Here is a 57671-nt window from a genome sequence, read left to right as displayed (position 1 = left end):
TCCTTGGCCACCTCGGCCAGGGTGTTGGTGGCCTCCTCCCAGACCTCGTCGGAGCCGACGAACTTGTTGGGATCCTTGGTGGACAGCTCCAGGTAGAAGTCGTTGAGGCCGAAGTCCTTCAAGACCTTGAGCACGAACTGGAGCAGGTTGGTCAGCTCCCCCTTCATCTGGTCCCGGGTGCAGTAGATGTGGGAGTCGTCCTGGGTCAGGCCGCGTACGCGGGTCAGGCCGTGGACCTCGCCGGACTTCTCGTAGCGATAGACGGTGCCGAACTCGAACAGCCGCAGGGGCAGCTCCTTGTAGGAGCGCTGGCGGGACTTGAAGATCAGGTTGTGCATGGGGCAGTTCATGGGCTTCAGGTAGTAGTCGAAGCCCTGGCGGGTGACCTTGCCGTTGGCGTCCTTCTCCTCGTCCAGGTGCATGGGCGGGTACATGCCGTCCTTGTACCACTGCAGGTGGCCCGAGATCTCGTAGAGGTGGCCCTTGGTGATGTGCGGGGTCTGCACGAAGGAGTAGCCGTTGCGCCGGTGCATTTCCCGGGAGTAGTCCTCCATGGCGTTGATGACGGCCGCGCCCTTGGGGTGGAAGACGGGCAGGCCGGGCCCGATCTCGTCCGGGAAGGAGAAGAGGTCCATCTCGGCGCCCAGCTTGCGGTGGTCGCGGCGGGCGGCCTCCTCCAGACGGGCGGTGTAGGCCTTCATGTCGTCCTTGTTGGCCCAGGCGGTGCCGTAGATGCGCTGGAGCATGGGGTTCTTCTCGTCCCCGCGCCAATAGGCAGCGGCCGTGCGCATGAGCTTGAAGGAGCGGATGTAGCGGGTGTTGGGCAGGTGGGGGCCCCGGCAGAGGTCCTTCCAGACCGTGTTGCCCTCGCGGTCCAGATTGTCGTACATGGTCAGCTCGCCGCCGGTGGCCACCTCGGTGGCCTCCTCGCTGTTGATCTCGGCCTCCTTGGCCCCGATCAGCTCCAGCTTGTAGGGCTGGTCGGCCTCCTCCTTGCGGGCCTCTTCTTCGGTGACCACGCGCCGGCGGAAGCTCTGGGAGGACTTGATGATCCGCTTCATCCGCTGTTCGATCTGCTTGAGGTCGTCGGGGGTGAAAGGCTTGTCCACGTCGAAGTCGTAATAGAAACCGTCCTTGATGACCGGGCCGATGCCCAGCTTGGCGTCCGGGCGGATCTCCTGGACGGCCTGGGCCATGACGTGGGTGGCCGAGTGTCGCATAATGGCCAGCCCTTGGTCGCTCTCCAGGGTGATGGGCTCGACCTTGTCGCCCTCGTGCAGGGGTGTGTAGAGGTCGCGTGGCTGCCCGTTGAGGTCGACGGCGATGATGTCCTTGTCGTCAGCAAAAAGCTGGACGCCAGTCTGATCCGCCGCCACCTCCTTCCGTTCGCCCTTGACGATGATGGAGATGCTCGACTGTGTCATGAATGCCGTCCTTGCTATCGGAGCCCGCGTTACAGGGTGCAGGCTGGACATGGTTATCGAGCCACAGCCTAGGTCGTCACTCAGACAAGGAGGGGCCTTTGTTGCCCATGGAGCGCAGGTAATCCTCGGCTTCCCGGACCAGCTCTTCGGCGGCCGGCTCGTCCACCTGGGCCTGGTCGACATCCATCTCCAGACGGTGGACGTAGTTGGCCAGGTCGTCGTTGCAGCGCAGGAGCATGCCGGCCTGGGCCTTCCACTCGGCGGCCTTGCGGGGCAGCTCCCCCTCGTCAAGGTGGACGCCGAGCATGGCCGAGAGCCTTTGCAGCAGCTGCAGGGTGCCCTGGGCGCACTCGTCGCTGCCCAGGTACTGGGGAACGGAGACCCAGATGGACTCGGTGCTGTAGCCGTCCTGGGTGGCTAGGGCGTCCAGAACGGTGGGGATGCCTATGGGGCCGGAGTGGCCGTCGGTGTCGGTCTTAGGCTGGTCGCCGGCCAGGTCGTCGATGGGCAGGGGCCTGGTGTGGGGGCAGTCGGCGAACATGGCGCCCAGGGTGATGATGGCCTCGGCCTCATCGTCCTCGGCCCAGTGGATGCTGCGCCGGCAGAAGTCGCTCCAGTGGTAGTTGGGCTCCGGGCCCATCTCCAGCAGGAGGGTGTGGGTGTCATCAATCCGCACCCGGTAGATCTTGGCGGAGGGCCAGATGATCCGCCGCCGACCCTGCACATGGCAGAGCATGGGCCGTGACATCTGGTAGTCGTAGAACCCGTCGCCCGGAATGCTGCCGATCTCGTGGGACTCGTAGACGTTCAACAGGTGGCGGATGACGTTGGTCGAGGCTGAGCACGCATCGTTCCAGCCATCGAAGGCGGCCACCATGGTGCAGTGCTGCCTGGCTTCTTCACTCATACCTCTCACCCTACCGGTAGGAAGCCTTGTATTTCGCGGCTTTGCCATCAGCGGAGGGTGGCTCTATGACGCGGCGACACGCGCTTTTTGCCAAGTGCGGAGGTCTACGCTACAGTAGTGCAACGTGCTTCGGCAGTCACCACCACGGTGAAAGTTGAAAGTGCGGGCATAGCTTAGTTGGTAAAGCGCGACCTTGCCAAGGTCGAGACCGCGGGTCCGAGTCCCGTTGCCCGCTCGAGGTTTCGAGCAGTTTAACCAATACGGTGGGTTAGCCAAGCGGTTAGGCAGCGGCCTGCAAAGCCGTATAGACGAGTTCGACTCTCGTACCCACCTCTCTCTCGAAACGAGAATGACCCGGGCGGTTGGCGCAGAGGTAGCGCACTTCCCTGACACGGAAGGGGTCACTGGTTCGAATCCAGTATCGCCCACAAGGATCACTTCGGTGGTCTTTCCCAATCCGGGCGATTGGCGCAGCGGCTAGCGCACTTCGTTCACACCGAAGGGGTCGCAGGTTCGATTCCTGCATCGCCCACCTGGATTTTCCACTTCTCCCCTATCTTCCATCCGGTAACGGTTCTCAGTCAACGATTGGCAGCCAACCAACCTTCTGAATTGTCAGTGATCGAATCCCCGAGGATCCCTGGCTAATGATCCCTGGCTAATGATTCCTTCTGCGGAAATTCAGGTAATAAATTATTGTTAGCAGACCAGCTGAGATTTAGTTTTCGGGCTCGCTTTAGGTAGCCGACTCCGCTGAATTGTGCACAAACCGCCCCTTGCAATGCCGGTTGTTGCGGCATATAGCGAACGGAGTGTTGAGCATGTCCGGGACCTTGTGATAATTTGCTCTTAGCAACAGGTCGGGGGACCTGCCAGAAACGGGAGTACCTGATGCATCCTTGAAGAGGTGATAATATGAAGAAAGGCCTAGGCCAATGAGGGCACGTAACTAGCCTGGCTGATTCTGCAATGCATCACAGCTTGAGGAAACTGTGGGCTCCCTGTTTTATCTATGTAATACTTGCGTGGTCTGTTTGCGTGGCCACGTTCCGGTTGTCGCCAATGGCGGCGGCCGCGCTGTAAAGCTCCTCCGGCGGCACAGAAATATACCCCCCTCTCCTGCCGCCGGGGGTTTTACTTTTCAGGCCCTATTTGAGGGCCTGTAGGTACCGGTAGAGGGTGGGAATCGATATCTTGAGCTCGGGGGCTACGATGCCTACCGCGCCCTTGATGAGGAAGATGCCCCGGTCCTTGATGTTGCGGATGATGTCCAGCCTGTCCTGCTTGGTCAGCTTGTCCATGGGGATGTTGAACTGGCGGATCTCATCCCTGGTGATCCTGCGGATGTTCTCGGCGGGCTCCTCGCTCACGTGGCGGCGGGAGGTCTCCGTGGAGATCTGCACATCGTTGGAGTCGATCGAGGACAGGGTCTGCAGCACATGCGCCGCCTGCTGCAGCTCGGTGATGTTGATGCTGATGCAGAGCAGGCCAATGACGGTCTGCTCCTGGTTGCGGATCAGGTAGGAGGAGACGCGGAACTCATGCTTGTTCAGGCGGCGCCCACGGTAGTCGGAGACGAAGTCGGCCCCGTCCTGGTCGGCCCGTATGGCCAGTTGGAGCGTCTGATCCGTAATCCCGTCGCCCAGGGAGCGTCCGGAGAGCTGGCCGTTGCGGATGAAGACGATGGAATTCTCCGGGCGGGTGATGTCATGCACCACAATCTCGGCCATGGGACCGAAGGAATCGGCTATGAATTCTGCCAGGGGAAATACCTCTTCAAGGTTGTCTACTGTGAAATGCATGGCTGATCCTCAACATCCTAACAGGGCGGCTTGTAGCCACCGGTTGGTGCTGCGGGAAGCGAAAGGCATTGGATGGCGTGATATGGTCCATCACCTCCATACCAGCCAATCGGCCTCCTCTACTCCCGTATATTAGACCTTCTTTTGCGCACTTCTGTCCGTTGCATACGGCCTATCGAGGCCGCAGGAGAGCCGAAGTACCGAAGGAGTTTTCATGGTAGCGCACGAAAGCGGCTGAATCTTGCTTTTCGCAAACCCGGCCAGTCGTAACGGACGCAGCGTTGTAGCGAAGACGCTTCCCACCTATCCTGCAGGACAGGATGAGAGCGGACACCTGGTAATCAAGGGGAACCGAATGATTCAGAAGCTGAGGATAAGTACCTGTAACGCGCCTAGGACAAAGTGCATGAACAATGTGAGTCTGGTCACGTATTTTGGGATCGGTTGTATCTAAAGGCCACTTTGTCAAAGAAATTAAACAAGTTGATACGACACATGTCTGAATGGATAAACAGCGGCCGGGCTGGCTGGGGGCGGTTAAGCCTCCTGGCCTGCCCGGCCGTGTTTCCCCTCTCTCCCAGGCGGGTACGGGGGCGTGCATGCCTGCCCTCGGCTTCCGCCTACAGAAGTGTGGTGGGGGCGCGGGAGGGAAGTGTCGGGCTCTCTTGGGGTTTGAGCCTTGATTGGCACGTTTCCTCCCTGCTCCCCCTGTGTGGGCCGGGGGCTGGGGGATTGATACGCCGCCCGGCCGCTCTTACTCGTGCGAAGCGTGAACCAGTTGGCGTGTCTCCTGCCGGTGGCGGCGCGAGGCGAGGACGCCGCCCATGCCGGTCATGCCGGTGGCCAGGGCGAGCAGGATGCCCTCCCCTCCGGCCTTGGGGAGCACGCCTGCTGGCAGGTACGTGTACTTGAGGGAGGTGTCCGGCGTTTGGGGTGCGCCGCCCAGCGTGTAGTCCACACTGACCGTGACCGGGCCCGGCTGGTGTGCGGGAGTTGTCACGGTGACGCTGCCGCCGTCGCCGCGCGTCAGTCCTGATACGGCGGTCTGGTCGAACCTGACGCCGGTGATCACCAGAGCCAGGTTGAACGACACCGGCACAGGAGCCGACTTGCTGTCTGTGCTGCCGTCGCCGAGCCGGCCACTGCTGTTGTTGCCCCATGCCCAGGCGTTGCCGTCGCTGCCCACGGCCAGCGAAAGATGGGATCCGGCGCTGACCTGTGCGGCTTTGAGCCCTTTGCTCGTGTCGGTGGGGCTGGCGGGGTCGCGCACGCGCACAGGAACATACGAAGAGCTGTAGCTGTTGTTGCCGAGCTGGCCATTGCCGTTGTTTCCCCATGCCCAGGCGTTGCCGTCGCTGCCCAGGGCGAGGGAATGAGTGGCTCCGGCGCTGACCTGCAGGTAGGTGAAGTCCGCTGGCAGGTCCGGGTAGGTCTTCCGGTCGGGCGTCTTCACCCTGACCGGCGTGTACCGGCTGCTGCTTGTCCCGTCGCCGAGCCGGCCAGAGTCGTTCCATCCCCAGGCGTAGGCGTTGCCGTCGCTGCCCACGGCCAGGGAATGAGCGCTTCCGGCGCTGACCTGCAGGTAGGTGAAGTCCGCTGGCAGGTCCGGGTATGTCTTCCGGTCGGGCGTCTTCACCCTGACCGGCGCATGCTGGTTGGTGCCCGTCCCGTCGCCGAGCCGGCCAGAGTAGTTGTTTCCCCAGGCGTAAACGTTGCCGTCGCTGCCCAGGGCCAGGGAATGAGAGCCTCCGGCGCTGACCTGCAGGTAGGTGAAATCCGCTGGCAGGTCCGGGTACGTCTTCCGGTCGGGCGTTCTCACCATGACCGGCGCATGCTTGTCGTCTCCCGTCCCGTCGCCGAGCTGGCCATAGTAGTTGTATCCCCAGGCGTAGGCGTTGCCGTCGCTGCCCACCGCCAAGGAAAAACCATAGCTGGAGTTTGTTGATCCGCTGACTTGGCTGAATCTGATGCCGCGGCTGGCGCTGTCGGGCGGGGTGATGGTGGCGGGTTCCCTGCCCAGCTGGCTGCCCTTATTAGGGCTGATGCTCCACTTGGTGTTCCGGCCTGCCGGCGTCCAGCGGGCGGCCAGGGTCAGGTCCTTGTCGACGGGCCTGCTGAAATCGTAGGCGACCTCGCCAATGAACCATCCGTCGAACAGGAAGCCCTCACGCACAGGGTCGGGGGAGGGCCGCTTCACCCTCCCGTACGGGGAGGAGACAGTCTGGTCCGCTGGTTTCGGGCTTCCGCCGCCCGTGTCGAAGCGGACCGTGAACGCGGATCGTTGTCCGGCACCTCTGGTCAGCGGCTGGTCGACCGTGTACGCAAGGCTCCTGGCGAAAGGCTGCCCGTCCTGCCTGCCAGTGATAAGGATAGCGGCTTGCCCGGGCTTATGGGCGGGCATGTCCGCCTGCCAGGAGCCATTGCTCCTGCTGAGCGGCAACGCCTGGCCGTCCAGGCTGGCTGATTCCAGGATGGGCGCTGTGGCGGTGCTGACTCTTGCTGGCTTGTCTGGGTTGTTTTGAGGGTTCATGCTCCATGTGAGCATGCCGCCCTGCCTGCTGATGGCGGCGATCCCGCCGCCGGTGCTTGCAGCCTGCACGTACTGCTGGCTCCCGTCGTCCGCACGCTTGGGGGCTTCGCCGGGCTTCCAGGCCCAGACAAGACCCTTGGTGTCAACCAACGCTGCTTGTGTAGCGTCACTGCTTATTGCTGCGACGGCAGAATGGTCGGGCATAATCAGCAATTCTGGCTGGGTTTGTCTGTTGTCCAGATAACTGGTCTGGCCGGTTGAGTCCAGAAGCACAAAGCCATGATTCGTGGCTGATATCTGAACAATTCGGTAATTAATCTTGACGAGTTGGATCTGATCGGTATCAATGGCACCCGGCTTCCAAGCCCAGATTTTGCCCTTGCTGTCCATGGCGAGCAGGCGATCAGCATTGCCAGCCACCTTGATTGCTGAGGCCTGGTTGGGCAGGCTTATGGCCTTTCCTGTCAGCTTCCCCATGCTGGTCCATGTGCGTATACGGCCATCCTGATTCACTGCTATGAGCTGGCCAGAAGCCATGGCAATGCTGGTGTACGTCGTGGAATCTGCGTCAAGCAAGGCAGGCGTATCCCCGCCTTTGCTCCAGGTGTAGATGCGGTGGTCCCTGCTCAAGGCCGCGAAGCCGTTATGGCCAACTATTCCAGTCATGAATCGCACGTCACCGCGTTCGCCCTGAGGTGACGGCACCTGAACAGACATTTCAGCCTTTGATGTCCAGATGTACAGGCGGCCATCGCCGGTCACGCCGATCAGCTTGTCGTCATGGGCTTCCAAGGTGCTGAACGAGGGTGAGTCCGCACTCGGGGGTGTGATGGTGATGCTGGTGCCGCCGGAAGCCGGACCATGGTCGGGGCTGAGCGCCCAATCAGTCACCTGGGTCCACTTGGCCTTCAAGGTGATGTCCCTGGTGATCGGGGTGCGGAAATCCATCATCGCGTCATGCTCGGACCAGCCGTTGAAACGGTAGCCGTCGCGCTTCGGATTATCAGCAGGCGGCGAAACCAAAGCGCCATCCGGCACAGTTACACGTTCCGCTTTGCTTCCATCGGCAGGGTCGAACACCACAGTATGAGAATCAGCAGTAGACTGGATCCCAGCAGGTGAATAAGAGCTGGATGGCGAGATTCCAAGGGATTGGGAAGATCCTGTCGGGGTTTGAACAGGGGAGGAAGAAGCAGACGACGCCTTCAGCGGCGACGGGGAAGGCAGATTAGATGGTTGTAGATCGCTCAGGGAACCGTTATCTGCCTGAGCGGTATAGCGACCCCCCCCCCCTGTTGACATCTGAGCCGGAGGCGAAGACGGTGCCGGTGGCCATGCCGGTCAGCAGCAGGGGTATCAGCACCAATGCTGACATGAGCGGCCGCAGGCCAAACCTATGCGTACGAGAACCGGCAGACGTCGACGACGAAACCACAACAAACCTCCCCAAAGGATTCAAAACGCTTGGCTGACCCAGTCCCCCGCAACCATGGGCAGCGCATGAGCAAATCGTATCACGCAGCCATATGAGCGTCGAATCACCCGGTAGTTCACTCTGGCTCAGCTGGCCGCCACGCCGCCCACTGCGGGCAGGGCGCCGACCATGAGCATGATGGCCACGAAGATGGCCAGGCCGATCCGGTAGATGACGAATCCCCGGTAGGAGAAGCGCGAGACAATCTTCAAAAAGGCGATGATGACGATGTATCCCAGCAGGAAGCTGACCACGGTGGCGCAGATGGTGGCCCCCCAGCCGGGGAAGGCGGCGTCCGCGTTGATGTTCTTCAAGGATTTTACCGTCTCGAGGATGCCGGCGCCGAAGACGGCGGGGATGGCCATGAGGAAGCTGACCCGGGTGGCGGACTCGCGGGTGTAGCCCAGGGCGCGGCCGAAGGTCATGGTGCCACCCGAGCGGGATACGCCGGGGATCAGGGCCAGCATCTGCCCGATGCCGAAGAGCAGGGCGTCGCGGGCGCTCATCTGGCGGATCTCCTTGTTCTGGCGGCCGTGGCGGTCGAAGTAGTCCAGCAGCAGGCCGAAGACGATCAGCACCACCACGGTGATCCAGAGGTTGCGCAGCTTGGTCTCGATGATCTTCTGGAAGAGCAGGCCCGCCACCACGATGGGCAGGGTGCCCAGAATGATGTACCAGCCCAGGGCCGCGTCATGGTCCTTGGAGCCCATCCGCTCACGCCAGGAGGAGCCGTCCTTGCCGGCCAGGCAGCGGAACCAGTGGGTCAGTATGCGGGCAATGTCATGCCGGAAGTAGAGCAGGACCGCCAGCTCGGTACCGAATTGGATGATGGCTGTGAAGGCCGCGCCCGGGTCCTGGCCCAGCAGGCCGCCCACGATGCGGATATGGGCGCTGGATGAGACGGGGAAATACTCCGTCAGGGCCTGCACCAGGCCGAACAGAATGGCTTCGAAGAAATTCATGGACCCCTCTTGCTATGTCGGACAACAATGGCAAGCATAGCCACCGCGCAGGGCAGGCAGAGCCAAGGGCCGGGCATGTCTCGCAGAATGCCCACAATGGGTCTTGTCGGAATCGACGACTCGACGAACAGGGGTGTGGATCATCATGGCCAAGACCTACAGAAAATCCAGGGGCGGGGCCCCGGCAGGATTCTTCGAGTGCGAGGGGCGCGGGCTTCAATGGCTGGGCCAGGCCCAGGCGCAGGGCGGTCCCCGGGTGGTGGACGTCTACGACTGGGGCCCGGACTACCTGGACATCGAGGAGGTGACCTCCGCCTCCCCCACGCCCGGAGCGGCCTACCGCTTTGGCGCCCAGCTGGCCCACATGCATGATGCCGGGGCCGACCACTTCGGTTCCGCGCCCGAGGGCTACACGGGCACCTGCTACTTCGGACCCCTGCAGGATCCGCTGCCCATGGACGTGGGTGCCTGGGACGACCCGGCCACCTACTGGGCCAAGGGGCGGCTGGAGCCCATGGTGGGCATGGCCATGGATCGGCGCGCCCTGAACCGCGATGACATGAAGATGACCGAAGAGGTGATCCAGGCCCTGCCGGAGCTGCTGGGCGCTGCCGCCAATGACAAGCCCGCCCGGGTCCACGGGGACCTCTGGAGCGGGAACGTCATGTGGACCAGGAACGACGGGAACACCCAGGCCGTCCTGATCGACCCTGCGGCCCACGGCGGCCACCGCGAGGAGGACCTGGCCATGCTGCAGCTGTTCGGCATCCCCTACCTGGGGCAGATTCTGGACGGCTACCAGAGCGTGCATCCCCTGGCGGCCGGCTACCAGAACCGGACCACGCTCTGGCAGCTCTACGCCATTGCCGGGCACTGCGCCTTCTTCGGTGGCGGCTATGTGAGCGAGTACCGGTCCATGTGCCGGTCGCTGCTGGGCTGACTCAGCCGACTCAGCTGAAGATGTCCTTGAGCTTGCCGAAGATCCCCTTGCGGCCCCCGACTCCGGCAGGCTTGGCACTCTGCGGGACCTGCTTGGCTTCGGAGTCGTGGCTGTTGGCGAAGTCCTCAATCAGGCGGCGCTGATCGTCATCCAGCTTGGTGGGAATCTGGACCAGTACGTGGACGATGATGTCGCCGCGCTCCTCCCGGTTGCCCAGCCTGGTGACGCCCAGGCCCTTGATGGTGATCTCCTGGTCAGGCTGGCAGCCGGCGGGGATGTCCACCTTGCGCTGGCCGTCGAAGGTCTCCAGGTCGACCTGGTGGCCCAGCACGGCCCAGGTCATGGGCACGGCAATCCAGCAGTGCAGGTCCTGGCCGCTGCGGGTGTAGTGCTTGTCGGGCTTGATGGTGATGTCCACATACAGGTCGCCTGCGGCACCGCCGCCCTCACCCACCTCGCCCTGGGAGGCCAGCCGCAGCCGGGAGCCGTCAGCCACCCCTGCGGGAACGTTGACTCCCACCTCGCGGCGGGTGGGCACACGGCCGTGGCCGTTGCAGACCGGGCAGGGGTGCTCGATGATGGTGCCGTGGCCCTCGCACCGCTCGCAGGGGGCCTGGCTCATCATCTGACCCAGCAGGGTCCGTACCACCTTCTGGGCATAGCCCTTGCCGTTGCAGACCGGGCAGGTCACCGGGGAGGTCCCCTTCTGGGCCCCCGAGCCGCCGCATTCCTGGCAGAGGCCGTAGGTGCTGATGGGGGCGCGTACCACGCCCCCGAAGATGGCGGTCTTCATGTCCACGGAGACCTGGGCCAGGGCGTCCCGGCCGGGCTGGGTGCGCGGAATGGGCCCCTGGGTGGTGCCTCCGAAGCCGCCGCCGAAGAACTGGTTGAAGACATCGCCCATGTCGAAGGGGCTGCCCCCCTGGGAGGCCTGGGGATCGTTGGGGTCCACGCCCGCGTCGTACATGCGCCGCTTCTCGGGGTCGGAGAGCACCTCGTAGGCGCTGTTGACCTCTTTGAACTTGTCCTCGTATTCAGGCCCGGCGATGTCCGGGTGGTACTTGCGGCTCATCTTGCGATAGGCGCGCTTGATGTCCTGATCGCTCGCGCCGCGCTCGACTCCCAAAACCTCGTAGTAATCTGCCACCGATCATCCTTTTCGTTTGATGCCCTCTCGACCCATAGTTGCATGGGCCCACGATACCTATGACTTATGCTGCTGCCCTGACGGTCACGGCTCCCCGTCGCCGGCCAGGAAACCGGTCAGATAGGAGGCCACGGCACGAACCGCGCTCATGGTCGCCGGATAGTCCATATGGGTCGGGCCGATGGAACCCACGAAGGCCACGGGCTCGTCCGCTTCGGAGCCGTCGGTCTGCCTGGACCGGGCATGCCCGTATCCGCTGGTCACCACCGAGGCGTGGGCCAGCTCCGGGGTCCGGGTCTCGGTGCCGATGGCCACGCTGACTCCGTTGCTTTCACGTGAGAGCTCGCTCTGGGCCCGCATGAGCCGCATGAGCACCACCTGTTCCTCCAGGGCGTCCAGCAGCGAGCCCAGATCCCCCAGGGAGACCGCCTGGCTGTGGGTCAGCTGGGAGGTGCCGGCCATGTAGAGGCCGCTGGTCTGCTCCCGCGTGGCCATCTCGTCGAAGACCGTGGCCACCAGGCGCAGCATGGACTTGTCTCGGCCCTCGGTGAGGGAGTCGGCCAGCATGCGGCAGCGGTCGGCGGCGCGGTCCAGGGGCAGGTCCTGGCATTGTCTGTTGATCTTGTCGGACAGGTCCGCCAGGGCGTTCGGGTCTTCCTGCAGGGGCCCGTGCAGGGTGCGCTGGACCACCCGGCCGGTGTCGGTGATGACCACCATAAGTACGGTCCCCCGGCTCAGTCCTATAAGCTCGGCCCGGCGCAGGTTCGAGCTGGCCAGGGAGGGCGAGGCCACTACGGCGATCTGCCCGGTGATTTGGGCCAGAAGCCGGGCGGCGTGCTGCAGGGTGTCCTCAAGGTTGACCGACCCGGACAGGAAGGCGTTGATCCCCCGGCGTTGTGCGGCGGACAAGGGCACGATGGTGGCCAGCCTGTCGACGAAGTAACGGTAGCCCTTCTGGGTGGGGATGCGGCCGGCCGAGGTGTGGGGCTGGACCAGGTAGCCCTCGCTCTCCAAAGCCGCCATGTCGTTGCGCACGGTGGCGGAGCTGACTCCAAGCTGATGATTTCTGGTGAGCGAACCTGACCCTACCGGCTCGCGAGAACGAATATAGTCCTCGACGACCGCGCGTAGCACCAGCATGCGTCTGGTATTAGGCAATGTCGCTCCTTCCGTCATGGTTTCATTATTAGCACTCGGGCCATGAGAGTGCCAAAACGTCGTGCGAAGAGCCGAATTGTGTCGTCTCAAACCGATACGATGGAAACGCATTGTGAAGGTAATCGAACATTTTCGACACAAGTCGAACATGAAGACCTCTAGATTGGAAGGAAAGCAGCACCATATGGCAGATTTCACATGGTCCGAACTCGATGAGCGGGCTGTCAAGATGGCCAAGGTCCTCTCGGCCGACGCGGTCGAGAAGGCCGGAAGCGGCCACCCCGGCTCCCCTATTTCGCTGGCGCCCATCGCCTACGCGCTCTACCAGCACTTCATCCGTCACGACCCCAACGACCCTGACTGGGTTGGGCGCGATCGGTTCATTCTCTCCGGCGGCCACGCCTCGCTGACCCAGTACGTGCAGCTTTACTTCTCCGGGTACGGACTGACCCTGGACGATCTGAAGCGCTTCCGCACCGCAGGCACCAGGACCCCCGGCCACCCAGAGTACGGCCTGACCCCCGGCATCGAGATGACCACCGGCCCACTGGGCCAGGGTCTGGCCTCGGCCGTGGGCTTCGCCTATGGTCAGCGTTATGAGCGCGGTCTGCTGGATCCGGACGCACCCGAGGGGCAGTCCCCCTTCGACCATAAGGTCTGGGTCATCTGCGGCGAGGGCGACGTCGAGGAGGGCGTCTCCTCCGAGGCCAGCTCCCTGGCCGGCGACCAGCGCCTGGGCAACCTGACCGTCATCTTCGATGCCAACCACATCCAGATCGAGGGCGACACCCGCATCGCCCTGGGCGAGGACATCCTCAAGCGCTACCAGGCCTACGGCTGGTACACCGACGAGTTCAGCTTCATCCAGCCCGACGGCTCCTACAAGGAGGACGTCGAGGGCCTGGCTGCCGTCCTGGAGAAGGCCGAGCAGGTCACCGACCGGCCCAAGTTCATCAAGGTGGACACCCTGATGGCCTGGCCCACCCCCGGCAAGACCAACGATCCTTCAGCCCACGGCTCAGCCCTGGGCGCCGAGGCCGTCGCCGGCCTGAAGAAGACCCTGGGCTACGACCCTGAGCAGAGCTTCCAGATCGACGAGGAGGCCCTGGCCCACGCCCGCGAGGTCGCCCAGCGCGGTCTGGCCGCCCACAAGGACTGGGACGAGAAGTACCAGGCCTGGCGCAAGGCCAACCCCGACAAGGCTGCCCTCTACGACCGCATCCATGCCGGCAAGCTGCCCGAGGGCTTCGACAAGGCCCTGGACGACCTGGAGGCTGGCTTCGAGCCCGGCTCCAAGGTGGCCACCCGCAAGGCCTCCGGCGCAGTCATCAACGCCCTGGCTCCCATCATGCCCGAGCTCTGGGGAGGATCCGCCGATCTGGGTGGCTCCAACAACACCAACATCAACGGTGCCGTCTCCTTCGCCCCCGAGGCCGACAAGACCGTCCAGTGGCCCAAGGCCAGCAAGTACGGCCGCCAGCTGCACTTCGGCGTGCGCGAGTTCGGCATGGGCGCCATCACCAACGGCATCTTGCTGGGTTCGGACACCAGGCCCTACAACGGGACCTTCTTCCAGTTCAGCGACTATGAGCGCCCCTCGGTGCGCCTGGCCGCCCTGATGGACATCCCCAACCTGTATGTGTGGACCCACGATTCCGTGGCCCTGGGCGAGGATGGCCCCACCCACCAGCCCATCGAGCACCTGACCGCCGTGCGCGCCATCCCCCAGATGGAGGTTGTGCGCCCCGCCGATCAGTACGAGACCGCTGAGGCCTACCGCGCCTTCTTCGAGAAGGACAACACCCACCCCACGGCCATGATCCTGACCAGGCAGGGCGTGCCCACCCTGGAGGAGACCAAGGCCAAGGCCCGCGAGGGCGTGCGCAAGGGCGCCTACGTGCTGGTCGACACCGAGGGCCAGCCCGACGTGCTGATCATGGCCTCCGGCTCCGAGGTGCAGCACGCTGTGGCCGCCTCCAAGAACCTGGCCGAGCAGGGCGTCAAGGCCCGCGTCATCTCCGTGCCCTCGTTGGAGTGGTTCGAGGAGCAGGACGACGAGTACAAGGAAGCCGTTCTGCCCGCCTCCGTCAAGGCCCGCGTCTCCGTTGAGGCCGGACTGGCCACACCCTGGTACAGGTACCTGGGCAGCTATGGCAAGCCTGTCTCCATCGAGCAGTTCGGCCTGCAGGGCAGCGGCGACGAGAACATGCGCGACCTGGGCATCACCGCCGATCATGTGGTCGAAGCAGCACAGGCCTCCCTGGAGGAAGTCCGTCGGGCCCGCTGAACCCGGCATCGTGATCAATCGGGGGCCGTCCGCGACGCCGGCCCCCTCCCCTGCAGGCACGCCCGAAACGCGGGCCTGCGGGAATACAGCAACAGACTTCCCGGTAGTGCATAGTGAATGTGATTCCATCGGGAACCCAAATAAGGAGTGACAAGATGGCAGAAAATGCAAACACCCAGCGCACCAGCGATTCAGGTGTCTCGATCTGGTTGGACGATCTGAGCCGCACCCGCATCGAGTCGGGCAATCTGCAGCAGCTGATCGCCGAGCGCAATGTGGTGGGCGTGACCACCAACCCCTCGATTTTCCAAAAGGCCCTGAGCCAGGTGGGTCCCTATGACGAACAGCTCAAGCAGCTGGGCCGCATCCCCGTCGAGGAGGCCGTCCGCGAGCTGACCACCACCGACGTGCGCAACGCCACCGACATCTTCCGCGAGGTTGCCGAGAAGACCGACTATGTGGATGGACGCGTCTCCATCGAGGTCGATCCTCGTCTGGCCCACAACACCGAAGAGACCGAGAAGCAGGCCGAAGAGCTTTGGAACAAGGTCGACCGTCCCAACGCCATGATCAAGATTCCCGCCACCCTGGAGGGTCTGCCTGCCATCACCGCCACCCTGGCCAAGGGCATCTCGGTCAACGTGACCCTGATCTTCTCCTTGGAGCGCTACAAGCAGGTCATCGACGCCTTCATCGAGGGCATGGTCCAGGCCGACAAGAACGGCCATGACCTGAAGCGCATGGGCTCGGTCGCCTCCTTCTTCGTTTCCCGCGTGGACACTGCGGTCGACAAGCTGCTGGAGGCCAACGGCTCTGACGAGGCCAAGTCCCTGGAGGGCAAGGCCGCTGTGGCCAACGCCCGCCTGGCCTACGAACTCTTCGAGAAGGCCTTTGACAGCGATCCCCGCTGGGCCGACCTGGAAGCCAAGGGCGCCAAGCGTCAGCGTCCGCTCTGGGCCTCCACCGGCACCAAGAACGCCGCCTACTCCGACTGCAAGTACGTGGACGAGCTGGTGGCCCCTGACGTGGTCAACACCATGCCTGAGAAGACCCTGAACGCCCTGGCCGACCACGGCAACGGCGCTCCCTCGGTCAAGGGCACCTACGAGGAGAGCCACCAGGTGATGCAGAAGCTGGCTGACCTGGGCATCAGCATCAAGGACGTGACCGACAAGCTGGAGGCCGATGGCGTCGCCGCCTTCATCGACTCCTGGGATTCGGTCCTCGCCGACGTGCAGAAGGGCATCGACCGCGTCAACGGCTGAGCGCCTGACTGTCAGTCGCTGCTATTAAAGATTGTGCCCCGTCCGGTTTGAACCGGACGGGGCACAATTCGTATCAGTTACTCGGCCTTGGTCTCCTCGACCACCTGCTGCAGGGTGGCGATCAGGGCCGGGCTGTCGTTGGGCATGTTCAGCCTGGTCAGGGTGCCGCCGGCGGACTCGATGGCCTTGGCCAGCTCCATGTCCACGTCGTAGCAGATCTCCAGGTTGTCGGCGATGAATCCGATGGAGGCGGAGACAATGGTCTTCATGCCGCTCTCGGTGATCAGATCTTTGGCCACGGTGACGAAATCAGGCCCGATCCAGGGCTCCTCGGTGCGGCCTGCCGACTGCCAGGCCAGCACGTACTGGTCCTCATTGAGGCCGGCGGCCTGAGCCACGGCATTGGACAGGCCGATGACCTCATCCTTGTAAGGGTCCCCTCCCTGGATGATGCGCAGGGGCAGGGAGTGGGCGCTGAAGATCACCTTGGTGTCCGGCCGGTCGGTCAGATCCTTCTTGGCCACCAGCTGGTCGCTCCAGAAGTGGATCAGCTCCTGGTGGTTCCACCAGGACCGGACCGGCAGGTATTCCATGCCCGGATGGGCCTCGATGGCCTTGCGGGCACGGTTGTGGTAGTCCTCGCTGGAATAGGAGGAGTACTGCGGGGCCAGCGGCAGACCGATGACCCTGGTGATGCCATCGGCGGCAATCTGGTCGACCGCATCCTTGATGAAGGGGGCGATGTATTTCAGCCCCTTGTACACCTTGTAGGCGCCGGGATGGGCCTTGTCCAGCGCAGCCTGGAGGCCGTCGCGCTGGGCCGTGGTGATCCTGGCCAGGGGCGAGGGCAGACCGATGGCCTTGTAGCGGCCGACCAGCTGGTCCATGAGCGGCTTGGGGGGCTCCTGCCCATGGCGGATGTTGGTGTAGTACCCCCTGATGTCGGACTCCTGGTAGGGGGTGCCGTAAGCCATGAGGAGGACTGCTGTAGGTTCAGTCATCAGCAACTTCTTTCTGTGAAAATGGAATGCAGTATGTCAGGCCGATATTGACCAGGGCTATGACGATGACCACCAGGAACATGTTCCTGTAGGAGGCCAGACCGGCCTGTCCGCCCACCTTGCCCAGCTCAATGGCCGAGGCGAAGAGCAGTGGGGCGATGGTGGTGCCGATCTTCTTGCAGGCCGACAGCCCGCCGATGGCCTGCATGCGGTTCTCGGGCCCGGCCAGCCTTCCGGCGATGACTTGGAGCGGCGAGGACATCATGGAGCCCATGCCGACCCCCATCAGGAAGGACAGGACCATGAAGAGCTGCAGGTTGTGCAGGGTCAGGGTGATCACCAGGGCCATCAGGCCTATCAGTGACGACGAAAAGACCAGCGTGGTCCGGTAGCCGAACTTGTCGACCAGAAGACCGCCCAGCCAGGACCCGACCACGGAGCCGAGCCCGACGCCGACCATGACCATGCCGGCCGAGCGGACCGGGAGCCCGAAGACGGAGTGGACATAGGTCGGAATGTAGACGAAGAGGGAGAAGAACATGCCCCCCAGCGTTCCCAGCAGCAGGGTGAGCCCGTAGGAGGGCAGCTTCAGCAGGCGGATGGGAAGGAAAGGCATGGTTTCCTTTGAACCGCCCAGATTGCGCTCATGCACCAGGAAGACCGCGCCGGCCATCACTGTGACCAGGAGGCACCCGATGATCAGGGCCAGATAGGCGGTTCCGTACTGGAGGAAGGTGATCGCCACCATCAGCAGGGCCAGGGCGATGCTGAAGGAGCCCAGGCCCAGGTAGTCGGTCTTCCAGGCGCGGTCGGTCTGGGAGTCGCCCATCATGAACCAGGCCAGAATAAACAGGATGGCCAGGAAGGGCAGCATCATGAAGTAGTAGGCCCGCCATCCATGGGTGATGCCCAGGAGCATGCCCGAAAGGACCGGGCTGACCATGGCGGAAAGGCCGGCGATGATGCCCACCGTGGAGACCTTCCTGCCCTGGTTGTTCCTGCGGGCGCGCTGCAGAAGGACGTTCATGGACAGGACCATGATGCCGCTGTCTCCCAGGGACTGGATGAACCGGCCCAGCAGCATAACCGCATAGTTGGGCGAGACCGCCGTCATCAGACATCCAAGGAACCAGAAGGCCAGCTCCCAGAGGAAGACCTTCCTGGTCCCGTGGGCGTCGGAGAGGTTGGAGGTGATGGGGGTGCCCACCACCAGGCCCAGGGTGTAGAGTCCGACCACCCAGGAGGAGCCCATGGTGGTCAGGCCGAAGGTCCGTGTGATGGACGGCAGCATGGTCGGCACCGCTCCCCCATCCAGCTGGGTGATGAAGACGATGACCATGAAGAACCATATGGGCGTGGAAAGGATCGATCTTCTCTCTCTTGTCGACATGATGTTACTGTCCCATCTGGTCCGTGAGCAGTCTGTCGATGCGCTCGGGATCGGTATGGGTGCCTACCAGGAAATAGGGGAATTCGCCGTAGATGGAACTGGCTTCGATGTAGCGCATCTCGGTGACGATCTTCTTGAATTGGACAGGGTCGTCGGCGAAGAGCGTGACGCCCCACTCGTAATCGTCCAGACCGATGGAACCCGTCAGGATGATGGAGACCTTGCCGGCGTAGGAACGGCCGATCTTGCCATGGTCGTGCATGTAGGCCTTGCGCTGGTCGTAGGGCAGCGTGTACCAGTTGGCTCCGGGCACGCGGGTCTTCGACATGGGGTAGAAGCAGATGTAGGGCTTGTCGGGCGTCTTGGGATGCAGGCTGGCATTGACGTAGGACCAGCCGCGGTCCGTGGTCGGCTTGCCCGAGTAGAGGCCCACCTCGGTGACCGACACATAGGAGATGGACGGCTCCAGGTAATCGGACAGGCGCAGCTTCTCCAGGGAGGTCTCGACCTCCTGCAGCTGATCCAGGGTCTCCCTGAGGACCATCAGGCCTAGGTCGGCCTTCTGCCCGTTGACCTGGCACCAGTAATGGCTTCCCTTGCCCTGGGACTGGACCTCGTCCAGCTGTGCGGCCAGGGCCTTGAACTCATCCAGGCATTCCCGGCGTTCGTCCTGGGGCACTCGGCGCCACTTGGCCCAATCGATTTTCCAGAAGAGGTGAAGGCAAAACCAGCCCTCCAGACTCGGTGCAGCTTGCTCAGCCATGAGCACTTCCTTTCGCTTGCTTAGCTTGCACGACATTGTGTGATGCGCCGCTCATCCGGCACACCGTTTCCACCTTATCCGTTGAGCGACTGAATCGTTGGATTATCGGTGCATAGTGAATGACATATTGTGGTAATAGTCAAGGACTAAGGGCCTTGAACCATAGTCGTCCGGATATGGAAAAACCCCGGTCGATGCCGGGGTCGGGTATTTCAGGTATTGTCTGTCGGAATCAGGCCAGCTTGTACTTGGAAATGAGATCCAAGGCGATGATGATGGCCACCCAGATCAGGGCCACGATAATGGTCAGACGATTCAGGTTCTTCTCGGCTGCGCCCGAGGTGCCGGCGTTGGAGCCGATTCCACCGCCGAACATATCGGACAGGCCGCCGCCCTTGCCCTTGTGCAACAGAATCAGCATGGTCAGCAATATGCTGGCGAGGATGACGACGATTTGAAGCACAATCTTGACAATGGCCACGGCACATACCTCCACGTAAGGAACTGGAAACAAGTATACATACACCCGTCGAAAAACGCATCAGCCCTTGGCGGCCAGTCGCACAATCCGCGCAAACTCCTCTACATCCAGGGAGGCGCCGCCCACCAGAAAGCCGTCCACGTCCGGCTGGGTGATCATCTGGGAGGCGTTCTTGGAGGTGACCGAGCCGCCGTAGAGGATGCGCACGGCCTGGCCGGCCGGTTCCCCGAACTTGCTTGAGATGTGATCGCGGATGGCCCGGGCGGCCTGCTGGGCGGTGTCCGGGGTGGCCACCATACCGGTGCCGATGGCCCAGACCGGCTCATAGGCCACGATCAGGTTGTCCATGTCCTCCTTGGCCAGGTCTCGGGTGACGTCGTTGACCTGACCAACGGCGAAGTCAAGCTGGATGCCCTGGCGACGCTCCTCGTAGCTCTCCCCCACGCAGAGGATGGGCTTCATGTCCGCAGCCAGGACGGCCCGGACCTGGTCGACGATGTTGGCATCGTCCTCGGGATGGTACTTGCGCCGCTCGGAATGGCCCACTATGACGTAACTGCAGCCCAGTTGGGCCAGCATGTCGGCGGACACATCCCCGGTGAAGGCCCCCTGTGCGGTGACGGAGACGGCCTGAGCCCCGTATTCGATGGGCAGGTTGTCGGCCTCCACCAGCACCTGGACGGAACGCAGGGCGGTGAAGGCGGGCATGAGAGCCACCCGGCAGCGCCTGCGGTCGAAATGGGCGTCGCGCAGGAGCCAGGCCAGCTTCTGCACGAAATAGGTGGCTTCCAGGTGGTCGAAGTTCATCTTCCAATTGCCGGCCACCAGGGGAATGCGTGCCATACCAGACCTTTCCATCCGCGCAACAACAGCAATGCCGGGCCGCCGGATGCGAAACCCGGTGACCCGGCATTGCCCGTCTGTCTGCCGATTCTACTCCAGCACCTTCAGACCCGGAAGCTCCTTGCCCTCAAGGAACTCCAGGGAGGCGCCGCCGCCGGTGGAGATGTGCGAGAAGCCATCCTCGGGGAAGCCCAGGTTGCGCACGGCAGAAGCGGAGTCGCCGCCGCCGACGATGGTGAAGGCTCCGGCCTTGGTCGCATCGACCAGACCCTGGGCCACAGCCCGGGTGCCATCGGCGAATGCCGGGAACTCGAAGACGCCCATGGGGCCGTTCCAGACCACGGTCTTGGAGTCCACGATCTTGTCGTGGAAGAGCTTCTGGGAGTCGGGGCCGATGTCCAGACCCATCTTGTCCGCGGGGATGCCGTCGGCAGGAACCACCTGGTGGGGCGAATCCGCCTTGAACTCGTCAGCCACCACGATGTCGGTGGGCAGGACCAGCTCCACGCCCTTCTCGCGGGCGGTGGCCATATAGCCCTTGACGGTGTCGACCTGATCCTCCTCCAGCAGGGAGGAACCGACCTCGTAGCCCTCGGCCTTGAGGAAGGTGAAGACCATGCCGCCGCCGATGACCAGACGGTCGGCCTTGCTGAGTAGGTTCTCGATGACGCCCAGCTTGTCGGAGACCTTGGAGCCGCCCAGGACCACAGTGAAGGGCCGCTCGGGGTTCTCGGTCGCCTTGGACAGGGCCTTGACCTCCTTCTCGACCAGCAGGCCTGCCGCAGAGGGCAGGAACTTGGCCACGGAGTAGTTGGAGCCCTGGGCACGGTGGACCACACCGAAGCCGTCGGAGACGAAGACATCACCCAGGTCGGCGATCTTGCGGGCGTAGGCATCGCGCTCGGCCTCGTCCTTGCTGGTCTCCTCGGAGTTGTAGCGCACGTTCTGCAGCAGGACCACGTCGCCGTCGTTCATGGCGGCCACCTTGGCATGTGCATCGGGACCGTAGGTGTCCTCGGCCAGAGGGACCTGCACGCCCAGCAGCTCGCCCAGGCGGGCGGCCACGGGGGCCAGGCTCAGCTCGGGGACGACCTTGCCCTTGGGGCGACCCAGGTGGGCCATGAGGATGACCTTGGCGCCCTGGCCACGAAGCTGCTCGATGGTTGGCAAGGCGGCGCGGATGCGACCGTCGTCCGTAATGGTGGTGCCGTCCAGCGGCACATTGAAGTCCGCGCGGACGAGCACGCGCTTGCCCTTGAGATCACCGAGGCTCTTCAGTGTTTTCATGCGTATCCTTTCTGACTGCGGGTCCATGCGCCCGCTCCCTTGCCATCGTACTCAGGCAGACCGACCTGTGTGAGCTATCTCACTCTTGTTTGGCCTGTTCCTCGGCCCTCTTCTTTTCGACCTTGGTGGCCAGCTGCAACAGACGGCGGATGCGTCCGGCGATGGCATCCTTGGTGACCGGCGGGTCGGCCAGTCGGCCCAGCTCTTCGAGGGAGGCCTCGCGGTGGTCCAGACGGAGCTGGCCGGCCGCACGCAGGTTCTCGGGGATGTCGTCGCCCAGAATCTCAAAGGCCTTGGTGACCTTGGCGCTGGCCTCGACGGCTGCCTTGGCCGACCGGCGCATGTTGGCATCGTCGAAGTTGGCCAGGCGGTTGGCCTTACCACGGGACTCACCGTCGCTGCGCTTGCCGGTCCACTCCCTGGAGGACTTGGGGGCGCCCATGAGGTTGAGCATGCGTTCGATGACGTCCGGATCGCGCAGGGTGACGCGCTCGGAGCTGCGCACCTGGCGGGCCTTGGCGTTGATGCCCAGACGGCGGGCTGCGCCCACCAGGGCCAGGGCGGCCTCGGATCCGGGGCAGACGATCTCCAGGTAGGAGGCCTTGCCCGGGTCGGACAGCTCGCCATGGGCCAGGAAGGCCCCTCGCCAGGCGGCCTTGACCTGGGCGATGTTGCCGGAGACTATGTCGGCGGGAAGACCGCGAACCGGGTGCTTGCGGCGGTCCAGCAGACCGGTCTGCAGGGCCAGGGCACCGCCAGCCCGCAGCACTCGGACCGAGTAGCGGGTCAGGTTGCCGGTGGGGGCCTGACGCTTGACCTGGATCAGATCGGAATCATGGCCGTAGACGTCCCTGATGGTGTTCTGCAACCACTGCGCTGCCGGCAGGGAATCGAATTGCGCTTCCACCACAATGTGACGCTGAATGATGTGCAGACCGCCGCCGAAGCGGATCATTGCCGCCGATTGCGCTTTCTTGGCAGAGGGGGGTTCGTTGTCAATCGCGGCCAGCTCGCTTTTGACATCATCAAGTAGGGCCAAGAGCCGTCCTCCTACGAAAAAATACTGAAAAATGAATACTTCCTGGCCGCGCGACACACCTGCCGTGCAAACCACCGGATTACTGTGATACCGAATATCTTGGACAAATTGCGCCTTTGGCTATCCGCGGGAACGGTGCGGCAGCTCGCGGGCCGAGACGGTCACCTCCATTCCCCGGGACCGCAGGCGGGCGGCCAAAGCGTCGGCCATGGCCACTGAGCGGTGCTGTCCGCCAGTGCAGCCAAAGGCGATGGTCACATAGTGCTTGTCCTCGCGCGCATAGCCGCTGAGCGCGGTCAAGATGGCGGTGGTGTAGGCGTCCAAAAACTCCTTGGCGCCCTTGCTGGCCATCACATAGTCGCGGACCGGGCCGTCATGGCCGTTCAGGTCCCGCAGCTCGGGGATCCAGTAGGGGTTGGGCAGGAAGCGCACATCGGCGACAAAATCGGCATCGATGGGCAGCCCGTACTTGAATCCGAAGCTCATGATGTGCACGCCCACGGTGGTCGGGCCGGAGCCCAGGACCATTTCGTACAGGCGGGTGGAGAGCTGATGGATGCTCAGGTTGGAGGTGTCGATGACCATGTCGGCACGCTCCTTGAGCCCGCCCAGCAGGCGGCGCTCCTCGCGGATGCCGTCGATCAGGCGGCCCGAGCCCTGCAGGGGGTGGGGTCGGCGGACGGATTCATAGCGTTTGACCAGCACCTGGTCGGAGGCATCCAGAAAGAGGATGCGGCAGCGCACGCCCAGGTCGTCCAGGTGGCTGAGCACGGCCGACAGGTCGTCGAAGTAGGAGCGGGACCGGACGTCGATGACGGCGGCCAGGCGGTGCAGGGAGCTTCCGGCCGAGGTCATCATGTCGACCAGGGGCACCAGCAGGCGAGGTGGCATGTTGTCGACCACATACCAACCCATGTCCTCCATGGAGTCGGCGGCGCGGGAGCGGCCTGCGCCGGACATGCCCGTGATCAGCAGTACCTCGAAGCCTGCGAAGGGCGGTTTTTCCGTCGTCATCGTCATGCCTCCCTCAAGGCTTGGTCCATGGCGGCCACCGGTACAGCGGCCAGGTGTCGCTCGGTCATCAGCGCCACCTGACGCACGGCTTGATAGAGCAGCATGCGTTCACCGCTGATGGCCCGGGCGCCCGGCCGACGGCAGAAGGCTCTCATGAGCGGGGTGGGCCGTGGGTCATAGACCACATCCAGAAGGACCGGGCCCATGCGGCTGCCGCCATCAGCCGTATTGAACAAATCGGCCAGGGGATCGGCTGCACCCGAAGGCAGGGTGGAGACGACGATATCAGCCTTGGTCAATGCTCTTTCAGCTGCCTCAGCCCGGTCCATGGCGGTCACGGTTGGTTCAGGCAGGCCCAATCGGGAGGCAAGGTCCAACATGTGGTCGCAGTGCTTTGGGTTGCGGGCCAGCAGGTCCACATGTTCGGCCCCCAGCACCTTCAAGGCGCAGAAGGCGGACTCGGCGGTGTTGCCGTTGCCGATGACCAGGGCCCGCGCTCCCCCGTATGGTTGGTCGGGCAGCCGGTCCTGCCGACCCTGACCGGCTGCCTCAAGCAGGGCGGCCAACTCGTCAGGGTCCTCGTCGGCCCGGCAGCGGTCGGCAGCCTCCAGCAGGGCGGCCACAATTCCCTCCACGTCGGTGTTATACAGAGACAGCCCATTGGCTGGGCCACCCTGTGCAAAGACTGCTGTGTTGGCCACGCCCAGGGTGCTGGACCAGCAGTCACGAAAATCGCCCAAGGGGCCGACGGCACTCTTCAAGGGCATGGTCAGGCTGAGACCGGCCCAGGTCGGGTCGAGGCCGTGGATAAAGTCCGCCAGGCCGTCAGCGTCCATGCGCACACGGTCGTAGCGCCAACCGTCAAGGCCCAGTGCGGCGTAGGCCGAGCGATGCAGGAGGGGCGAAAGGGAATGGCTGATGGGGTCGCCCAGAACGGCACAACGACAATCAGGTCCATTCATGTCTGCAATCACGCACCAATCAAGATCAGGGCATGGCCTTCTGCCAGCCTTCTGGGCCATTTTATCGCTGGCTGTCCCCGGCCTGGTCCTGGTCGCTGTGCAGGGCCCGGTAGATGGCCTCGGCCTTGGCGGAGCCGATGCCCTTGACGGCCTCAAGCTCCTCCTGGGAGGCCTGACGCATGCGCTTGACCGAACCGAAGTGATTGAGCAGCTTCTTCTGGTAGGCGGGGCCGATGCCCGGAATCTCGTCCAGGGCCGATCGCAGGGCACCCTTGCGCCGGGTCTGCCGGTGATAGGTGATGGCGAACCGGTGGGATTCGTCGCGCACCCGTTGCAGCAGGTACATGCCCTCGGACTGGCGCTTGAGGATGATGGGATAGTCGTCGTCAGGCACCCAGACCTCCTCCAGGCGCTTGGCCAGGCCGCACAGGGCCACATCGTCCACCCCGCAGTCGTGTAGGGCCCGGGCTGCGGCGGTCACCTGGGGCTTGCCGCCGTCGACCACGACCAGGTTGGGCTTGTAGGCGAAGTGACGGGCGGTGGTGTTCTGCTGGACGATGGCGCCCTCCTCCTGCTCCACCAGTTCGGGTGCCTTGTCGCTGGCCTTTCGCTCAGCCTCCATGCTGTCACCGCTGTCGCCCGCGATGTTGCCGTGGCGGAAGCGTCGGGTCAGGGTCTCGTAGATGGCGCTCATGTCGTCCACAGCGCCCTTGCCGTCCTCGCCGCGGATGGCGAATCGACGGTATTCGGACTTCTTGGGGACAGCGTCCTCGAAGACCACCATGGAGGCCACCTGGAACTGGCCGCCCACGGTGTTGGAGATGTCGTAGCACTCGATGCGCAGCGGGGCGCGGTCCAGTCCAAGGGCCTTGGCCACATCGTTCATGGCCTGGGTGCGGGTGCCCATGTCGCTCATGCGGCTGAGCTTGCTGCGCTGCAGGGCCTGGCGGGCGTTGGCATTGGCCCGGTCCATCAGGGACTTCTTCTCACCCCGGCTGGCCACCCGGATGGTCACTGCGGAACCGCGCAGCTCACGCAGCCACTCCTGCAGGTCGCCGGTCCGATCCGGCTGGATGGGGACGATGACCTCGGGAGGCACCGGCGAGATGGGGGCCAACAGGTCGGCGCGTCCGGTCTGATCCTGATGCTGGTGTCGGCTCCTGGTGGCCTTGGCCCGGGCTTCGGCGTCCAGGGCCGTGACCTTCTGGGTGGAGCCCATGGCATCCCTGTCCTGGCTGATGGAGACCTGGGTATCTGAATCTCCGGGCAGCTTGTGCAACTCGCTGTCGTTCTCATTCATCAGGTCCGAGTAGACCTGCACCAACAGGTCGCTGATCAGCTCGCTGTCGGAGACGTCCTCCACCCGCTCCACGCTCCAGTTACGTTCGCCCCGGATGGCTCCCGAGCGCACGAAGAAGGCGTGGACCGAGGCCTCCAGTTCGTCAGAGGCCACGCCGAAGACGTCCACATCCACGTTGGAGGCGAAGGCGACGGCATTCTGCTCGATGACCGTGTCCAGCATGGCGATCTGGTCGCGCAGACGGGCGGCCTTCTCGAAGTCCAGCTCCTTGCTGGCCTTCTGCATGCTTCTGGTCAGCCCGGCCCGGTAGCTCTTGCCCAGCCTTCCGGTGATGACCCCGGTCAGCTCCGTGCACAGACGCCGGTGGTCGCTGGCGCTGATCCGGCCCACACAGGGTGCCGAGCACTTGCCGATGGAGGCCAGCAGGCAGGGGCGGCCGCTGAGCTTGGCCTTGCGGAAGACGCCGGGGGTGCAGGTGCGCACCGGATAGGTCTTGAGCAGGGCATCCAGGGTGTGCTTCATGTCCCAGACCTTGGCGTAGGGGCCGAAGTAGCGGGTGTCGTGCCGCTTGCGCACGCGGGTCATCCACACCCGGGGGAACTCCTCGCCCACGGAGACGGCCAGGTAGGGGTAGGTCTTGTCGTCGCGCAGCTTGACGTTGAAGTGTGGATCGAACTCCTTGATCCAGGTGTATTCAAGGGTCAGGGACTCCAGGTCGGTGCCCACCACGGTCCACTCCAGGCTCCGGGCCGTCAGCACCATGGTCTGGGTGCGCGGGTGCAGGTTTTCCAAGGGCTGGAAGTAGTTGGTCAGACGGTTGCGCAGGTTCTTGGCCTTGCCCACGTAGATGACCCGGCCGTCGCCGTCCCGCCACTTGTAGACGCCCGGCTGGGTGGGGATGTCGGAGGTCTTGGGGCGGAAGAGGTCCCGGCTGTCTCCCAGCAGGGGCGCGCCGTTCTTGTTGACGCCGGTCGTGGTGCCGGTGGCGGACTCCTCCTCCAGGGCTTGGGCGGTGCGTCGCCATACCTGCGGCGTGTGCCGCTCGAAGCAGCTGCGGGTCATGATCGTGCAGCCTTGGCGACCTTGGCGGGATCAAGCATGGGCTTGAGGTACTTGCCGGTCCAGCTGTCCGGATTGGCGGCCACCTGCTCGGGAGTGCCCTGGGCCACCACGGTGCCGCCGCCGTCGCCGCCCTCCGGTCCCAGGTCGATGATCCAGTCGGCGGTCTTGATTACATCCAGGTTGTGCTCGATGACGATGACCGTGTTGCCCTTGTCGACCAGGCCGTGCAGGACCTTGAGCAGCTTGCGGACATCCTCGAAGTGCAGGCCCGTGGTGGGCTCGTCCAGGATGTAGACGGTCTTGCCGTCGGAGCGCCGCTGTAGTTCGGTGGCCAGCTTGACCCGCTGTGACTCGCCTCCGGACAGGGTGGGTGCCGGCTGGCCCAGACGGATGTAGCCCAGGCCCACGTCAACGAGAGTGTCCAGATAGCGGGCGATGGAGGGATAGGCCTTGAAGAAGTGGGCGGCCTCCTCGATGGGCATATCCAGCACGTCCGAGACGGTCTTGCCGTTGTAGGTGACCTCCAGGGTCTCCCTGTTGTAGCGCTTGCCGTGGCAGGTCTCGCACTGCACGTAGACGTCGGGCAGGAAGTTCATCTCGATCTTGATGGTTCCGTCACCGTGGCAGGTCTCGCAGCGGCCGCCCTTGACGTTGAAGGAGAAGCGGCCCGGACCATAGCCGCGCACCTGGGCCTCGGGGGTCTTGGCGAAGAGCTGGCGGATCTTGTCCCAGACGCCGGTGTAGGTGGCCGGGTTGGAGCGCGGGGTGCGGCCGATGGGGTTCTGGTCCACATGGATGACCTTGCGCACCTGGTCCACGCCCTCCACCCGGGTGTGCTTGCCGGGCACGATGCGGGCGTTGTTGAGCTGGTCGGCCAGGACCGGATAGAGGATGGAGTTGACCAGGGTGGACTTGCCGGAGCCGGAGACGCCGGTGACCAGGGTCATGACCCCCAGCGGGAAGGAGACCTTGAGGTTCTTCAGGTTGTTCTCGCGAGCCCCCACCACGGTCAGCTGACGGGTCTTGCTGGTCTTGCGGCGGCGCTTGGGCACCTCGATGGAACGGCGACCGGCGATGTAGTCGGCGGTGATTGAGCGGGAGGCCTTGACCAGGTCCTGCGAGCGCCCGGAGAAGATGACCTCCCCGCCATGCTCGCCGGCCCCCGGGCCGATGTCGACCAGCCAGTCGGCCTGGCGGATGGTGTCCTCGTCGTGCTCGACCACAATCAGGGTGTTGCCCAGGTCGCGCAGCCGCTGCAGGGTCTTGATCAGCCGGTCGTTGTCCCGCTGGTGCAGGCCGATGGAGGGCTCGTCCAGCACGTACATGACGCCCACCAGGCCCGAGCCGATCTGGGTGGCCAGGCGGATGCGCTGCGCCTCGCCGCCGGAGAGGGTGGCCGCCGCCCGGGACAGGGTCAGATAGTTCAGACCCACGTCGTTGAGGAAGCGCAGGCGGGCGCGGATCTCCTTGAGGACCTCGCCGGCGATCTTGGCCAGGGCGCCCTCCATGTGCAGGCCCTCCACCCACTTCAGGCTGGCGGACACGGCCATGTCGCAGACCTGGGCGATGGACAGGCCATCCACGGTCACGGCCAGGACCTCGGGCTTCAGGCGCTTGCCCTGGCAGACCTGGCAGGGCACCTCTCGCATATAGGACTCGTAATACTGCTTCATGGGCTGCGAGTCGGTCTCGTCGTGGCGGCGCATCAGGGTGCGGACCACGCCCTCGAACCCGGTGGTGTACTCGCGCAGGCGGCCCCAGCGGTTCCGGTAGGAGACGTCCACCTTGAAGTCGTGCCCGTACATGACGGCATGACGGACCTCCTCGGGCAGGTCCTTCCAGGGGGTCGAGGTGGAGAAGCCCATCTCCTTGGCCAGGCCGTCCAGCAGATGGCCGTAGAAGCGCTGCTGGCTCTTGGTGCCGCTCCAGGGCTCCACAGCCCCGTCCTTGAGGCTCTTCTCCGGGTCGGGCACCACCAGCTCGGGGTCGATCTCCAGGTTGAATCCCAGGCCGGTGCAGGCCGGGCAGGCTCCATAGGGGGCGTTGAAGGAGAAGGTCCTGGGCTCGATCTCGTCCAGCTCCAGCTCGTGGCCGTTGGGGCAGGACCGCTTCTCGGAGAAAGGCTGGCGGCGCTCGGGGTCCTTGGCATCCAGATCCACGAAGTCGGCCACCACGGTCCCCTTGGCCAGCCTCAGTGCTGTCTCCACGGAGTCGGTCAGCCGCTGGCGCATGCCCTCGCGGATGACCAGCCGGTCCACCACCACCTCGATGGTGTGCTTCTTCTGCTTGGTCAGCTTGATGGAGTCGGACAGCTGGTGCATGTCCCCGTCGATGATGGCCCGGGAGTAGCCGTCGGAGCGCAGAAGCTCCAGGGTCTCCACAAACTCGCCCTTGCGGCCCTTGACGATGGGTGCCAGCAGCTGGAAGCGGGTCCCCTCCGGTCTGGACATGAGGGTGTCGACGATCTGCTGCGGCGACTGGGCGCGTACCTCGGCCCCGCAGACAGGGCAGTGGGGAATGCCGGTCCTGGCGAAGAGCAGGCGCAGGTAGTCGTAGACCTCGGTGATGGTGCCCACCGTGGACCGGGGGTTGCGGTTGGTGGTCTTTTGGTCGATGGAGACGGCCGGGCTCAGACCCTCGATGAAGTCCACATCGGGCTTGTCCATCTGCCCCAGGAACTGGCGGGCATAGGCGGAAAGGGACTCCACGTAGCGGCGCTGCCCCTCGGCGAAGAGGGTGTCGAAGGCCAGGGAGGACTTGCCGGAGCCCGACAGACCGGTGAAGACCACCATCCGGTTGCGGGGTATGGACAGGTTGACGTTCTTGAGGTTGTGGGCCCGGGCCCCTTGGATGACGATCTTGCGGTCGTTGGGCACCATGGACAGGTCCGCCACCAGGGACCCCTTGGATTCGATCATGCGCGGGTTCTCGATGGCCGCGTCCACTGTCGACTTAGGCTTGTTCTGCTGCTTCACGTGCTTCCCATCCGCTTCCCTGAAGACCCATGGCCAAGGCTGAGGCCAAAGCCTGACCATAATATCGCCGGGGCCGAATAATTCGAACAGGTGTTCGACGACGGCTTAGATGGCCTGGTCCGGCGGATTCAGGGGCGGATGGCCGCAGCCGTTGAGGAAGCAGTCGTGCTGGTGGTCGTTGATCATGCCGGCCGCCTGGAGGAAGGAGTGGACCGTCACCGGTCCCAGGAAGCGCAGGCCCAGGTCGCGCATGTCCTTGCAGACGATGGCCGACAGGTGGTCGTAGCGCGGTATTGAAGGATCGTCCGTGTAGTCGTGGTTAATGGTCCGGCCGCCGGTGAAGGACCAGCAGTAGCGGTCGAATCCCTCCCCGGGAAATCGGCGGGCGATCAGGGCGGCATTGGCCACGGTGGCTTCGATCTTTCGACGATTGCGGATGATGGCCGGGTCGGCCATGAGACGGTCGATGCGGTCGGCATCGAAGGCGGCGACGGCCTGAATATCGAAGTTGTCGAAATCCTTGAAGAGGGCCTGGCGGCGATGCAGGACCAGCTGCCAGCTGAGCCCGCACTGGAATATCTCCAGGGAGAGCATGGCGAAGAGCCTCTGGGAGCCGTGCAGGGGGCGGCCCCATTCATGGTCGTGGTAGCTGCGCATGAGCGGGTCGTCCACCTGTGCCCAGTCGCATCGATATAAGGGTTCGGTCATTCGCACTCCCCTATCCAGTGTTTGGGTTCAGGCTAGCACCGACGGAGGCCCGGACCGGGTGGTCAATACCACTGAGTCGGGTGGGCCGATTTAGAGTTGGAGCAGAGGCCGGTCGCCCATGCCCGGGGCAATCCCCACGGCGGCAGTACGGTTGCGGCCGGCAAGGAGAGGAAGCATGTGCCATGACTGACAAGGACAATCCGCGCAGACTCTGGACCGACGACGAGGACCCGGTCGAGAGGGCCAAGCGCACCTCCCCTGCCATGCAGGGCAGCCAGTCGAATTCAGATTCGTCGTCCAAGTCTTCCACAGCGGCAGGGTCGGCAACGGCAGCTGGGAATTCGGGGAATAGCAGTTCGGCATCTTCGGCTGCAACAACTCCAAATTCATCCAGCTCAGGTTCATCGCCTTCGGGTGCCACAACCAAGCAGTCCGGTGATTCGTCGAAGAAGTCGTCGGCTGTGGATACCGGTGCCGAGGAGACCGCCAACGGAGGCGGGACTCGTTCTGATCGCAGCGGCAATGAAAATGAAGCAGCGCAGGAGTCCTCCGAGGGACGTGGCTGGAAGATCTTCGAGGACATCCTGCTCTGGGTGGCCTGGGTGGCCATGGTGGGCTTCAACGGCTATGCGGAGGTCTACCACTTCCATGGCACGACCGTGGGCGGCCTGGCACGCAAGGTCGACCTGTGGATCATGCCTGCCGGATACGTCTTCGCCATCTGGGGCGTCATCTACATCGCCCTGGCCATCTGGCTCTTCCGCTTCTGCCTGGCCGGCCCCAGCCGCAAACGCCTTGGCTTCCTGCCCTTCACGCTGAGCGGACTGCTCTTCGTGGCCACCTGCTGCCTGAACATCGCCTGGCTGGCCCTGTGGCACATGGAGCGCAACTTCTGGGCCCTGGTCATCATCCTCATTCTGACCGTGCTGGCCTGGATGCTCTACGCCCTGGTGCGCAGGGACGCCACCAAGGCCGGGACCCCCACCGCAGCCAAGGCCCTGGACTGGATCCCCCTGTCCATCTATGCCAGCTGGCTGAGCGTGGCCACCCTGGTCAACGCAGGATACATGGTGGTCGCCGGGCACAGGGTCGGCAATGCCGTCCAGGGATTCGCCACCATCATCGTGGTCGGCGCCCTCCTGGCCGTCGCCTACCTGATGAACAGGCATGGCAAGGACTGGGTCTTCGGCCTGGTGGTCATCTGGGCCTGCCTGGGCATCGGCATCAGGATATTCTCCTTCGCGGCCGCCATGGGCGTGCTGGTCATCGCGCTGACCGCCGTGGGCGCCTTCCTGGTCTACTTCCCCTGGAGCAAGTTCAGGCTGGTCCGCCGCTGATCCATCCATGATCCATCCATTGCCCCGTCAGCCGAGACGCACTGGCGGGGCTTGCTTCTTGCTACCATGGTCCCTTGCAAGTTTTGAATCCATAAGGAAAGCGGGGTCGGAGGCGGCATGGCTATTGAGGCGCAGGGACTTGAGATCCGAATAGGTGCCCGACTACTCCTGCAAGCCACCGACTTCCATGTGACCAAGGGCGACCGGATCGGCCTGGTGGGCCGCAACGGCGCCGGCAAGACCACGCTGACCAGGGTCATCACCGGCGACATGCTCCCCTCGGCCGGCAAGGTGCGGGTGACCGGACAGCTGGGGTACCTGCCCCAGTCCACCCATGCGGGCGACTCCGAGCAGAGCGCCCTGGACAGGGTCATGAGCGCCAGGGACATCGCATCCATCATCCAACGGATGCGCAAGGCCGAGACCGATATGACCAGTCCCGACCCCAAGGTCATGGAAAAGGCCATGAAGCGCTACGACAAGGCCCAGCAGGACTTCGAGAACGCCGGGGGCTATGCGGCCCAGTCGCAGGCCATCGTCATGGGCGAGAGCCTGGGGCTGAGCCAGGAGACCCTGCAGCAGGCACTGGGCACCCTCTCCGGCGGTCAGCGCCGACGGGTCGAGCTGGCCAGAATCCTCTTCTCCGATGCCGACACCCTGATTCTGGACGAGCCCACCAACCATTTGGATGCCGATTCTATCGAGTGGCTCAAGGGCTACCTGCGCCGATTCGAGGGCGGCTTCCTGATCATCTCCCACTCCACCGAGCTGCTGGACGAGACCGTCAACCGGATCTGGCACCTGGATGCCCAGCGTTCCTGCATCGACATGTACACCATGGGATGGAAGGCCTACCTGCGCCAGCGGGTGGTGGACGAGGAGCGCCGTCGCCGCGAACGGGAGGTGGCCGAGAAGAAGGCCGACCGTCTGATGCGTCAGGGCATCCGACTGCACGCCAAGGCCACCAAGGCCGTGGCCGCCCAGAACATGATGCGCCGCGCCCAGCGCCTGCTGGCCGACACCCAGGAGGCGGAAAAGGCCGAAAAGGTGGCCGACCTGCGCTTCCCGGATCCTGCCCCCTGCGGCCGCACGCCCATCATGGCCGAGGACCTTTCCAAGGCCTACGGATCCAACATCGTCTTCGCCGGAATCAATCTGGCCATCGACAAGGGCTCCCGGGTGGTCATCCTGGGATACAACGGCGCTGGCAAGACCACCACCCTGCGCCTGCTGGCCGGCATCGAGCAGCCCGACACGGGCAAGGTGACCCTGGGGCACGGGGCCAAGATCGGCTACTTCGCCCAGGAGCATGACACACTGGATAACGACGTCACCGTTCTGGAGAACCTGCAGCATGTGGCCCCTGACCTGGACAACACCCAGGCGCGGACCATCCTGGGCTCCTTCCTCTTCTCGGGGGACGACGCCATGAAGCCCACCAAGGTGCTTTCGGGCGGCGAGAAGACCCGACTGGCCCTGGCCACCCTGGTGACCAGCCGGGCCAACGTCCTGCTGCTGGACGAGCCCACCAACAACCTGGACCCCGCTTCCCGCGACGAGATACTCAAGGCCATCGCCAAGTACGAGGGGGCCATCGTGCTGGTCACCCACGACGAGGGGGCCGTCAAGGCGCTCAACCCCGAGCGGGTGCTGCTCATGCCCGACGGTGATGAGGACCTCTGGAGCGACGACTACCTGGATCTGGTTGCCGAAGAGTAGGTAGCCACAATGGCGAAAAGCGGGTCAGTCGTCCTCCCCCAGGACCTCCACCCCTTTGACCCCTGGAGTCTGACCTATGGATTCGACCAGCTCGGTCACGTCCCCCTTGCCCAGCAGGTTGACGGTGACATCGGCGCCCTTCCAGGCATCCCGGTGCAGCTCATGGATGGTCAGCACCCGGGATTCGAAGCCCATGCGGGTGGCCAGCAGCAGGGATTCGCGCAGACAGCCGTGGCCGTCCTGATATACGATGCGCAGGACCGTGTTCTGACGATTGCGCAGGAACCACTTGAGGATGGGCGCGATGACCAGGACAGCCAGAAAGTAGAAGACGACGGCCAGGATGGCGATGGCGAAGAGCTGGACCCCGCAGGCCATGCCCACGGCGGCGGCCACCCAGATGGCGCTGGCCGTCGTCAGACCCTTGACCGAATCATGGTTGAAGAAGATGACTCCGGCGCCGATGAAGCCGATGCCCGAGGCCACCCCGGCCGCGATTCGCGAGGCATCCCAGGAATAGTTTCCTACAGCGGCCTGGATGCCATAGAGGGAGACCATGGTGAACAGGCAGCTGCCCAGGCCCACCAGAATGTGGGTGCGGATGCCAGCGTCGTGTTTGAGGAACTCGCGCTCGAAGCCGATCAGGCCACAGAGCACCACCGTCAGGACCACTGCCATAATCTGGCCTTGATTCGGCATCGCGAATCCCTGCATGATTTCCTTTCCTGCCCTCGTAAATAGGCAGACCTTATAACGCTTGCAGGACAAGGCCATCGGATAGAGTGGAGCCAGCACGTGGACCTTTTGAATGAGGGGTGTGATGCCATGAAGCCGTCACCAGATGAACGCCGCGAAGCCCGGCAGACCCTGGCCACCAGCGCCTATTCCGCCGACATGATCCGATCCCTGGAGCAGCCGTTTTTGGACGACGGGGTGCCCCTGATGCGCATTGCCGCCGGATCCCTGGCCTCCGTGGCCGACGTCATGCTGACCCAGGCCGGGATGGAGCCGGCAGAAGCCAGAATCGTCCTGCTGGCAGGGGCCGGCAACAACGGCGGCGACGGGCTCTATGCCTCGGCTGACCTGGCCGGGCACGGGGCCGACGTGACGGTGGTGGCGACCGGGCGGAGCCTGCACCAGGGCGGATTGGATGCCCTTCTGCGCGCCGGCGGAGTGGTCACGGCCCTGGATCCCCAGTCGGCCATCCCCGGTTGCGAGGCACCGACAGGACCGGACCAGGCCTCAGAGGAGCTGGACCAGGCCCTGGAGCTGTGCCGGCAGGCGGATCTGATCATCGATGCCATGACGGGCATCGGCCTTAAAGGTGCATTGCGCGGCATTCCCGCCGCTCTTGCCGCGGAACTGGGCATGGAGAGCGGTCTGCCCGACAGGCCAGCCTGGCACGACCCCGCCGGTCAGGACGGGCCCTTGGTGCTGGCCGTGGATACTCCCTCCGGCGTGGACATTGATGAAGGCACCCTGCCCGGGGCCTACATACCAGCGGATGTGACCGTGACCATGGGGGCCATGAAGCCCTGCCTGATGCTTCCCCCGGCCGCCTACGTCTGCGGAAGAGTCGTCCTGGTGGACTTCGGCTTCGACACCTCGGCCCTGGTCCCCAGCGTCTCCTGCATGAGCGTTGAGGACTGCGCCGGACTTTTGCGGGCGCCCAGGGTGGATGACACCAAGTACACCAGGGGCGTGGTCGGTCTGGTCACCGGGTCCGCCCTCTACCATGGCGCGGGGCTGCTCTCCAGCAGAGCGGCGGCCAGCGGCAACGTGGGCATGATCCGTTACTGCGGCCCCGAGCAGGTGGGCGACCTGATCCTGCAGGAGCTGCCCGAAACGGTCCTGGGCCGTGGACGGGTCGAGTCCTGGGTGCTGGGTTCGGGCGTGCCCACCCGGCAGGCCCAGGAGGCCGCCGGTCCTGAAGGCCAGGACGGTCAGCGGGATCTGATTGCCGACATACTCAATCGACAGGCCGCGGACCTGGACGAGGACGAGGCAGCAGCCGATCCACCGGTGGTGGCCGATGCCGGAGCCCTGGATCTGCTGCCGGACCGGCTGGGACCGCGCACCGTACTGACCCCGCACGCCGGCGAGATGGCCGCCCTGCTCAACTCGCACGGTGAGAACGTGGACGGCGACCAGGTCATGGCCGAACCTTTGCGCTGGGCTGTCCGCGCCTGCCAGCTGACCGGAGCCACCATTTTGCTCAAGGGGGCCATCACACTGGTCGTCGGCGAGGACGGCACCGACCGCCCCCGGGTCATGACCACCGGCTTCGGCCCGGCCTGGCTGTCCACGGCCGGATCAGGGGATGTACTCTCCGGCACCATCGGAGCCATGCTGGCCCAGAACGCCGGACCAATCCAGGATGATGCCACGCTGATGGTTGATCTGACGGCTGCTGCGGCCTTCCTGCATGGACTGGCTGGCTCCTTGGCCAGTGGCGGCAGGCAGACCGGCTGGGAGCAGCCGCTGATTTTCGACCCCCGCAAGCCCCAGGACTTTGCGGATCTGGTAGCCGAGGACAACCAACCGGAGGGCCAGGGGACTGTTGCAGGACGCATGGGGCAGCCGATCCGTGCCGGGCAGGTGGCCGATGCCCTACCCAAGGCCATAGGGCTGGTCATGTCCAGAGCCGAGGGGGCTGCTGAACAGATCGATCAATCCATTCAAGATGGGGACGATGCCTCTCTCTTCTTCGAAAACAGCTCGCTCTGGTTCTAGAGCGTCATCAAAAAGGAGTCGATTCGATGACCTCGCAGCTCATTGTCATGCGTCACGGGGAAAGCGTCTGGACACAGAAGTCGGTCAACCGTTTCGCCGGTTGGGTGGACGTACCCCTGACGGAACGTGGACTGGACCAGGCCCGTCATGCCGGACAGCTGCTCAAGGAATCAGGACTGCTGCCTGACCTGGTCTTCACCTCCCTGCTGACCCGCAGCATCGTCACCGCCAACACGGTGCTGGACCTGGTCGATCGGGCCTGGATTCCGGTGGAGCGTACCTGGAGGCTGAACGAGCGCCACTACGGCGCCTTCCAGGGACAGACGCGACCGGCCATGCTGGAGCGATACGGCCAGGAGCAATTCAATATCTACCGACGTTCCTATGATGTTCGGCCGCCTGCCATCGAAACCGATTCACCATACTTTCAAGGACAGAATCCTCGCTATGCCCCGGCCATGGGCGACGGGCTGGACAGCCGGAATCCGGCCGAGATCCGCGCCGAATGCCTCAAGGATCTGCTGCTTCGCCTGCAACCCTATTGGCGCAGCCGGATAGCCCCGAACCTGGCCCAGGGCCGGACTGTGCTCATCGTCACCCACGGTTCTGTGGTCCGTAGCCTGATCAAGGTCCTTGAAGATATTGACGACAAGGACATCCGATCCATCAACGTGCCCACCGGCGTGCCCATGGTCTACAGCTTCGGGACCGACGAAGACGGCAACCCCCAGGTCCAGGGTCCGGGTCGTTATCTGGATCAGCAGGCCGCCAACCAGGGTATGGCTGAAACCGCGGCCCTGGGCCGATAGGGCCTTGGGTATAGATTTGCTTGTATGACACTGCTCCAACTGCGCTACATCGTCAAGATTGTCGAATGCGGCTCGATGAACGAGGCCTCGCACGAGCTCTACATCTCCCAGCCGGCACTGAGCTCATCGGTCAAGGAGCTGGAGAACGAGCTGGGCATCGAGATCTTCACCCGCCACTCCCAGGGGATCGCCCTGACCGTGGACGGGGCGGAATTCCTGACCTACGCCCGGCAGATCCTGGACCAGACCGACCTGCTGGAGGCCCGCTACCGGCAGGTCAGACCCCGCAAGCAGCTCTGCCGGGTCTCCACCCAGCACTACATGTTCGCAGTCGAAGCCTTCGTGGAGATGATCAACTCCATCGATTCGGACGAGTACGAATTCACCATACGGGAGACGCGCACCAGGGACATCATCGACCAGGTGGCCACCCTCCAGTCCGAGATCGGCATCATCTACGAGTCCGACTTCAACAAACGGGTGCTGTCCAAGATGCTCCGGGAGAAGCACCTGGACTTCCATCCGCTCTTCAGGGCGGACCTGCATGTCTTCATCGCACGAACCAACCCCCTGGCTGATCGGGCCATGGTGACCATGAAGGACCTGGAGCCCTACCCCTTCCTGCAGTACGAGCAGGGCGAGGAGGGTTCCTTCTACTTTGCCGAGGAGGCGGTCTGGCCCGACTACTCCCCCAAGCAGATCACCGTGAGTGACCGGGCCACCATGCTCAACTTCATCGTGGGGCTGAACGCCTACACGGTCTGCACCGGCATCGACAACGAGGACCTGAACAACGAGAAGATCGTCAGCGTTCCCCTGGAGTCGGACGAATCCATGCTGGTGGGCTGGATTGTCAACAGCCGGACCAAGCTGTCCCATGCCGCCGAACTCTACTTGGACAAGCTGCGCCAGGTGGTCTCCAACCACGGATATTCACTGATTGAACAGGGGTCAGGCAAGTAGCAGCCAGGCAAGCAGCAGCTGAATGGGTGTCATCTGAACCGGACCGCTGACGCTCCAGCGGCGATTGTTGGACTTCGCTGTTGGCCGGCAATCGATTGGTCGTCGCGGTTTACTGTACTTTCAACGCCTTCCCTTGGGCTCCGATGGAGGGCATCTTACCCTGGTGGCCCACATCCTGTGATTTGAGTCCCAAGGCTTTGAGCAGGGCCCGGTCCAGATGTTCCAGGCCTCCCTGGCTCTTTGCCGCTGCGGTCAGATCCCAGACCTTGCCATTGATCATGATGGTGGGTGTCGAAAACTCCCCCTTGGCATCCTTGGCGTCCTTGCGGGTGATGGCGTAGGCGTTGACCTTGTCCACCCATGGCCTGTAAGTACCCTGGGCGAAACGGTCCGCCAGGGACCTGGGCACGCCTACTCCCACAGCCTGGTCTGCCAGGCGTGCGTCGGAGACGGCCTGATAGGAGCTTTCATCGGGCTGGAAGTCGGCCGCAAAGACGGCGGCGGCGAAGGCCGGCAGATGATCCGGATCCTCCTGGGCCACCATGGCCAGGGCGTTGTCCACGCGGCTGGAGTACTGGTCGCTGGATGCCGAATCCAGGAAGTTCAAAAAGTTGTAGGTGACGTTGATCTGACCGGCGCCGATCATGCGCTGCAGCTGGGGATCGATGACCCGGCCCACCTTGCCGCACCAGGGGCACATGGGATCCATGAAGATCTCAAGGGTCGGCACATCAGCGACCTTCTTCCTGCTGCCGACACCCTTGGCTGAAACGGTCAGCCCTCCCTGGTCGTCGGCCACCGAAGGCTTGACGGTGACCTCTTGCAGGGCCTTGTATGCCTTGGCATCCCCGCTGGGACCCTGGCTGACCTGCGCACTAGAGGCTCCGGATGAAAGCTTTTGGGCTGACTGGTTGCCTGCTGAATGATCTGCCCACAGCATGTATATGCCTGCAGCAAGCACCAGCACAAGGGCCACCGCCACCAGTATCAACGGAACCCTCCGTGAGCGCTGCGCAAGCGCAGTTTCTTCAGGCTCGCTCACCTGAGGCTGGCCTGTCTCTGCCGGCTTCTCCTCAGTCGAAATTCGCCCGCCCGCAGGCTCCGCGGCATCCGAAGATTTCACCGTGTCGGTTCTTGTGGCCGAGACGGCAGGCTTGGCCGCATCCACCGCGTCGACCCCGGTCTGGTCCGGTTCCTCATGACCGTTCTGCTCCAGCGGTTTCGTCATGATCCATGGCCTTCCTTGCGATGATGATCCGTCGGCCTGCCCGTCGGACCTTTACCAATCTACACGAGGGTCGGCCGACAGAATGGCCGTCCACAGAATGTGCGCCAATGTGGCCTGCATGCACAATCGGCACGCTGAATATGAGCCGGTCCCTTGTCTAGGCCCCGTAACGCTCCAAGTAGTCCCTGGCGGCATCGGCCGTGCACTGGTCCAGAATGGGCGACCCGTCCAGGCCCTTCATGGAGGCAGCGGCATCGAAGATCTGGCGGACATTGACGATGCTGATGACAGGGAAGTGGAATTCGTCCATGATGGACTCCACAGCCGAGCCCTGGCCCTGTCCGGTGCGTTCCATCCGGTCCACGGAGAGCACCAGGCCGACGATGGTCACCTTGGCCTGGGACATGATCTTGGGCACCACCTGGCGGACCGCGGTCCCGGCGGTCATGACATCATCCACCAGCAGCACCCTCATGCCGTCCCTTAACTGGGTGCCGACCATGAGCCCCCCGTCGCCATGGTCCTTGACCTCCTTGCGGTCAAAGGTGTAGCCGACCGGCATGCCGTGCGCCCCGCTCAGTGCGATGGCGGTGGAGACGGCCAGGGGAATCCCCTTGTAGGCCGGACCGAAAACCGTGTCGATATCGGCGGGCAGGGTCCCCTGTTTCACGGCCTGCATGATGGTCCGGGCGTAGAACTCCCCCAGCAGGGCGATCAGCCGTCCGTCCTTGAAGGCCCCGGCGTTGATGAAGTAGGGCGAGCGCCGCCCCGACTTCAGGGTGAAGTCACCGAACTTGAGGGCTCCGCTCTGGAGGAGGAAGCTGGTGAAACCCTCCTGGATGCGGCGGGTCTGCTCCTGGTCATCCCCGTCACGCTCGGCCTTGTTTTCTGCTGCGGATGCGCTCATCGCCAGCACTCCCCTTTCTTGAGCAAATCAGCCAGCTCGGGCCGCTCGTCCAACAGATCGTCCAGCTCCCGGGCCACCCTCATTGGTGCCACAGGGTCCACCAGGGCCGCAGCCCCCACCTCGACGGCGTTGGCCCCCGCATAGAGGAATTCCAAGGCCGTGCGCCCCGAGTCGATGCCCCCGATGCCGATGATGGGGATGTCGGGCAGTGCCCGGCGCACCCGCCAGACGAAGGACAGAGCTATGGGCAGGATGCAGGGGCCGGAGACGCCGCCGGTGCCCTGGGCCAGGATGGGTTTGCCCGTAGTAATGTCGATGCGCATGCCTACCAGGGTGTTGATCAGGCTGAGGGCATCCGCTCCCCCATCGACCGCCGCCTTGGCCACTTCCACGATATCGGTGACGTTGGGGGTCAGCTTGACCACCATGGGCTTGTCGGTCAGTCCCCGCAGCCTGGTGATCAGCCGGTTCAGGGCCTTGGCGTCGGTGCCCACGGACATCCCCCCATGTGAGACGTTGGGGCAGGAGACGTTGATCTCCAGCATGTCGGCCGGGGAGTCGGCCAGCCGTTGCACAACGATGGCGTAGTCCTCGTCGCTGTGGCCGGCCACATTGGTGACCACGTTGGCCCCCAGGGCCTTGAGCCTGGGCAGTTCGTCCACCAGGTAATGGTCCACGCCCGGGTTCTGCAGGCCCACGGAGTTGACCATGCCGGCGGGGCTCTCGGCTGTCCTGGGCGTGGGGTTGCCTTCCCAGGGCACCGGCGAAACCCCCTTGGTGGAGATGGCGCCCATCTGGGAGACGTCGTAGTAGTCCCCGCAGGCATCCAGGTTGAAGGTGCCCGAGGCCGTGCCCACCGGGTTCTTCCAGGGCGTGCCGGCCACAACGGTGCCATGCCGCCAGGCGTGCGGCTCCAGAGGGTCCATGATTGTCAGCCCGCTCATCGTGTCTCCTTCTTGTCCTCGCCTGCATCCCAGATCAGACGGTCGGCGGCAAAGACCGGGCCGTCCTTGCAGACCTTGAGCCTGCCGTCCACGGTGTCAACCACGCAGGCCACGCAGGTGCCATAGCCGCAACCCATCCGCGACTCCATGCAGCACTGGGCAGGCAGGCCGGTCTCGCGGGCCCAGGCGGCCACGGCCCGCATCATGGGCAGGGGGCCGCAGGTCAGGATGATGGTCCGTCCCGGGTCGATGTCGCCGCGAACCCGATCCAAGAGGGTTATGACATCCCCGGAGGCATTGTCGATGGACTCCAACCGGTCGGTCAACGGGCCCATGATGGCATCGGCGAACCGATGGTCCCGGTAGCCCAGCAGGGCGGTGGTGCGCACACCGGACCGGCCTTGAAGGCACTGGGCTGCACGGATCAGCGGAGGGACGCCCAGGCCGCCGCCCACCAGCAGATAGTCAGCCGGCTTCCCCAGGTCGAAGCCATGGCCCAGGGGTCCCAGCAGGTCCACAGCCATGCCTGGCTGCAGGCGGGAGAACTCATAGGTCCCCTGGCCCACGACGGCGAAGATGATCTCGATCTGCTCACCCTCCAGAACCCGACTGATGCCGAAGGGTCTGGGCATCATGGTCATGCGGTCGGCCGAGTAGAGGTTGATGAAGGCTCCTGCCGGAGCGTGGGCTGCCAGGTAGGGGTCGCTGATGGTCATCCGCCAGACCTGCCGGTCCAGGGGCTCCATGCCGGTGACCTGGGCCGTGCGTCGTCCGGGCATGCGGCCTGCCTGTCGGGCCTGATCCTCCACCCGGCTGGTGGATATGAAGAGGTTGGGTTTCATCGGGCCTCCTTGATCGCCTGATTGAGATCGTCCTTCATGGCCTGCGCGGCTCGGCGGGCATCGCGGGTGACCATGCCCAGGGCCGCCTGAACGCTGAGCTGCGGGCTGTAGTCCGGATCCTTCCGCCAGGCCGCGATGATTCCCCGGGAGGAATTGACCACAGCACCGCCGCCGGACCGGTCGAACATGGGCGCCACGTCGGCCGCCGAACCGCCCTGGGCTCCATAGCCGGGGACCAGGAAGAAGGTGTGGGGCATGGCCTGACGCAGAAGGGCCCCGTCCTCGGGGTGGGTAGCGCCGACCACGGCTCCAAGCCGGGAATAGCCCGATTCGCCTATGGAGGGCCGCCCCCAGGATTCGACCAATTCGCCCAGGCGCTGATAGATGGTGCCGCCGCCTGAGTCCGTATCCAGGCCCAGCTCCTGGATCTGGCTGCCCGAGGGGTTGGAGGTGCGGACCAGGGCGAAGAGGTCACCCTGGATATGTTCGGCCGCCTGCAGGAAGGGTTCCACACCGTCGGAGCCCAGGTAGACGTTGATGGTCAGGGCATCCTCATACCAGGGGAACCTCCCGCCTGCCCGGGCCGGCCCATCCACTGCCTGCCCCGGGGCGAAGGACAGGGGAAGCCCGTCCAGGTGGGCGGCGTAGGCCTCGGCCGTGGAACCGATGTCCCCGCGCTTGACATCCCCGATGACGTAGAGTCCCCGGTCGGCTGCGGCCCGGCAGGTACCGGTGTAGGCCCTGATGCCCCAGGGTCCCAGAGCCTCGTACATGGCGATCTGGGGTTTGACTGCAGGCACCAGGTCGGCCACGCCTTCCAGGATGGCCAGGTTGAAACGCAGATAGGCGCGGGCCAGGTGGTCCGCCCAGACGGCCTGGGCCTGCTCGCCCTGGGCCTGCTGCGGGTCCTTGGGGTCCAGGCCCATCCGGGCCATGCTTCCGGCGGTGAGCTGCCTGGCCTGCTCGATCAGCTGGCCGGGCAACAGTTCCGGTCGCGGATCCAGGCCGACCACGGTCGGATTCTGTTTCTCCTGAATGAGCGCGGTCAGTCGGTCCATGCACGGATCCTTTCCCTGGTGATGACACGGCTTGCGGGCAGGCGGGAGAAGACCAGACGCCCATCCCTGATGGTGGCCATGACCCTTCCGGTCAGTTCCGCCCCGGCAAAGGGGGTGTTCCTCGCCTTGGAGTGGAAGCGGCTGGGATCAACCTTCCACCTGGCCTCAGGGTCCATGATGACCAGGTCGACGGGTGGCTGGCCGGCATCACTGTGCTGATCGGACTCCAGCCGAGGATGATCCGTGTTGTTTGCCTTGTGCGAGGGCAGGTTTTCAGGCAGGAGCCGATGCATGCCCATGAGCTCGGCTGGAGCCAGGGACATGAGCTCAATCAGACGGTCATGACTGATGAGTCCGCTTTTGACCAGGACCTGGTTGCAGACCGCGTAGGCAGTCTCCAGGCCGATGATGCCGTTGGGGGCGTCCTTGAGCCCCAGGGCCTTCTCAGCGGCGGTGTGCGGGGCGTGATCGGTGGCGATCATGTCGACAGTGCCGTCGGCCACGGCCTCAAGTGCTGCCTGCTGGTCGGCGCGGGAGCGCAGCGGAGGGTTCATCTTGGCCATGCTGCCGCTGCGCAACAGGTCCTCGTCGCATAGGGCCAGATAGTGGGGCGCGGTCTCGCAGGTGACCGGCAGCCCGCGGGCCTTGGCCCGGCGGACGGCATCGAATCCCCCGGCTGTGCTGACATGCTGCAGATGCACCCTGGTGCCGGTGCGTTCCGCCAACTCGATGTCGCGATGGATGATGGCGGTCTCGGTCGAGGCGGGAATCCCCTCCAACCCCAGTTGACGGCTGACAGCGCCAAGATTGACCTGACCGTGCTCGTGGTGTTCGCAGTGGTCCAGGATGGGCAGATCGAATTCCCGGGCGTTGGCGGCCACGTCCTCCAGGGTTTGTTCGGTCACGGCCGAGCCGTCATCGCTGATGGCGACTACGGGATGGTCCCAGCCGTGTCCGGGCAGGTGCCCCGACCAGTCGTCTGGGTTTGAGGCCTGACGGCCTGCCCGGTCCATGGTGGCCGCCACACAGAGGGCGTAGTCCACCGGCAGGCGCAGCCCATGGTCCCGCTCATAGGTTTCGAGGTAGTCAATGACCGTGCGCCCATCGGCCATCCGCGCTCGGCCGTCCATGGCGGGCTGGGTGTTGGGCATGAGCAGTATCAGCCCGTAGCCTCCGGCCGCTGCGGCAGCTGTGCCGGTGACCATGTCTTCCTTGTCGGTCTGTCCAGGGTCGCGCAGGTGGACATGGGGGTCGACCAGGGCCGGAGCCAGCACCAGCCCCGAGGCGTCTATCTGCTCCACTTCTGCCGACATGGCGCCGGTCTCGTCAATCAGCGCGCTGTCGGCGGCCTGGGGAAGCACCAGATCGACCGACCTGCCGCTGCGCCAATCGGTCAACCCCAGCAGCCGCATGTCAGTCTTCTGCCATCTCGTCGCAGTAGTCGCAGCGGTAGACCCCGGCAGCGTCCAGGTGGAAGCGCTGGTCCACGCCGGTCTCCACCGTGGTGACGCAACGGGGGTTGACGCAGGTGATGACGTTGACCAGATGGTTGGGGCGGTCCGGCTGATGCTTGCTGACGATCCTGCCCTGCCGGACCACGTCGACGGTGGCCTCGGGGGCGATGAACCCCAAGGCTGTCAGGTCCAGATCCCCGGTCTGCTCGATCTTGATGATGTCCTTGGATCCGTACTTGCGGCTGTCCGTATTCATGATCAGGGCCAGCCGGGTCTTCGCCGGGTCCACGCGCAGGTAGTGCAGGACCTTCAGGGCCGTGCCCGCACGAACGTGGTCGATGATGATGCCGTCGACAATGCTGGTGACCTTCATGCCGCCACCTCCTTCTGCTCGCGGTAACCGGGCAGCTCGTCGCCCAGCAGGGCGCTCTCCAGGGCCATTCTGACCAGCATGCCGTTGCGGACCTGCTGGAAGTATGCCGCACGCGGATCATTGTCCACCTCCACGGCGATCTCGTTGACCCTGGGCAGCGGGTGGAGGATGGCCATGTCGGGTCGCGCGGCCCGAAGCTTGTCGGCATCCAGAATGTAGGTGTCGCGCAGGCGCAGGTAGTCGTCCTCGTTGAAGAAGCGCTCCTGCTGGACACGGGTCATGTAGAGCACGTCCAGGTCGCCGATGACCCCGTTCAGGTCCCCGGTCTCCCGGTAGGTGCAGTCGGCCGAGGAACGAATCCTCTCCAGGACGTATTCGGGGGTGCGCAGCTCGTCGGGGCTGATCAGGACGAAATCCACGTGGCCCAGGCGGCAGAGGGTGGCGATCAGGGAGTGGACCGTGCGACCGAAGGTCAGATCCCCGCACAGGCCGATGGTCAGGTGGTTCAGCCGGCCCTTGCGGGCGCGGATGGTGGCCAGGTCGGTCAGGGTCTGGGTCGGGTGCATGTGTCCGCCGTCACCGGCGTTGATGACCGGGACCGTGGCTGCCTGGGAGGCCACCAGGGCGGCACCCTCCTTGGGATGGCGGATGGCCACGATGTCGGCGTAGTTGGAGACGGTCTTCAGGGTGTCGCTGATGGACTCCCCCTTGGAGACGCTGGACAGCTGGGCGCCGGCGAACCCGATGACCTGGCCGCCCAGACGGAGCATGGCGGTCTCGAAGCTGAGCCGGGTGCGGGTGCTGGGTTCATAGAAGAGCGTGGCCAGGACCCGGCCGTCGCAGGTGTGGGCCACCTGACGGCGATGGGTGTCGATGTAGGCCGCCCGATCCAGAAGGTCCAGGATCTGGGTCATGGGAATGTCGTCGAGGGTTACCACACTTCGCCCACGAAGAGGAACGACGTCGGAAGAGGTTTTGGATGCGTGATCAACTTGTTGGGACAACGGCTCACCTTCCTCAAGGTGGCCACCTTATGTGACCTGAACAAGCATACGACGCCGGATGGACCCGGGGTCAGCCTCCGTAGAAGAGCCGTTCCATGACCTGCCTGCAGCGGCGCATGGCCGCCAGCAACTCGTTGACGAAGTGCTGGCCCCGGTGGGCCGGGTAGCCCAGGCAGACCGCGATGCCTCCCAGCACCTGCCCGTCGTCAGGCAGGATGTCCGCCTGCGATACCCTTCCGGACCAGAGGAAGTTGGCGTTGCGGGCTGCCGTGCAGAGCACCCAGCTGCGGCGCAGTGCCTTGGCGTCCTTGGCCTCGATAAGTCCCGACGCCTCCAAGGCACCCAAGGCGGTCAGCGTGCCGGTGACCTGCAGCTCAGGCAGGTCGTGGGCGTGACGCAGCTGGAGGAGCTGGACCGTCCATTCCACGTCAGACAGCCCTCCCCGGCCCAGCTTCAGGTGTCGGTCCCGGCGCACGCCACGCGGCAGCCGCTCAGCCTCCATCCGGGCCTTGAGACGGCGGATCTGCCCCAGCTCCTCCTCGTTGGGCGGCTGCTGAGGGTAGCGCAGCGGATTGGCTGTACCCTCCAGAAAGTCCTTGGCCAGGCCGATATTCCCGGCTGCGAATCTGGCCCGGATCAGGGCCTGATGTTCCCAGGTCTCCGACCATTCGCGGTAGTAGCGCTGGTAGGAGTCCAGGGAACGCACCAGAGGCCCCTGGCGTCCTTCGGGGCGCAGGTCGAAGTCCAGGTCGATGCCTGGTTCCAGACTGGCCGGCCCCGCCAGAACGGCCCGCAGGTCAGCGGTCACTCCACGCGCGAATTCCGCCGCCTGGTCCTGGCCGGCACCCGAGGCCGGACGGTAGATCAGCATGATGTCGGCGTCCGAGTTGAAGTTGACCTCCCTGCCCCCATAGCGACCCATGCCGATCACGGCCAGATCGGCTGGCGCGCTAGCCTGTTCCGAACGGTGGTCCACGGCCCAGTCCAGGGCGGCATTGATGGCCGCATCGTAGACGTCGGACATGCCCGCCAGGCAGGCCTGCTGATCGTCCACCCCGCTCATCCAGCCCAGCCCGATCCGCTCGATCTCCTGGCGGCGCATGGCACGGACCGCAGTGGAGAACTCCTCCAGCGAATCCGCATGGCGGGTCCGATAAGCTGCGACGCGCTTGTCCAGGGTGGCCCGATCACGGGGGATCATGTCCTGGTCATGGCCCAGCCAGGTCACCGATTGGACGGAGCGGGCCAGGGCGCCGGACAAATAACGTGAGTTGGACAGGACGTGGCAAAGGCGGCGGGCGGCCGAGGTGGAGTCACGCAGGAAGCCCAGGTAGGTGCTTTTGCCACCAAAGTGCTCCTCCAGGGTTCGCCAGCCCAGGAGTCCCATGTCCGGATCCTGCCCTTCCCCCAGCCACTGGAGGACGGCGGGCATGAGAATACGGTTGATCCGCGCCGACCGGGTGACCCCTGTGGTCAAGGCCGTGACGTGGCGGATGGCTGCATCGGGGTCGGCAAAGCCGATGGAAGCGAATCTGGCGCGGGCCGCCTGGGGGCGCAGGCTGACCTCGTCCTCGTCCACCTGGGCGTTGATGGGCAGCATGGGCCGGAAGTAGATGGCCTGATGAAGATTGCGGACCTCGATTCTGGCGGCCTGGTATTGGACCAGCATCTGGTCGGCATGCAGGCCGAAGGCCCGGGCCAGCCGCCGCAGATCGCGGTTGCCCTCCAGCTCCTCCAGACTGGGCGGCCGCTGGCCGAGGGTGCCTGAACGGTAGATTTTCGGAAAGAGGTGGGTGCGGCGCAGCTGCCACATCTGCAGACGATGCTCCATGACCCGCTCGAACCGATAGTCATGGTCCAGTTGGTCGCCGTGCTTGCGTGAAATGTAGCCGCCGCGGGACAAGGCCTGCAAGGCATCAAGAGTCGCTGGACAACGCAGATCCTCGTCGCTGGAGCCATGGACCAGCTGAAGCATCTGGACGGTGAATTCCACGTCCCGTAGTCCACCCTGGCCCAGTTTGATCTCCCGCTCCTTGCGGTCCTCAGGTATCAGCCTCTCCACACGCTGGCGCATCCTCTGGCAGTCGTATACAAAGTTGGGCCTCTGACAGGCTCCCCAGACCAGGGGCTCGATCATGGCCGAATAGTCCTGTCCCAGGGCCTTGTCGCCCGCGACCGGACGGGCCTTGAGCAGGGCCTGGAACTCCCAATTCTCGGCCCATTGGGCATAATAGTCGGCATAGGAGGCCAGACGGCGCACCAGGGGGCCGTCACGCCCCTCGGGCCTCAGGGCTGTATCGACCTTCCAGAGCGGCGGCTCGGTCGAACCGGGGATGACCGCCTGGCAGACCCGCTGCAGGAGGACGGCCATGGCAGTGCCCACGGCGATGGGATCGATCCGGCTCGTGTCCGCTCCCGATGCCGGCTCCACCAAGTACATGAGATCCACATCGGATACGTAGTTGAGTTCCTGGGCGCCCAGCTTGCCCATGCCGATGACCGTCAGACGACATGAATCCGCGTCGGGAATCTGCCGGCAGGCAATGCTCAGGGCCCCTTGCAGTGCAGCGTCGGCCATGTCTGATAGGGCCCGACTGATTGCCGGCTCCAGCGCAAGGGGATCCTCGGCTGCCAGGTCCCGGGCCATGACGGCAGCCAGCTGCAGCCGATATTCGGACCGCAGTGCATCGGCATAGGCCGCAAGGGTAGGTGAGGTTTCCGAATCCTTCTCCACCCTGTCCAAGGCATCCAAGACCCGCTTCTGCCTGGTTTCCGCCGGGCAGTCAGCCAGGTGGTCGGGGTCCAGGGCGGCCGCCTCCACCAGCTCCGGCCGCGAGCGCATCAGTCGGCCCATGGCCTCCGAGGCTCCCAACACCCTGATTAGGGACTGGGCGGCCTCTTGGTTTTTCTGCGGGGATCCGGCCTGAAAGTTCGGTCGGTCTGCCTTCTGATGCTGTTCCAGAATCCGTATCAGTCCAGCAAGGGCTTCATCAGGATCGCAGGCCTGTCCCAGGGCTTGGACCAGGGTTTGCGCCAGAGCCTGGTCGTCCACGAGGCGGGCAAGCCGATCCAGCCGAACCCGGGCCTTGTCCAGGTCGTGCAACCCGAGGTGGATCAAGGTCGAAGTGGTCGGTCGCACCGGATCTTCCATGAATTATCCCCTGCCTTTCCTCAGGCTCCGCGACGACTCTGATGTCTGCGGAACTGGTACAGGCATTATAGGGGTGACGGGTCGTCAGCCCTTGCGGCCCTCCCGGAATGCACAGTATATGGTGAAGATCAGGTTGGGTCATGGAACTTTACTGCCTTCCCGAACTGCCTCAGCCGGAGAGAGGATACGATAGCCAATGCCGGCGAAGCATAGGCGACTTCGCCATTCGCATCGACAACGCGACGAATCCCCAGGTAGTGGTGCTGGGAGGTATCCTGAGCACGACCTGGAACATGTCTCTAAATCCCCTCCGGGAGACTCTTCAACCTATGCTTTTCCCTGACACCGGCATTTCCATGGAGGTGCTCCCTGCCCGCCATCCATTATCGATTCCGCTCTGTGGCGGCTATGATAGCTGTATATAGCGTCCACGAACACATTGATGTGCGAACAAGTCCGCAGGTCGATCATCGTAGAGGAGCTGACCCGGAATGCATGAAACGGCTGCTTTGATGCAGATGGACGAGCCGATGGCCACCTTGTCCGTCATGCAGTCCGCCAAGGCGCTCAACTACATCAAACGCTTGCGTACCAGGGCCGCGTCATTCTCCGGTCTGCCACGATTTGTTCGACGTTTTCTCGGTTTTCGCACGCATAGCAGTCATACGCGGCGCCAGAAAGGCCTTACTCGAGCAATCATGTACGAAGGAACCCTGGAATGTAGCTGACCGATATCCTACTGACCATCGCCTGTGTCTTGATAGGATTGGTATGGGGGCTGATATGCGGACTTCTACCGAAGAAAAACGACCGACTGACCGATTCGCAGCAACGCTGGACACCGGTCCTACCCCTGGTCGGTGTCGGCCTGGTGGTGATGCTCATTCTGCTGGGGCATGACCTGGCCTCCTGGATAACCATCGGAGGGATGATCCTTGGGCTGTTGATTGGCATGATACCGCCGCTGCACAAAGCCGCGCTCAAAGCTCTGCCATGGCTGAGACCCCGCAATGACGATTGAGGACGAAGCGCAACTGAAAGTTGAGAACCACGCTCGCTCGATCATCAATGCGGGGCACAATACACCGCTTTTATGCCGTCAACTCTTATCACTGGAGGACTCTGAGTTGGCCCCCACCTGCCGGAAGAGGTGACGGACGTTGTGCCAGATGCGCCGGGTGACACCGGAGTGGTTCATGGAGTAGAGGTGGATGCCGTCCACCCCGTGGGCCACCAGGTCGGCGATCTGCTGTGAGGCGTAGATGATGCCCGCCTCGCGCAGGCTGGCCCGGTCGTCGCCCCAGCGCTCCAGGATGGACTCGACAGCCGCCGGGATCCGCGCCTTGCAGACCTCGCTCATGTGCCGGACCTGGCCCTCGTTGGTGATGGGCATAATGCCGGCCTCGATGGGCACCTGGATGCCCGCTGCACGAGCCCGGTCCAGGAAGTCCAGAAAATCGGCGTTGTCGTAGAAGAGCTGCGAAACAAGGTGGTCCACACCGGAATCCACCTTGATTTTCAGATTCTCAATGTCCTCCTCGGGCGAGGCGGCCTCCGGATGGGTCTCCGGATAACAGGCTCCGTATATCGACAGGTTGGGCCGACGCGACCGGATGTAGGCGGCAAGGTCGCTGGCATGGTCGAAGACTCCGGCGGGCTCACGGCCCTCCACGCTGTCGCCCCGCAGGGCCAGCACCGCTGCCACCCCTGCATCGTCGAACATGTCCAGGGCCTGATCGATCACCTCGCGGTCCGCATACTGGGCAGTCAAGTGCGCCACGGCAGGGATGCCGTACTCGGTATGGATGGTCTTGGCTATGCGGGCCGTGGCCGTGCGGTCTGAGCGTCGTCCGGTCCCGTAGGTCACTGAGATGAAATCGGGCATCAGCCCTTCCAGCCCATCCAAGGTGTCATAGATGGTGCCCACCGGGGCATCGCGCTTGGGGGGAAAGACCTCCAGGGAAAAGATAGGCTCATGCATGATCCGACTCCTGACTGGACGATAGCTCCGCACGCACCTGATGGGCGGCGGCCACCATGTGCTCCAGGCTGGGCCAGGTCTCCTTGTCGCCTCGGGTCTTGAGTCCGCAGTCGGGGTTGATCCAGACCTTGGCCGCGTCAAGCTTCTTCAGGATGGCATGGATCCGGTCCACAATCTCCTCGGTGGAGGGGATACGCGGCGAGTGGATGTCGTAGACTCCGGGGCCCGCCTCGGTCTCGAACCTGGCCTCCTGGATGGCATCCAGTACGGTCAGGTCGGAGCGGGAGGCTTCGAAGGAGATCACATCGGCGTCCATGGCATCAATGTCCTTGATGATGTCGTTGAACTCCGAGTAGCACATGTGGGTGTGAATTTGCGTCGTTGGTTTGACGCCGGAATGCACCAGCCGGAAGGCGGGGATGGCCCAGTCCAGGTATCGGCTGTGCCAGTCGGAGCGCCGCAGCGGCAGCTTCTCGCGCAGGGCGGCCTCGTCGATCTGGATGATGCGGATGCCCGCGGCCTCCAGGTCCAGGACCTCGTCTCTGATGGCCAGAGCCAGCTGGCGGGTCTGCTGCTTGTGATCGATATCCTCGCGGGGCCAGGACCAGTTGAGAATGGTCACCGGACCGGTCAGCATCCCCTTGACCACATGGTTGGTGCGGGATTGCGCGTAGGAAGACCAGCGCACCGTGATGGGCCGGGCGCGGGAGATGTCCCCCCAGACGATGGGAGGCTTGACGCAGCGGGTGCCATAGGACTGGACCCAGGCATTCCGGGTGAACAGGTAACCCTTGAGGTTCTGGCCGAAGTACTCGACCATGTCGTTGCGCTCGAACTCGCCGTGGACCAGGACATCCAGGCCGATCTGCTCCTGGTGGTCGATGACCTGGTCAATCTTTCGGGCGATGAAGTCGTCGTAGTCCTCCTGGCTGATCTCCTTCTTGCGCAGGCGGGCACGCTCGGCGCGGACCTCGGCGGTCTGGGGGAAGGAGCCGATGGTGGTGGTCGGCAGCAGGGGCAGACCCAGTTCCTGTGCCTGGATCCTCTGGCGCTCGGGCCGGGCCGGGGTACGCACAAAGTCCTCGTCCTTAAGACCGGCCAGGCGCTGCTGTACCTGCGGGTCGGGCTGGACGCGGCTGCCGTCGAAGAGCTTCTGGTTGTCGGCAAGGGCCTTGCTGGAGCGGCGCTGGTCCTCATCGGCATCGGCCAGCAGGGCCAGATCGTGCAACTCGCCCAGCTTCTCCAGGGCGAAGGCGAAGTGTGGCCGCACAGTGTCGGCATCCAGCCCGTCCTCGTCGGCCACGGTATAGGGCACGTGCAGGAGGGAACATGCGGTGGACACCACCACGTTCGAGGTCACCTGATGCAGGGCATCCAGCAGGCCCAGGCTGACGGCATAGTCATTGCGCCAGATATTGCGGCCGTTGACCAGGCCGGCGAAGATGGTCGTTCCCTCCGGCACGCCGTGTTCCTTGAGGGCGGCCAGATTCTCATCCCTGCCCTCGACCAGATCCAGGCCGATGCCGTCGAAGCCCAGGTCAGCCAGCCGACCATAGCAGTCGCCCACATGGCCGAAGTAGGTGTTGAGCAGGACACGGACCTTGCCTTTGTCGCTCTGACGGGCCTTGAGGATGGGCTGGTAAAGGGTTTCGAAGAGGTCCTGGTCACCCGGTTCCTTGTCCAGGACCAGATAGGGCTCGTCCAGCTGGACCCAGTCGGCGCCCAGGCCGACGAACCGCTCCAGGACGGTCGCGTAGGCCTTGGCCAGGTCCTGGACCAGTGCGTGGTCAGGATCCAGCAGCTCGCCCTGGGGACCGCGTGCCAGCTTGAGGAAGGTGTAGGGGCCGATCAGCACAGGCTTGGCGGCGATGCCCTGCTCGCGCGCCTCCTGGAACTCCTTGAAGGGCTTGTCGCCTTCCAGGGTGATTTTGGTGTCCTGGTCGATCTCGGGAACCAGGTAATGGTAATTGGTGGTGAACCACTTCTTCATGGGCAGGGCGGTCACGTCACCCTGCTCCCCCTGGTAGCCCCGGCCCATGGCGAAGAGGGTGTCCTCGGGGCCCAGGCCCAGCTTCCGATAGCGCTCGGGCACGACGCCCAGGAGGATGGAGGTATCCAGGACCTGGTCGTAGTAGCTGAAATCGTTGACGGGAATAAGGTCGACGCCGGCCTGCTGCTGAAGCTGCCAGTGCCTGGCCCGCAGATCGGCGGCCGTGCGCCGGACCTCGTCCAGATTCCGTTCGCCCTTCCAATAGCCCTCGATGGCCCTTTTGAGTTCGCGGTGCGCGCCGATGCGCGGGAATCCGGACACGGATGTAATCGCTGCCATGAAACCTCCCAGTTTCGTCCTGATGTCTTTGGTCAGCCTATCAGCGGCGGGGGGAGGCGGGTAATTGGTGCAAATAAGGTGTCGCCATAACCTGAATCGATAACGACATGACAGCAGCCACGGGATTACTGGTCGCTAACACTTTCTTTATAAGATTGTTTTCGGCTTATTGTGCTGGTCACTCTTCAAGGTCCTGGGGGCCCAGAATGCCAAGCAAACGGGCCTGGTGGGTTCCCCAGTCGGTCAAGGGTCGCTCGGAGCCCAGTAGGACCATGGTGGCCGGCGGCAGTCCAAGATTGAGCAGGTCCAAGAGGTCGGGGTCGGAGTTGTCCTCAGCCAGCCACTGTGAGCAGATAGACATGGTGGGCTCATGACCCAGAATCAGGACCCGGCGGTCACGATCCTCGGTCTGTGCCAACTGGTCGAAGACCGCCTGCATGCCGGATTCATAGAGGGATTCCCGATAGTCGACACGCGGCCCGTCCCCCAGGGGCTTGAGCATGGCGTCCAGGGTCTGACGGGCCCGTGGCGCACCCGAGCAGATGATGCGGTCTGGCACCAGGCCCAAAGCAGTCAATCCACGGCCCATGATCCGGGCCTGCCGCTGGCCACGGTCGGTCAGCTGGCGGCTGCGATCGCCCTGTGCCCCCTGGCGTTCGGTCTTGGCGTGACGCATGAGCATGAGGGTTCGGCTGCACCGCCGCAGGTCCTCGGCCTTCAGACCCTTTCGCAAACCCATTCATACTTCCTTTCCCGACGATCTCATCAGTCGCCCTTCCCATTATGACAGAGCCCAGAGGGTACGCCGGTCATGGGCGGTCAGTCTTCCTGATCCTGTCCACCCTGCAGGGTGCGCACCTGATGATCCAGGTCACGCAGCACCTTGCGCAGTTTGCGATCGGAGACCCGGCGCAGCTCCAGATCCTCGAGATCCTCCAGGTCCACCATCTCCCGCTCATGACCCAAGCCGCTGCTCTTGGCTGATGGCCGGCCCTGATCCACGTCGGTCTGGTAATCCTTGGTGGCCCGGACGTGCTTGCGCAGAGCCTGCCGGCCGGGAGCCATGGCCCTGCTGGTCAAGAGGAAGCCCGTGTGCCCGATCATCTCATGCTCGGGTCGGACCGCCAGGCCGTCGGCCTTCCAGGAGCGCTCCAGGCTCTCCATGATCTCGGGCTCGGTCCATCGGCCGTCGGCGCGCAGGGCCTCGGCCAGTCGGCTGAGCTGGGTGGTGGTGGTCACGTAGGCGGTCAGCACCCCGCCGGGGGCCATGACCCGGTAGGCCTGCTCCAGACGGTTCCAGGGGTCCAGCATGTCCAGAACGATACGGTCGAATTCGTCCTCGGGCAGGTCGGCCGCAAGGGTGTCGAAGTCGCCGGTACGCAGGTCCCATTGGGCAGGGCGGTGCCCAAAGAATACGGTGGCGTTGCCCATGGCCACCCGGGCGAACTCCTCCCGCCGCTCAATGCTGGTGAGTTTGCCTTCCGCACCGATGGCATCCAGCAATCCCAGACTCATGGCCCCTGAGCCGGCTCCCGACTCCAGGACCCTCATGCCCGGACGGATGTCGCCCAGAAGGATGACCCTGGCCACATCCTTGGGGTACATGATCTGGGCGCCGCGCGGCATGGAGAGTATGTAATCCTCCAGCCGCGGACGCATGACGGTGAAGGCCCATCCCCCTATGCTGCGCGAGGACTTCCAGGGTTTGGCCCTGTCAGGTGCTTCTGTGCCGGTGCCGGCATCCTGCTTGTGGCGCATCTGCCGCCACTTGTCGGCCGAAATGGTCACCACCACGGATCCCTCGGGCAGGCCAATCATGGCCTCGTGCGGCAGGAGGCCATGGTCGGTCTGGGTCAGGCCGCCTGGCTCAAGCATGACCGTCAGTTTACGGCCACGCCTATCAGTCAGCTGGACCCGCTCCCCTACGCTCAGCGGACCGCGTCTCAGGCTCATGCCCCCTCAGTCCTCCTCGCCCTTGGTGAACTGGGAGTTGTAGAGGGAGGCATAGGCGCCGCCGCGCTCCAACAGCTGGTCGTGGGTTCCCTGCTCGACCACCGAGCCGTGGTTGACCACCAGGATCAGGTCGGCGTCGCGGATGGTGGACAGCCTATGTGCGATGACGAAGGAGGTCCTGCCTTTGCGCAGGGTGTTCATGGCCTGCTGGACCAACAGCTCGGTCCTGGTGTCCACCGAGGATGTGGCCTCGTCCAGGATCAGGATGTCCGGGTCGGACAGGAAGGCCCGGCAGATGGTCATCAGCTGGCGTTCGCCCTGGCTGAGCTCGCTGCTGTCCTCGTTGAGGACGGTGTCGTAGCCCTGGGGCAGCTTGCGGATGAACTCGTCCACGTGGGTGGCCTTGGCGCCATCGATCATGGCCTGTTCGGGGATGGTCTGCCCCTCGTCCAGCCCGTAGAGCAGGTTGTCGCGAACGGTGCCGTCGAATAACCAGGTGTCCTGCAGAACCATGCCGAAGTGGCTGCGCAGGTCGTGACGGGTCACCCTGGAGGTATCCACGCCGTCGATGGTGATGTGTCCGCCCTGTATCTCGTAGAAGCGCATGAGCAGGTTGACCAGGGTGGTCTTGCCCGCCCCGGTGGGTCCCACGATGGCGATGGTCTGCCCGGGCTTGGCCTCGATGGACAGGTCCTTGATCAGCGGCTCGGCCGGATCGTAGGAGAAGCGAACGTGGTCGAAGCGGACGTGGCCCTCGACCTTGCCTCCGGTCTCCTGGCCCAGATGGTCGGGATGCTCGATGTCCGGCACCTCCTCGGCCTCGTCCAGGAAGTCGAAGACCCTGCGGCAGGAGGCCAGGGAGGACTGGAGCATGGTGCCCATGGAGGCCAGCTGGCCGATGGGCTGGGAGGCCTGACGGGTGTACTGGGTGAAGGCCTGCAGGCCGCCCAGGCTCATGCTGCCGTTGAGCACATGGACGCCGCCGACGATGACCACGATCACGAAGCTCAGGTTGCCGAAGAAGGTCGACATGGGCGTGACCAGTGCCGAGAAGAAGGAGGCCTTGAAGCTTGCCTGGTAGAGCTCCTGATTGCGCTCCTCGAACTCCTCCTCCGCCTTGCGCTGGTGGCCGAAGGCCCGGACCACCATGTGGCCGGAGAACATCTCCTCAACGTGGCTGTTGACCTGGCCGGTGCGGATCCACTGCCTGGTGAACTGCGGCTGGGTCTTCTTGAGGATGACGCCCGCGCACAGGGCCATGACCGGGATGATGATGAAGGCGATCAGGGTCAGCAGGGGCGAGATGGTCAGCATCATGATGAAGGCGCCGATGATGGAGAAGACCGAGAAGAGCAGCTCGCCCAGGATCTGCTGCAGGGTGCCCGAGATGTTGTCGATGTCGTTGGTGGTCCGGCTCATGACCTCGCCGCGCGGGGTCCGGTCGAAGTATTGCAGGGGCAGCCGGTCCAGCTTGTCCTCGATCTGCCTGCGCATGGTGTAGACCGCGTCGGAGACCAGCCGGGTCATCAGGAAGTTCTGCACCAGCCTGACCAGGATGGAAATCAGGTAGATGCCGATGACGAACATGAGGATGGTGCCGAAGCGCCCCCAGTCGATGCCCACGCCCACCTGGACGTTCATGGAGTCGATCATCCGGGCGAACTTGTCCTGGCCGCGGGACTGCAGGTAGGTGACCACGGCCTGCTTGGGGGTGCCGGGCTTGGCGCCCATCTTGACCAGCATGGACCCCAGCAGACCCTCGAAGAGGACGTTGGTGGCCTCGCCCATGACCTTGGGGCCGATGACGATCATGGCCACGGCTGTCATGCCGGCGAGGACCATGACGATGACCCTCCAGGGACTGGCCAGCAGGTAATGGACCAGCCGGCCCACGGTGTGACGGCGGCCGCCCACGGCCTGCGAGCCTGTATTCGTGCTCAAGTCCTTGGCCATCTACTCGGCCCTCCCCTCGTCAATGCTGAGCTCTTCCACGTCGGGACCCTGCCCGCCCTGGGATTGGACGATCTCCTGATAGGTGGGGCAGTCCTCCATGAGCTGGTCGTGGGTGCCCCGGCCGACGATGCGGCCCCGGTCCAGGACCAGAATCTGATCGGCCTGGCGGATGGACGCCGCCCTCTGGGCCACGACGATCTGGGTGGCCTGGC

Annotated in this window: 44 protein-coding genes and 4 tRNA genes (2 of these 48 running past the window's edge); 13 read left to right on the top strand and 35 right to left on the bottom strand. The window is 64.1% G+C overall.

The annotated features are described in order from the left end of the window. A protein-coding gene (gene thrS / locus H3U89_RS07860; RefSeq protein WP_198179644.1) for a threonine--tRNA ligase crosses the window boundary here: on the bottom strand, positions 1 to 1424 show its 5' portion. 622 nt of this gene lie to the left of the window's left edge; 1424 of the gene's 2046 nt are visible here — the first part of the coding sequence; the start codon lies at positions 1422 to 1424; its stop codon lies off the left edge, out of view. A 76-nt stretch (positions 1425 to 1500) separates the two neighbouring features. Continuing rightward, a complete protein-coding gene (locus tag H3U89_RS07855; protein WP_045924425.1) occupies positions 1501 to 2331 on the bottom strand; it encodes a PAC2 family protein in 831 nt (276 codons plus the stop codon). A 162-nt stretch (positions 2332 to 2493) separates the two neighbouring features. Here H3U89_RS07855 and H3U89_RS07850 point away from each other — a divergent pair. The 4 genes from H3U89_RS07850 to H3U89_RS07835 all read left to right on the top strand — a co-directional run bounded on the left by H3U89_RS07850 (position 2494) and on the right by H3U89_RS07835 (position 2863). Further along, positions 2494 to 2566: transfer RNA gene (locus H3U89_RS07850), tRNA-Gly, on the top strand. A 27-nt stretch (positions 2567 to 2593) separates the two neighbouring features. Then, a tRNA-Cys gene (locus tag H3U89_RS07845) sits at positions 2594 to 2664 on the top strand. A 23-nt stretch (positions 2665 to 2687) separates the two neighbouring features. After that, a tRNA-Val gene (locus H3U89_RS07840) sits at positions 2688 to 2759 on the top strand. A 31-nt stretch (positions 2760 to 2790) separates the two neighbouring features. Next, positions 2791 to 2863: transfer RNA gene (locus H3U89_RS07835), tRNA-Val, on the top strand. 616 nt (positions 2864 to 3479) lie between these two features. Here the strand turns inward: H3U89_RS07835 and H3U89_RS07830 are convergent. The 3 genes from H3U89_RS07830 to H3U89_RS07820 all read right to left on the bottom strand — a co-directional run bounded on the left by H3U89_RS07830 (position 3480) and on the right by H3U89_RS07820 (position 9099). Next, positions 3480 to 4133: a helix-turn-helix transcriptional regulator gene (locus tag H3U89_RS07830; protein ID WP_198179646.1), complete on the bottom strand. Its 654-nt coding sequence runs from the start codon at positions 4131 to 4133 to the stop codon at positions 3480 to 3482. Positions 4134 to 4887: 754 nt separating this feature from the next. Further along, positions 4888 to 7746: an InlB B-repeat-containing protein gene (locus tag H3U89_RS07825; RefSeq protein WP_198179648.1), complete on the bottom strand. Its 2859-nt coding sequence runs from the start codon at positions 7744 to 7746 to the stop codon at positions 4888 to 4890. Between the two features lie 477 nt (positions 7747 to 8223). Further along, entirely contained in the window at positions 8224 to 9099 is an 876-nt protein-coding gene (locus H3U89_RS07820) for an undecaprenyl-diphosphate phosphatase (protein ID WP_029678827.1), read from the bottom strand. Between the two features lie 145 nt (positions 9100 to 9244). On the opposite strand from H3U89_RS07820, the gene H3U89_RS07815 reads away from it, so the two are divergent. Beyond that, positions 9245 to 10039 (top strand): fructosamine kinase family protein, encoded by a 795-nt coding sequence (locus tag H3U89_RS07815; protein ID WP_198179650.1) that lies wholly within the window; start codon positions 9245 to 9247, stop codon positions 10037 to 10039. A gap of 10 nt (positions 10040 to 10049) precedes the next feature. Here the strand turns inward: H3U89_RS07815 and dnaJ are convergent, their stop codons facing one another. Both dnaJ and hrcA read right to left on the bottom strand, forming a co-directional pair. Beyond that, complete coding sequence (dnaJ, locus tag H3U89_RS07810; protein WP_198179652.1) at positions 10050 to 11186, bottom strand: molecular chaperone DnaJ; 1137 nt, start codon at positions 11184 to 11186, stop codon at positions 10050 to 10052. 84 nt (positions 11187 to 11270) lie between these two features. Continuing rightward, positions 11271 to 12344, bottom strand: coding sequence for a heat-inducible transcriptional repressor HrcA (hrcA, locus tag H3U89_RS07805; RefSeq protein WP_144085722.1), 1074 nt, complete (start codon positions 12342 to 12344; stop codon positions 11271 to 11273). 184 nt (positions 12345 to 12528) lie between these two features. Here hrcA and tkt point away from each other — a divergent pair, with 184 nt between their 5' ends. Both tkt and tal read left to right on the top strand, forming a co-directional pair. After that, positions 12529 to 14631 (top strand): transketolase, encoded by a 2103-nt coding sequence (tkt, locus tag H3U89_RS07800; RefSeq protein WP_198179654.1) that lies wholly within the window; start codon positions 12529 to 12531, stop codon positions 14629 to 14631. A gap of 155 nt (positions 14632 to 14786) precedes the next feature. Further along, positions 14787 to 15896 (top strand): transaldolase, encoded by a 1110-nt coding sequence (gene tal / locus H3U89_RS07795; protein ID WP_198179656.1) that lies wholly within the window; start codon positions 14787 to 14789, stop codon positions 15894 to 15896. Between the two features lie 77 nt (positions 15897 to 15973). Here tal and hemH read toward each other — a convergent pair whose 3' ends face one another. The 12 genes from hemH to H3U89_RS07735 all read right to left on the bottom strand — a co-directional run bounded on the left by hemH (position 15974) and on the right by H3U89_RS07735 (position 30721). Next, positions 15974 to 16897: a ferrochelatase gene (gene hemH / locus H3U89_RS07790; RefSeq protein WP_198179658.1), complete on the bottom strand. Its 924-nt coding sequence runs from the start codon at positions 16895 to 16897 to the stop codon at positions 15974 to 15976. After that, positions 16890 to 18287, bottom strand: a complete 1398-nt coding sequence (locus H3U89_RS07785) for an MFS transporter (RefSeq protein WP_198179660.1) — start codon at positions 18285 to 18287, stop codon at positions 16890 to 16892. The genes hemH and H3U89_RS07785 overlap by 8 nt, the downstream gene beginning before the upstream one ends. 4 nt (positions 18288 to 18291) lie before the next feature. Beyond that, complete coding sequence (gene hemQ, locus H3U89_RS07780; protein WP_198179662.1) at positions 18292 to 19050, bottom strand: hydrogen peroxide-dependent heme synthase; 759 nt, start codon at positions 19048 to 19050, stop codon at positions 18292 to 18294. A gap of 232 nt (positions 19051 to 19282) precedes the next feature. Continuing rightward, positions 19283 to 19531, bottom strand: a complete 249-nt coding sequence (gene secG / locus H3U89_RS07775) for a preprotein translocase subunit SecG (RefSeq protein ID WP_045935382.1) — start codon at positions 19529 to 19531, stop codon at positions 19283 to 19285. 60 nt (positions 19532 to 19591) lie between these two features. Continuing rightward, positions 19592 to 20374, bottom strand: a complete 783-nt coding sequence (tpiA, locus tag H3U89_RS07770; protein ID WP_198179664.1) for a triose-phosphate isomerase — start codon at positions 20372 to 20374, stop codon at positions 19592 to 19594. Positions 20375 to 20464: 90 nt separating this feature from the next. Next, positions 20465 to 21661 (bottom strand): phosphoglycerate kinase, encoded by a 1197-nt coding sequence (locus H3U89_RS07765; RefSeq protein WP_198179666.1) that lies wholly within the window; start codon positions 21659 to 21661, stop codon positions 20465 to 20467. Between the two features lie 79 nt (positions 21662 to 21740). Then, the gene (gene whiA / locus H3U89_RS07760) at positions 21741 to 22700 is read right to left on the bottom strand and encodes a DNA-binding protein WhiA (protein WP_045935384.1); all 960 of its coding nucleotides are present in this window, start codon (positions 22698 to 22700) and stop codon (positions 21741 to 21743) included. Between the two features lie 120 nt (positions 22701 to 22820). Continuing rightward, positions 22821 to 23714 (bottom strand): RNase adapter RapZ, encoded by an 894-nt coding sequence (gene rapZ, locus H3U89_RS07755; RefSeq protein ID WP_156149590.1) that lies wholly within the window; start codon positions 23712 to 23714, stop codon positions 22821 to 22823. Between the two features lie 2 nt (positions 23715 to 23716). Then, positions 23717 to 24676: a shikimate dehydrogenase family protein gene (locus tag H3U89_RS07750; RefSeq protein WP_198179668.1), complete on the bottom strand. Its 960-nt coding sequence runs from the start codon at positions 24674 to 24676 to the stop codon at positions 23717 to 23719. Between the two features lie 61 nt (positions 24677 to 24737). Continuing rightward, entirely contained in the window at positions 24738 to 27038 is a 2301-nt protein-coding gene (uvrC, locus tag H3U89_RS07745) for an excinuclease ABC subunit UvrC (RefSeq protein WP_154313501.1), read from the bottom strand. After that, a complete protein-coding gene (gene uvrA, locus H3U89_RS07740) occupies positions 27035 to 29956 on the bottom strand; it encodes an excinuclease ABC subunit UvrA (RefSeq protein WP_198180548.1) in 2922 nt (973 codons plus the stop codon). Before uvrA ends, uvrC begins: the two co-directional genes overlap by 4 nt. Positions 29957 to 30118: 162 nt before the next feature. Continuing rightward, positions 30119 to 30721, bottom strand: coding sequence for a DNA-3-methyladenine glycosylase I (locus tag H3U89_RS07735; RefSeq protein ID WP_045935387.1), 603 nt, complete (start codon positions 30719 to 30721; stop codon positions 30119 to 30121). A gap of 182 nt (positions 30722 to 30903) precedes the next feature. On the opposite strand from H3U89_RS07735, the gene H3U89_RS07730 reads away from it, so the two are divergent. Both H3U89_RS07730 and H3U89_RS07725 read left to right on the top strand, forming a co-directional pair. Further along, entirely contained in the window at positions 30904 to 32058 is a 1155-nt protein-coding gene (locus tag H3U89_RS07730) for a TspO/MBR family protein (RefSeq protein ID WP_198179670.1), read from the top strand. A gap of 117 nt (positions 32059 to 32175) precedes the next feature. Beyond that, entirely contained in the window at positions 32176 to 33777 is a 1602-nt protein-coding gene (locus H3U89_RS07725) for an ABC-F family ATP-binding cassette domain-containing protein (RefSeq protein ID WP_110412939.1), read from the top strand. A 24-nt stretch (positions 33778 to 33801) separates the two neighbouring features. Here the strand turns inward: H3U89_RS07725 and H3U89_RS07720 are convergent, their stop codons facing one another. Then, positions 33802 to 34491: an MgtC/SapB family protein gene (locus H3U89_RS07720; protein ID WP_015021846.1), complete on the bottom strand. Its 690-nt coding sequence runs from the start codon at positions 34489 to 34491 to the stop codon at positions 33802 to 33804. A gap of 111 nt (positions 34492 to 34602) precedes the next feature. Here H3U89_RS07720 and H3U89_RS07715 point away from each other — a divergent pair, with 111 nt between their 5' ends. The 3 genes from H3U89_RS07715 to H3U89_RS07705 are packed head-to-tail and all read left to right on the top strand — an operon-like array spanning position 34603 to position 38282. Then, positions 34603 to 36510, top strand: coding sequence for a bifunctional ADP-dependent NAD(P)H-hydrate dehydratase/NAD(P)H-hydrate epimerase (locus H3U89_RS07715; protein WP_198179672.1), 1908 nt, complete (start codon positions 34603 to 34605; stop codon positions 36508 to 36510). Between the two features lie 26 nt (positions 36511 to 36536). Next, positions 36537 to 37319, top strand: a complete 783-nt coding sequence (locus H3U89_RS07710) for a 2,3-bisphosphoglycerate-dependent phosphoglycerate mutase (protein WP_198179674.1) — start codon at positions 36537 to 36539, stop codon at positions 37317 to 37319. Between the two features lie 24 nt (positions 37320 to 37343). Next, positions 37344 to 38282: a LysR family transcriptional regulator gene (locus H3U89_RS07705; RefSeq protein ID WP_045935392.1), complete on the top strand. Its 939-nt coding sequence runs from the start codon at positions 37344 to 37346 to the stop codon at positions 38280 to 38282. Between the two features lie 109 nt (positions 38283 to 38391). Here H3U89_RS07705 and H3U89_RS07700 read toward each other — a convergent pair whose 3' ends face one another. The 9 genes from H3U89_RS07700 to H3U89_RS07660 form a co-directional block, all read right to left on the bottom strand. Then, positions 38392 to 39510 carry a DsbA family protein gene (locus tag H3U89_RS07700; protein ID WP_198179676.1) on the bottom strand — a complete coding sequence of 373 codons (1119 nt, stop codon included), beginning with the start codon at positions 39508 to 39510 and terminating at the stop codon, positions 38392 to 38394. A 157-nt stretch (positions 39511 to 39667) separates the two neighbouring features. After that, positions 39668 to 40417, bottom strand: coding sequence for an orotate phosphoribosyltransferase (gene pyrE / locus H3U89_RS07695; protein ID WP_232345608.1), 750 nt, complete (start codon positions 40415 to 40417; stop codon positions 39668 to 39670). Next, positions 40414 to 41361, bottom strand: a complete 948-nt coding sequence (locus H3U89_RS07690) for a dihydroorotate dehydrogenase (RefSeq protein ID WP_198179683.1) — start codon at positions 41359 to 41361, stop codon at positions 40414 to 40416. The genes pyrE and H3U89_RS07690 overlap by 4 nt, the downstream gene beginning before the upstream one ends. Further along, positions 41358 to 42203 carry a dihydroorotate dehydrogenase electron transfer subunit gene (locus H3U89_RS07685; protein ID WP_198179685.1) on the bottom strand — a complete coding sequence of 282 codons (846 nt, stop codon included), beginning with the start codon at positions 42201 to 42203 and terminating at the stop codon, positions 41358 to 41360. Before H3U89_RS07685 ends, H3U89_RS07690 begins: the two co-directional genes overlap by 4 nt. Next, positions 42200 to 43261 (bottom strand): orotidine-5'-phosphate decarboxylase, encoded by a 1062-nt coding sequence (gene pyrF, locus H3U89_RS07680; RefSeq protein ID WP_198179687.1) that lies wholly within the window; start codon positions 43259 to 43261, stop codon positions 42200 to 42202. The genes H3U89_RS07685 and pyrF overlap by 4 nt, the downstream gene beginning before the upstream one ends. After that, positions 43249 to 44673 carry a dihydroorotase gene (locus tag H3U89_RS07675; RefSeq protein ID WP_198179689.1) on the bottom strand — a complete coding sequence of 475 codons (1425 nt, stop codon included), beginning with the start codon at positions 44671 to 44673 and terminating at the stop codon, positions 43249 to 43251. Before H3U89_RS07675 ends, pyrF begins: the two co-directional genes overlap by 13 nt. A gap of 1 nt (position 44674) precedes the next feature. Next, positions 44675 to 45088 carry an aspartate carbamoyltransferase regulatory subunit gene (locus tag H3U89_RS07670; RefSeq protein ID WP_198179691.1) on the bottom strand — a complete coding sequence of 138 codons (414 nt, stop codon included), beginning with the start codon at positions 45086 to 45088 and terminating at the stop codon, positions 44675 to 44677. Then, positions 45085 to 46092, bottom strand: coding sequence for an aspartate carbamoyltransferase (pyrB, locus tag H3U89_RS07665; protein ID WP_198179693.1), 1008 nt, complete (start codon positions 46090 to 46092; stop codon positions 45085 to 45087). The genes H3U89_RS07670 and pyrB overlap by 4 nt, the downstream gene beginning before the upstream one ends. A gap of 70 nt (positions 46093 to 46162) precedes the next feature. Next, positions 46163 to 49243: a bifunctional [glutamine synthetase] adenylyltransferase/[glutamine synthetase]-adenylyl-L-tyrosine phosphorylase gene (locus H3U89_RS07660; RefSeq protein ID WP_198179695.1), complete on the bottom strand. Its 3081-nt coding sequence runs from the start codon at positions 49241 to 49243 to the stop codon at positions 46163 to 46165. Positions 49244 to 49734: 491 nt separating this feature from the next. Here H3U89_RS07660 and H3U89_RS07655 point away from each other — a divergent pair, with 491 nt between their 5' ends. Continuing rightward, positions 49735 to 49971, top strand: a complete 237-nt coding sequence (locus H3U89_RS07655; RefSeq protein WP_198179697.1) for a hypothetical protein — start codon at positions 49735 to 49737, stop codon at positions 49969 to 49971. A gap of 371 nt (positions 49972 to 50342) precedes the next feature. On the opposite strand, the gene metF is transcribed toward H3U89_RS07655, so the two are convergent. The 6 genes from metF to H3U89_RS07620 form a co-directional block, all read right to left on the bottom strand. Beyond that, positions 50343 to 51224 (bottom strand): methylenetetrahydrofolate reductase [NAD(P)H], encoded by an 882-nt coding sequence (gene metF / locus H3U89_RS07645; RefSeq protein WP_198177758.1) that lies wholly within the window; start codon positions 51222 to 51224, stop codon positions 50343 to 50345. Continuing rightward, positions 51217 to 53553, bottom strand: a complete 2337-nt coding sequence (metE, locus tag H3U89_RS07640) for a 5-methyltetrahydropteroyltriglutamate--homocysteine S-methyltransferase (protein WP_198179700.1) — start codon at positions 53551 to 53553, stop codon at positions 51217 to 51219. Before metE ends, metF begins: the two co-directional genes overlap by 8 nt. Before the next feature lie 178 nt (positions 53554 to 53731). Beyond that, positions 53732 to 54292: a SixA phosphatase family protein gene (locus H3U89_RS07635; RefSeq protein ID WP_198179702.1), complete on the bottom strand. Its 561-nt coding sequence runs from the start codon at positions 54290 to 54292 to the stop codon at positions 53732 to 53734. An 80-nt stretch (positions 54293 to 54372) separates the two neighbouring features. Next, on the bottom strand, positions 54373 to 55506 hold the full coding sequence (locus H3U89_RS07630; RefSeq protein ID WP_198179704.1) for a tRNA (adenine-N1)-methyltransferase: 1134 nt from the start codon (positions 55504 to 55506) through the stop codon (positions 54373 to 54375). A gap of 6 nt (positions 55507 to 55512) precedes the next feature. After that, entirely contained in the window at positions 55513 to 57459 is a 1947-nt protein-coding gene (locus H3U89_RS07625) for an ABC transporter ATP-binding protein (RefSeq protein ID WP_198179706.1), read from the bottom strand. Then, positions 57460 to 57671, bottom strand: partial view of an ABC transporter ATP-binding protein gene (locus H3U89_RS07620; RefSeq protein WP_198179708.1) — the final stretch only. Its footprint extends 1552 nt past the window's final position; only the last 212 of its 1764 coding nucleotides appear in the window; its start codon lies beyond the right edge, outside the window; its stop codon occupies positions 57460 to 57462.

This window comes from Bifidobacterium sp. W8104 (assembly GCF_016100735.1).
Lineage (GTDB): Bacteria > Actinomycetota > Actinomycetes > Actinomycetales > Bifidobacteriaceae > Bombiscardovia > Bombiscardovia choladohabitans.
This window is presented reverse-complemented; position numbering and strand designations above follow the sequence as displayed.

Excerpts from the sequence above, each read along its gene's own strand:
- H3U89_RS07855 (WP_045924425.1), bottom strand. The coding sequence starts at position 2,331 with ATGAGTGAAGAAGCCAGGCAGCACTGCACCATGGTGGCCGCCTTCGAT.
- H3U89_RS07830 (WP_198179646.1), bottom strand. The coding sequence starts at position 4,133 with ATGCATTTCACAGTAGACAACCTTGAAGAGGTATTTCCCCTGGCAGAA.
- H3U89_RS07820 (WP_029678827.1), bottom strand. The coding sequence starts at position 9,099 with ATGAATTTCTTCGAAGCCATTCTGTTCGGCCTGGTGCAGGCCCTGACG.
- H3U89_RS07815 (WP_198179650.1), top strand. The coding sequence starts at position 9,245 with ATGGCCAAGACCTACAGAAAATCCAGGGGCGGGGCCCCGGCAGGATTC.
- tkt (WP_198179654.1), top strand. The coding sequence starts at position 12,529 with ATGGCAGATTTCACATGGTCCGAACTCGATGAGCGGGCTGTCAAGATG.
- tal (WP_198179656.1), top strand. The coding sequence starts at position 14,787 with ATGGCAGAAAATGCAAACACCCAGCGCACCAGCGATTCAGGTGTCTCG.
- hemH (WP_198179658.1), bottom strand. The coding sequence starts at position 16,897 with ATGACTGAACCTACAGCAGTCCTCCTCATGGCTTACGGCACCCCCTAC.
- H3U89_RS07785 (WP_198179660.1), bottom strand. The coding sequence starts at position 18,287 with ATGTCGACAAGAGAGAGAAGATCGATCCTTTCCACGCCCATATGGTTC.
- hemQ (WP_198179662.1), bottom strand. The coding sequence starts at position 19,050 with ATGGCTGAGCAAGCTGCACCGAGTCTGGAGGGCTGGTTTTGCCTTCAC.
- tpiA (WP_198179664.1), bottom strand. The coding sequence starts at position 20,374 with ATGGCACGCATTCCCCTGGTGGCCGGCAATTGGAAGATGAACTTCGAC.
- H3U89_RS07765 (WP_198179666.1), bottom strand. The coding sequence starts at position 21,661 with ATGAAAACACTGAAGAGCCTCGGTGATCTCAAGGGCAAGCGCGTGCTC.
- rapZ (WP_156149590.1), bottom strand. The coding sequence starts at position 23,714 with ATGACGACGGAAAAACCGCCCTTCGCAGGCTTCGAGGTACTGCTGATC.
- H3U89_RS07750 (WP_198179668.1), bottom strand. The coding sequence starts at position 24,676 with ATGAATGGACCTGATTGTCGTTGTGCCGTTCTGGGCGACCCCATCAGC.
- uvrC (WP_154313501.1), bottom strand. The coding sequence starts at position 27,038 with ATGACCCGCAGCTGCTTCGAGCGGCACACGCCGCAGGTATGGCGACGC.
- uvrA (WP_198180548.1), bottom strand. The coding sequence starts at position 29,956 with ATGATCGAATCCAAGGGGTCCCTGGTGGCGGACCTGTCCATGGTGCCC.
- H3U89_RS07735 (WP_045935387.1), bottom strand. The coding sequence starts at position 30,721 with ATGACCGAACCCTTATATCGATGCGACTGGGCACAGGTGGACGACCCG.
- H3U89_RS07730 (WP_198179670.1), top strand. The coding sequence starts at position 30,904 with ATGACTGACAAGGACAATCCGCGCAGACTCTGGACCGACGACGAGGAC.
- H3U89_RS07725 (WP_110412939.1), top strand. The coding sequence starts at position 32,176 with ATGGCTATTGAGGCGCAGGGACTTGAGATCCGAATAGGTGCCCGACTA.
- H3U89_RS07720 (WP_015021846.1), bottom strand. The coding sequence starts at position 34,491 with ATGCAGGGATTCGCGATGCCGAATCAAGGCCAGATTATGGCAGTGGTC.
- H3U89_RS07715 (WP_198179672.1), top strand. The coding sequence starts at position 34,603 with ATGAAGCCGTCACCAGATGAACGCCGCGAAGCCCGGCAGACCCTGGCC.
- H3U89_RS07710 (WP_198179674.1), top strand. The coding sequence starts at position 36,537 with ATGACCTCGCAGCTCATTGTCATGCGTCACGGGGAAAGCGTCTGGACA.
- H3U89_RS07705 (WP_045935392.1), top strand. The coding sequence starts at position 37,344 with ATGACACTGCTCCAACTGCGCTACATCGTCAAGATTGTCGAATGCGGC.
- H3U89_RS07700 (WP_198179676.1), bottom strand. The coding sequence starts at position 39,510 with ATGACGAAACCGCTGGAGCAGAACGGTCATGAGGAACCGGACCAGACC.
- pyrE (WP_232345608.1), bottom strand. The coding sequence starts at position 40,417 with ATGAGCGCATCCGCAGCAGAAAACAAGGCCGAGCGTGACGGGGATGAC.
- H3U89_RS07690 (WP_198179683.1), bottom strand. The coding sequence starts at position 41,361 with ATGAGCGGGCTGACAATCATGGACCCTCTGGAGCCGCACGCCTGGCGG.
- H3U89_RS07685 (WP_198179685.1), bottom strand. The coding sequence starts at position 42,203 with ATGAAACCCAACCTCTTCATATCCACCAGCCGGGTGGAGGATCAGGCC.
- pyrF (WP_198179687.1), bottom strand. The coding sequence starts at position 43,261 with ATGGACCGACTGACCGCGCTCATTCAGGAGAAACAGAATCCGACCGTG.
- H3U89_RS07675 (WP_198179689.1), bottom strand. The coding sequence starts at position 44,673 with ATGCGGCTGCTGGGGTTGACCGATTGGCGCAGCGGCAGGTCGGTCGAT.
- H3U89_RS07670 (WP_198179691.1), bottom strand. The coding sequence starts at position 45,088 with ATGAAGGTCACCAGCATTGTCGACGGCATCATCATCGACCACGTTCGT.
- H3U89_RS07660 (WP_198179695.1), bottom strand. The coding sequence starts at position 49,243 with ATGGAAGATCCGGTGCGACCGACCACTTCGACCTTGATCCACCTCGGG.
- H3U89_RS07655 (WP_198179697.1), top strand. The coding sequence starts at position 49,735 with ATGCATGAAACGGCTGCTTTGATGCAGATGGACGAGCCGATGGCCACC.
- metF (WP_198177758.1), bottom strand. The coding sequence starts at position 51,224 with ATGCATGAGCCTATCTTTTCCCTGGAGGTCTTTCCCCCCAAGCGCGAT.
- metE (WP_198179700.1), bottom strand. The coding sequence starts at position 53,553 with ATGGCAGCGATTACATCCGTGTCCGGATTCCCGCGCATCGGCGCGCAC.
- H3U89_RS07635 (WP_198179702.1), bottom strand. The coding sequence starts at position 54,292 with ATGGGTTTGCGAAAGGGTCTGAAGGCCGAGGACCTGCGGCGGTGCAGC.
- H3U89_RS07630 (WP_198179704.1), bottom strand. The coding sequence starts at position 55,506 with ATGAGCCTGAGACGCGGTCCGCTGAGCGTAGGGGAGCGGGTCCAGCTG.
- H3U89_RS07625 (WP_198179706.1), bottom strand. The coding sequence starts at position 57,459 with ATGGCCAAGGACTTGAGCACGAATACAGGCTCGCAGGCCGTGGGCGGC.